Raw genomic sequence first — 57,671 nt, forward strand, 5'->3', positions numbered from 1 at the left:
TTGGCGATCACCCGATGAGTTCGAGGCGAGCTACCATCACCCGGTTCCGGCCGGAACCTGATAACCCCGCCCTCCAACAATGCGGGGGAACCTCACGTAGCCTTCGTGAACCGCGATACGTACCCGCAGCCAGTTCATCGGACCTGCCGCGCCATTGTGTTCGCGTACGCCTGCCAACATCGCGCCGACGACCCGGTCCAGGACATCCAACACCGGGATATCGAGGACGAGCATCGCTCCATCTCCGCGATCCTCCTGGGCCACAGACTTTTCTATTCCTTGTATCGCGCCGTCGATGATGCGGTACAGCGTCGTACGCATAGCCTCGACCTGCACATTGGTCAAGGACTCCGAATTCTCGACGTCCACGACGAGAAGGGAACGATGCGTGGGTTCGGGCATGACTTCTCCTGATTTGTAAAGGACCCGCGGATCTGGCAGTTCCCCAGGTCTACCGGTTCGGATCACACGTGTCTGCGTCCGAATACACATTCGGGGGCAGACCTTCTGCTACTGCGGCGAGCAGGTCGGGCCTCAGCAGTTCCACACAGCGGCGAGCTGTCCTGATCGCGCCGATCATGCGCAGTTTTCTGAATGCCTTGGCGACTGCTTCCCGGGAAGCGTTCGCCGCATCGGCCAACTCGGTCTGGGTCAGCGGCAGAACGATTACGACCCGATCCGTATCGGTACGCCCGTACCGCCGGCCGTACTCGAGCAGTAGCCGGGCCAACCGTTCGGTGACGGTGTACGCGCCGTAGTCGAGGCGATGTACGTCGGCCTCCCGCAACCGGGCCACCACGGTTCGTAGCAGTTCGAATGCCAGGGCACCGTCATCGACCAGCAGCGCGCGAAAGTCCGCACCCTGCACTGTGGCGGCGACCACCGGCGAAATCGCGGTGATCGTCGCCGACCGCGCACCTCCATCGACAGCGCTGAGTTCACCGAGCAGGTCTCCGGGGCCTCGGATGCCCAGAACCACCTGCTTTCCGCTCGGTGCGGAAGAGCTCACCTTGACCCAGCCTTGTTCGACCACCAGAACGTTGTCGGATATATCGCCCTCGTGCAGCAGCACCGCCCCCCTCGGCCAATGCTGCTGCATACCCGCTCTCAGCAGCCGCTTCCTGTCGAAATGCGGCAAGGCATCGAAATCCAGTGTTGTTCCCCCTCTTGAGCCACCGTGCTCTACGGTGATGGCTTCGCGAAAGAGTAGTCCATCGGCCCCAGAGGAACACGGCAACCTCGGCTGCCGATACGGATTCGATACGTCAGCTCCAAATATGCTGTGCGGTAGCGCTACTCATCTCGCGATGTCGGTGCAGCGTCGGTCGCAGGCGGGGTGCCAGGCCGTGCGAGGAAGCCTTGCTCCGGTTACCTGAGCTGCGCTGAACCAGGATCGTCCGGAACTGTGCCTACGCCAAGGATGGCTGCGCCGGTTCTCGAGTCGGTCGGCGTGTGGGGGATTCGAACCCGTTGCAGCACAACTGGAAGAGGGCAAGTCGTCCTCTGTAACGCAGGGCGCTCGGATTGCGAAAAGCTCGGTTGTCAGTACCGGCCGCTGGTACTGGACGCCCTCCGAAGGAACCCGAACAGCCATGATCACATCCGCACTTCCGCTCCCGCCGCGGCGCCGCAATCTACAGGCGCTCAAAGCAACTTTGTCTACGCTCCGGCCCGACGCCCAAATGACAGCGATATTCCGATCCACCCTCTACGGCACATACGCAATCCGCGGCACCGTGGTCCGTTCGGACGCGAACGGCGGGCTACTCCTTGGTGGCGAGGCGCTCGACACCGCGTCATCGACCCCGAGCCCGGTTTCAAACCTCCTGGATCTCGTTCCGGACGAAACCCCAATTGGTGACCCTCCGACTGGTCTGGCCGAAGCGCTGAAAGAACTCGAGCACGGAGACCCCGTCATCGGATATTTCGACCATCGGCCGTACGGAGCGTTCACGGTGACAGGCTTCGCGGTCGAAGCGAAGCGCAGCCAGATGTACCTCGTGGGTGCCATGATTCTTGCGCAGACGAGCGCGCGAATGCCCGGAGCCCGGCTCACCGCACTTCATAGGTTCACCGATACCGCCGCAGGCCCTCCTCCCGCACGGATCAGCGCCTGGCCGGACACAGAAATCCAGCACGGAATGTAGGCCATGACCGGAGTAAGTGATCAAGAGGTTCTCGACCGGAGGAACATGCTCGGCTTCGCAATCATCGACCGACAACCATCCGCCACCACCACTGCTGTGTGGTTGACCACCCGTCTCGGTCCCACACTGGTCCGCAGCACCAATGCTGTGGTTATTCACGACGACGACCCCGACTACGACGAGCAGATGTGGTCACTCACCGCCGACCGTTCCGTGGTCTTCACGAAGAACTCCGAAACCACTCTCGACTTCGAATACGGGAACCCGGTCGATGTGTTCGGCGACCTGATCGAACAAACCGCCGCCCAGCAGGAGCGCATTCGAGCGGCAGTAGAGGACTACGCCACCCGCAAACAGGCGAAACTGGTGTCACCGAAGTTCCTGCCCGCCCCTGTCCTTCTCCCGCCGCGGGAGAACGAAGCTCGATACCGTGCACTGGCGGTCGCCGACTTCGTGGGGCAGGTGTGGACGGCGTGGCTGTACACCGAGGACCAACGACACCACCGGACGGTGGCGCCGAAAACGGGAGCCACTCCCTGGATCATGCCCGAGGAACTGAACAGCCCGACTCTTGCTGTGTTTCCACCCGGATTCGCCGACCGAATGCAACCCGAGCCGCTGACGAGACGAGGCGAATTCCGGATCAGGACATGACCACAACCAATAGCACTCAGCTCACCTTCACACCGGAATTCTCGGAGGCGCTGACCCGTTTGCACCGCGGCGACAGTCTCTTCCTGACCGGGAAAGCCGGCACTGGGAAGTCCACACTGATTCGTGAATTCCGCGCAACGACCGATCGCAAAGTGGTCGTTGTCGCACCAACCGGCGTCGCTGCATTGAACGTGAGCGGCTACACGATTCACCGCCTGTTCTCGTTCCGGCCCGGCACAACAATCGACGATATCCGGAACGGCAGTTACTTCCCTGCGCGCTTCGCCTCCGCTCTGCGCGAGTTGGATACCCTCGTCATAGACGAGGCCTCGATGGTCAGGGCAGACCTCTTCGATATGGTCGCAGCCGCGCTGGAACGTTTCGGGCCTCGCCGAGGCGCACTGTTCGGCGGAGTTCAGATCGTGCTGGTAGGAGATCTGTTTCAGCTGCCTCCCGTAGTGTTGGACGGCGAAAAGGAGTTCTTCGCTGGCAGGTACAATTCGCCGTATTTTTTCTCCGCCGACTCCTACCAGCCAGAACTGTTCCACACCGTCGAGCTGACCAGAATATTCCGCCAGGTCGGTGACCCTCGCCTCTTGGAGATTCTTGCCGCCATCCGCTCGGGAGCAGCCGATTCACGACTGCTCGCGGACCTGAACGCGCGATCGGTGCCAGCTTTCCAGCCACCCCTCCACGAACTCTGGTTGACTCTCACTACTACCAACAAGAACGCGGACCGACAGAATCGGAACCGACTCCGGCAGCTGGCGCAACCCGAAATCATCTCGCGATCCACAGAAACCGGACAATTGGACGGTTTCGATCGTCCGACGGAACAGGAACTAACCTTCAAAGTCGGCGCGCAGATCATGCTCCTGACCAATGACAGCATGGACCGATGGGCGAACGGCACAATAGGTCACGTCGTTGCTTACCGTGACGAGGACGGCCAACCTGTGGTCGAGGTGCGTCTGGACTCCGGCAAGACAGTGCAAGTCGGTCCCTACACATGGGAGATAACTCAGCCGGTCACGGAAGCCGGCACACTTCGCAATGAGGTGGTCGGCACATTTGCCCAGCTGCCGTTTCGCCTGGCCTGGGCAATCACGATCCACAAGAGCCAAGGCCAGACGCTCGGCCGCCTCGTGGTCGACCTCACCGGCGGGACCTTCGCCGACGGGCAGCTCTACGTCGCGCTCAGCCGCTGCACGTCGATGGAGGGGCTGGTCCTGCAACGGCCTGTTGTGGCGAAGGACTTGAAAACCGACATCCGCGTCCGGCGGTTCCTCGCAACGGGTGAACGACCTCCGGCCTCACAGGGGCCGGTGTACCTGGGCTTCTGCATGATCGGCGAAGAGAGCCGGCAAGACCATCCACGACCGGTGGAAATCGCCTTGATCACCAGCGACGGAACAGAGATCACGACACTGATCAACCCCGAACGAGACCTCGGATCCGCTCGCACGACCTTTGGCATCTCTGCCGCCGACGTCCTGCTGGCACCGACTCTGCCCCTCGCATGGGCCGCGCTCGCACCCTACATGGAAGGGCAGACCCCGATCGGAGCCGATATCGATAGGCACCTCCGCTACATCGACGCCGAACTCAAGCGGCACGGCTTTGCTGTGGCCATGCCCCTGGGCGCGGACCTCGCTTCGGAAGAACTGTCGGCGGCCGACCGGGACGGGCTCGACGCGCCTCGCGCCATTGATCGCGCCCGGGCCGCTCGTGATGTAGTCGGGCGCCGGAGCGGGCCGGTGCCGAGTATCAGCAGCTTCGAACCTGCTGCGGGCGTATCCGGATACCTTCTCTGCCGGGGCGGCGGAGTGGATTGCTTCCGAGTCGGTGGGACGATCCCCGCCGGCAAGACCCGCGAACAAACACTCGCCGAGCACCTGCGGAATGCAGCCGCAAAGATCAGCCCCGACGACGACACACGATCGTTGCTCCGCGATCTCGAACTCAGGCTCGGTCATCCCCTGTTCATTCCCGAGTCGGCCTCCGCCACGGCGGATCTTGCAACCGCGCTGGTGCCAGGCGCACGAGTCTGCTTCACCGGAAGCTTCACCGATGACACCGGCACCCCTTGGGCTCGAGAAGAACTAGAACTTCTGGCCGAAAAACGACAGCTACTGCCCGTCGCCACCGTGACCAAGGGCAAATGCGATGCCCTGATCGCTGCCGAGTCCGGCACGCAGTCGGGAAAAGCCAAACTGGCGATCAAGTTCGAGAAGCCGATCTTCACCGCCGCGCAGTTCCTCGCCTGGGCACAGAGCCGGTAATCTATCGCCGCGTCCGCCTCCTTTGTTCGCTGAGCTCCGCAGTAGCCGATGCCGCGCGACAAGCATCCGACGAGAGTGCGGACGTTCAACGCGTTCTGGGCATCGGGAGTATCGCTTGCTGGATGCCCCCGCGGCGTTGCTGAGCGGACGCCCGCTCAGCAACCACTCACTCCGAGAAAACGTTCGGCGTTGCCGCGCTCGATGAGGCTCCGGGAGACTTCGTCCAAGAACCCGCTCTTGCGTACGACCTCGCCCACGGGGCGTTCACCCAACGGGTACGGGTAATCGCTGCCCACCATCACCCGATCGACACCGACCGTGTCGACCAGAAGACGGAGCGCACGGTCGTCGAATACTACCGAGTCCACATAGAACCGCCCGAGGTAATGCGACGGTGGCATCTCCGAGGTGCCGATCACATCGTGGCGCCGGTGCCACGCGTTCTCCATACGGCCCAGCCAGAACGCGAAAGATCCGCCTCCATGCGCGAATCCGATCCTCAGGCGCTCATCGATGCGGTCGAAGACACCGCCGAGAATCAGCGCGAGGATCGACAGGTGCGTCTCGGCCGGCATCGCGGTGAGCCACTGGGCCATCCACCGGTTCAGGCGGGGCGAGGAATCCATATCCCACGGATGGACGAACACCGGGATGTCCAGCGATGCGCAGTGCTGCAGGAACGTGACCACGCCCTCGCTGTCGAGGTCGAGGTCGCCCACATGGTTGCCGATCTCGACACCGCGATGCCCGTTGGTGGCGCATCGCTCGACTTCGCGGCAGGCGGCGTCCGCGTCCTGTAAGGGGACCTGGCAGAACGGGATCAGCCGGTCCGGTGCGGGCTCGACGATCTCGAGTGCGAGATCGTTGAAGATCCGCGAGATACGGGCGGCTTCCTGGCCGGTGCGCCCGTAGTTGAAGAACGCTGGTGTGGGCGAGACAACCTGTGTCCGCACACCGTCGGCGTCCATATCCCGCAGGCGGGTCTCCGCGTCCCACGCGTCGGCCCGGACGCGACGGAACTCCCGGGAACCCATCATGATGACGGCCTCCGACTCGCTCTCCACTTTCAGCCACGGGGCCTCCGGCCCGGCGTCGGCGGTGAGATCAGGCCATCCTCTGGGAACGTAGTGCGTGTGGATATCGATGATGCCGGTCACGTCAGCCCTTTCCGGGGTGCAGTGCACCGCAGTTGTCGCACGTCCGGGCCTGCTCGTCGGCGTAGAACTGGGTGAAGACCGGCGGCAGATCGGCCACGATATCGCGCACCTGGAGTTCCACCTCATGGATCAGGTTGTGGCACTCGAGGCAGTACCACTGGAATTTCTCCAGAGTGCCCTCGCGGCGCACACGTTCGATCACCAATCCGATCGAACCTGCGGTAGGGCGCTGCGGCGAATGCGGCACGTTCCCGGGGAGCAGCCATGTCTCCCCTTCTCGGATATGGACCCGCTGCGGTCCCTCCTCGGTCATGACATCGACGTGAATGTCACCTTCGATCTGGTAGAACCACTCCTCGTACGGGTCGAGGTGGTAGTCGGTGCGCTGATTCGGCCCACCGACGACCTGCACGATGAAGTCGTCACCGAGCGCCATCGTCCGATTGTTCACCGGCGGCGCGAGCAGGTGCCGATTGTCGGCGATCCATTTCCGGAAGTCGATGGCAGGGGGGATCGCGGTCATGAGCGGCCCTTCGGATCGGTGCGGCGGTGGGCGGGCAGGTATGCGACGCCCTGGATTTCGATGAGCAGGTGTGGATGGGGAAGCTGGTGCACCGCCACGGTCGTGCGAGTGGGTCCCGTCTCGTCGAACAGCTCGGCATAGACCTCGTTGTATCCGCCGAAATCGTTCATCGACACCAGATAGGCCGTGACCTGCACCAGGTCGCTCAGGTCGGCACCGGACTCGGCGAGGATCGAGCGGATGTTCTCGATCACCGCGCGGGTCTGTGCTCGGATATCGAGGTCGGTGGTTCCCATCTCGTCGACCTCGACACCGGCGAATGTGTTGTCCGGCCGGCGCGAACTCGTGCCCGAGACGTAGACGAAGTCGCCCGCGACCTTCAGGTGCGGGAATCGTCCGCGGGGTGTGGCGAGACCTTCGATCACTTTGGCAGGTTTGTCGCTCATCCGATTCCCCTGATACTTACACTGCCCAGCCCTTCGATATCGCACCGTGTGACACCGGATGTGAGAGGGATTGCGGCGGTCGCGGCGCCAGCGAGGACGATATCTCCCGCGCGTAGCGCTATACGCCGGCGGCGGCTCATATCGAGTAGTGCGTGTAGCGCATTGACGGGATCGCCGAGGATTGCCGCGGTCGAGCCTTCGACGGACCGGTCGCCGGCCTCGAGTCGCACCGCGAGATCGGCGACGCTCTGAAGCGGCCGCCAGGGACCGATGACGTAGGCGGCGGCGGATGTGTTGTCCGCGACGACGTCGGCGTAGGTGAACCGGAAGTCCCGGTAGCGGGAGTCGATGACCTCCATCGCGGGGGCGACTGCATCGACGCAGGATTCGATATCGACGGCGGAATCGTCGAGGTCGACATCCCGGGCGAGCCGGTAGGCGATCTCGGGCTCGATCTTGGGATGGATGAACCGGTTCAGGTCGATATCGCCGCCGACGTCGACGCACATCGCGTCGGTGAGCCGGCCGACGATGACATCGGAGACTCCCATCTGAGCCATCTTCGCCTCGCTCGTGAAGCCGAGTTTCACTCCGACCAGGGATTCCCCGCGCCCGAGCCGCAAACCGACGAGTGCCTCCTGGATCCGGTACGCGTCATCGACGTCCAGCTCTACGTCGTCGGCGAGACTCAGGGTGTCGTGTCGTCCCGTCTGCGCGTCGTCCAGGCGCTGTGCGAGAGCGTCGATCGTCGTGCTGTTCGGTGACTTCGAGGTCATAGATTTCCTTTCGGTTCGATCGGAGCTGTCACAACGCCACGCATACGTTCGTCGGTTCGGTGTAGAAGTGCAGCGAGGACTCGCCACCTTCCCGGCCGATCCCGGACAATCCGGCACCGCCGAACGGCGACCGCAGTTCCCGGGTGAACCAGGTATTGACCCAGGAAATGCCGACGTTCATGCCCTGCGCGACACGATGACCGCGACGCAGATCGTTCGTCCATACCGATGCGGCGAGTCCGTACTCGGTATCGTTGGCCAGCGCGATCGCCTCCTCCTCCGTGTCGAACGGCACCAGCGCGGCGACCGGTCCGAAGATCTCTTCCCGGAGCACCGGGTCCTCATTTGTCAGCCCGGTCCACAACGTCGGTTCCACCCACGAGCCGCCCGCGAACTCTGGGCCCAGCTCCGGAATTCCGCCGCCCGTGAGCACCTTCGCGCCCGCCTGCTCCGCCTTCCGGAAGTAGCTCGTGACCTTGTCGCGGTGCGCCTGCGAGATCAGCGGCCCGGTGGTGGTGGACTCGTCGTTCGGGTCACCGAGCCGCAATGCCCGCGCCCGCTCGGCCAGGCCGGACGCGATATCGCCGAAGATCGAGCGGTGCACGTATACGCGCTCGGTGCACAGGCACACCTGGCCGGTGTTGGCGAACACCGACTTCGTCAGTCCGGTGAGCACCTCGTCGAGGTCGATATCGCCGAACACGATCGCGGCGTTCTTGCCCCCGAGTTCGAATGAAACCGGACGCACCTGCGGGGCAACGGTTTTCATGACCCGCGCGCCCGTCGCGGACGATCCGGTGAACGTGACGCCGTCGATGCCCGGATGCGTCGTGAGGTACTCCCCTGCGGAGTCGCCGCCGAAGCCGTGCACGACGTTGTACACACCGGCCGGCAAACCCACCTCCGAGAGCACCTCGGCCAGCAGGGTCGCGGTCGCCGGGGTCTCTTCACTGGGTTTGACGACCACCGCGTTGCCACACGCCAGCGCGGGGGCCACCTTCCAGGTGAGCAGCAACAGCGGCAGGTTCCACGGGACGATCACCGCGACCACCCCGAGTGGTTTGCGGACCGCGTAGTTCAGCGCCTGCCGACCGCCGGGGAGATCGGTCATGAACGATTCCTGACCGGCCGAGGCGACCAGATCCGCGAAGGTCCGGAAGTTCGTGAGTGCACGGGCGACATCGAGCTCGCGCGCCTGGGTGACCGGCTTGCCGGTATCCGCCAGCTCGGCGGCAACGAACTCTTCGAAACGCTCCTCGATCCGGTCGGCGGCACGGCGCAGGAGCGCGGCACGCTCCCGCACCGGAGTCCTGGCCCATCCTCTGTCGAGGGCCCGGCGGGCCGAGGTCACGGCGCGCTCGACGAGGGGCCGGTCGGCCTCGTGCACCTGTGCGATTACGCGACCGGTGGCCGGGTCGACCTGGTCGAAGCCGCGCTCGGGGTCGGGTTCGACGAAGGCTCCGTCGACGAAGTTGCGGATCCAGCCGTCGAAGGGGGAAGTCATGGAACTACTGTGACCATCGACATGCATGCTTAACAAATGCACATTTTTCCTATTGCTATGCCTATTTGGCTATATCAGTCCTGTTGAGGCCCACGGACGCGTGCATGCGACCGGGCCGTCGACCGGAGTTCGATCGACGGCCCGCTGCGGCGGTGCGGGATTACACGAGAGCCTTCGCACTCTCGGCTTCGACGGGTGGCAGATCTTCCGAACGGCTGTCGGACGTGGGGACGAGCCGGAACATCACGACCGCGGCGACCAGGCTCAGGATCCCGATCCCCCCGGCGTAGGCGCTGACACTGAGCGACGATCCGGTCGCGTTCAGCAGTGCGAGTGCGATCATCGGGGCCAGCCCCCCGCCGAGAATGGAACCGGTCTGCAGAATCAGCGACGAACCGGAGTAGCGGACATTCGGTGGGAAGGCGTCGGCGATGATCGCGCCCTGGACGCTGTGGGTGATCGGCATCACGAGCCCCATCATGACGAAGGCCGCGATCGCGATCGCTGCGTTCTCGGTGTTGATCAACGGCAGGAATGCGATACCGGCGACCACGAGAGCGATCGAGCCCGTGATGAACATCGAGCGACGGCCGTACCGGTCGGCAACAGTCGTCCAGAAAGGAATCAGCACACACCACGTCGCGGCGGCCAGGGTCACGCACAGCACCAGGAACTGGCGATCGTATTCGAGCTGCTGCGTTCCGTAGGAGAGGCTGAACACCATGAAGACATAACCGATGGCGCCGCTGGCGATGGCCGCGAGCAACGTGATGAGCAGGCGTGGAGCACCGACTTTGAAGCATTCGGCAAGCGGAAACTTCACGACTTCGCCCTGGTCGGCCGCGTGCACGAAGGAGGGCGATTCGTCCACCCGAAGGCGGATCACCAAACCCACGGCGACAAGAACAATGCTCAGGACGAAGGGAATGCGCCAACCCCAGGACGTGAAAGCCTCGTCGGGCAGCAGCGTGCTGGTGGCGAGGATGGTCAGATTGGCGAGCACCAGGCCGGCAGGTGTCCCCATCTGCGGAAAACCGGCGAACAGGTTCTTGCGCCCACGCGGGGCGTGTTCCATGGACATCAACGTCGCGCCCGTCGTTTCGCCGCCGAGGGCCACACCCTGGATGAAACGTAATGCGACGAGCAGTACGGGCGCCCAGATTCCGATGCTGTCGTAGTTCGGGATGAGGCCGATCAACGTGGTGGCGATGCCCATCATGAGCAAGGACACGATCAAGGTCGACTTGCGGCCGATCCGGTCACCGAAATGACCGAACACCAGACCGCCCAGCGGGCGGGCGGCAAATCCCACTGCGAACGTGGAGAACGCGGCCAGGGTACCGATGGTCGGATTCAACGACGGAAAGAACTGCGCGTTGAAAATCAACGCCGCGGTTGTTCCGTAGATAAAGAAATCGTACCCCTCGAGAACAGTGCCCGAGAATGTTGCGAGTGCGACCCGGCGGGAAGATTTATCGATGGGTGCCGCGGGCTTCGCAGCGGGATGTTCGCTCATCATGTGACCTATCGCTCTGGTCGGAGAACCGGCTGCTCCGTCGATGCCGGTGAAGAGGGCGAAGCCACCGGGGCGTCGCACTGATGGCAAGTATGCTGGCTTATGAAATGCCACACAAATGCCCAAATGCGGAACACATATAGCAGAAGTCGCATAGCGTAGGCCCTCTGAAGCGCGCGGGTGGAGAAGACTCCGGGAGCGCAAGAGGTCCGTGAGCGGAACGACCCGCTCACGGACCCCGGTTCCCGAAGCCACACCTTACGGATCAGGGAGTGCCCGAATACGACGCCGACAGAGTCCTTACCACCTGGTCCGACGCGTCGACCGGGCCGGCGGCGATGGTCGCCCGCGCCGTCTCGGCCGATACTGTGCCCGACGCCACCAGGGCAGCAACCGCATGCTGTCCGGGCATTGCGTTCAGCCATTTCGCAATGGCCGACTCGAACGCAGGCTCGATCAGTTCTCCGTGCACGCGCAAGCGGGCGAGACCACCATCGGGAAATACATCGAGCCGGACATGACTCACCGGGATATCCGCCGCGACCGGGAAATGATGCCGTGTATCGGGCTGAAGCCTTGTCCGAGGGACCATATCGATCCATGCGGACTCGTCTGCCCGCCCTCCATGCGATTCGTCCCAGCCTCGCAAGGATGCCCACCCCGGGGCGTTCCCGACAAAATAGGACGTATCGATCTCGACCCGTCGAATTCTGCCCGCGGCGGCGAGACGCACTGTGACGAAGTCGTTTCCGTCGTCACGCCGGCGTGCATTCTCCCAACCGTCACCCATACGCCGGGAACGATCCGGCTGCAACAATTGCAGAGGCGACGAGTAGAACATGTCGGAACATCCGACAACGTCCGCACCGTGCTCGAGCGCGGCCAGATCCACGGTCCCCGTCAACAGCCTCGGATCGGGCATCGGCTCACCGTGGACGCGGAATCGAGCGACCCCGCCGTCGGGATATATCGACAGGCGGACGTGCGTGAATCGTCGCTCGTCGGCCACCTCGAACGGATTCTCGTGATCCCCCACTATTTCCGACTTCGGCACGATCGTCGTCCAAGGGGCCGAATCCATTTCGTCCGTGGACGGGTAGCCTTCGAAACTCGCGGCCTCCACGGAGGCGTACGGCGGGTAGTTACCCTTGAACCACGCGGTATCGATCACGACACCACGCACCACGCCCGGCACTCCCAGGCGGACGATCGCATGGTCGAAACCGGCCTCGCGACGGCGCCGCGTCTCCCAGCCGTCGTATACCTTGCCCTTGTGGCCGAAGTCGTCGGCGGCGAAATGTGCCGGTCCGGGCTTGATCAGGTTCTCGCGCTCGGCGAACAGTTCGTCGTTGGCGAAGACCACGCTGCCCGCGAGGGCGCGAGACGCGAGGTCGGGAAGCGACCGGAATTCGTCGGTCATGACAGTCCTCTCTGCAACAGCCGGCCCCGCGCCGGTCCTGCTGTGTCATCGATGACGGCGCCCCGTAGGAACGTGCGGCGGACCACGCCGCTCAGGCGCCGGGCGTCGTACGGGGTGACGGCATTCTTGTGATGTAGGTCCTGGGCGCGGACAACGAACTCGTCATCCGGAGCGAATACGCAGAAGTCGGCGTCGAAGCCCACGGCGATATCGCCTTTGCGCTCGAGCCCGGCCAATTGGGCGGGCCCACGTGACATCCAGCGGACGACGTCGGGAAGGGCGAATCCGCGGCGGCGTGCCTCGGTCCAGATCGCCGGCAGCCCGAGTTGCAACGACGAGATCCCGCCCCACGCACTCCCGAAGTCGCCGGTGTCGAGAGCCTTGAGATCAACGGTCGACGGGGAATGGTCCGAGACGATCGCATCGATCAGCCCCGCCTCGAGCCCCTGCCACAGCCGGTCCCGGTTGCTCTCCTCACGAATCGGCGGGCAGCACTTGAACTGCGTCGCACCGTCCACGATCTCGCCGGAACCGAAGATGAGATAGTGCGGGCAGGTCTCGACCGTGATTCGCACCCCGTCCCGCCGCGCGTCGGCGAGCATCCCGAGTGCCGATGCACTCGACAGGTGCAGGATATGGACTCGGCATCCGGTCTTCTTCGCGAGTGCGATCACCTGCGCGATGGCCTGATCCTCCGCGGCCGCGGGCCGTGACTCCAGGAATCGCCGATACGTGCGCCCCGCGGCGTCCGGTGCCCGCGCGATCACGTGTGCGTCCTCCGCGTGCACGATCATCAACCCATCGAAGGTGCGTAGCTCCGCGAGCGCCGCTTCGAGCTGCGCGGCGTCGAGCGAAGGAAACTCGTCGACGCCGGAATGGACCAGGAAGCATTTGAACCCGAATACTCCGGTGTCGTGCAGGCCCCGCAGCGAGGGCACATTGCCGGGGACGGCGCCTCCCCAGAACCCGACGTCGACGTGACACCGGCCGCTGGCGGCGGCGCGCTTGACGGCGAGAGCGTTCACGTCGACGGTGGGCGGAATGCTGTTGAGGGGCATGTCCACCAATGTCGTCACTCCGCCGGCCGCAGCGGCGCGAGTAGCGCTCGCGAATCCCTCCCACTCGGTGCGACCGGGATCGTTGATGTGCACATGCGAATCGACCAGCCCGGGAAGCAGCACCTCGTCCGCGGACAGTTCGAGCAGGTCGGCTCCCTCGAGCGGAGCGGCGTACGGCTCGACACAGACGATCGAACCGTCGCGCACGCCGATGCTCGCGCCCGACACACCCGTGGCAGTGACGACCCGACGTGCTCTGACGACGAGGTCGAGTGGTCCGTAGTTCACCATGTCCTCTCCCTGGAGATACGAAATCCTCGCGGCCGCGCGACCGCGGTCTCAGGAACCGAGCGGCCAGCCGGCCACGCGCTTGGGCCGCGGCGTCGCATACGTCCGGCTCTTACTGGTGGTCAATCCGAGTCGGACCAGGCTCTCCGCCAGTGCCACGGCCGCGGTGATGCCTTCCACCACCGGCACCCCGGCGGCGGCTCGGACCGCCTCGTCCAGGCCGGCCATACCGCCGCAGCCGAGGCAGATGACCTCGGCGTGATCCTCGAGCACCGCGAGGCGCGCTCGAGCAGCGATCGTGGCGACGGCCCTGCCGCGGTCGCTCTCGAGTTCGAGAACTCTGAGTCCGCTCGAACGCACCGATGCACAGCGTGCATCGAGTCCGGCCAGTTTCAGGCGGTCCTCGATCAGCGGCACCGTGCGGTCCAGTGTGGTCACGACGGAATACGAACGTCCGACCAGCATCGCCATCTGCGCGGCCGCCTCCGTGATATCGACGACAGGAACGTCGAGCAGTTCCTGCAACCCCTCCCGGCCGTGCTCACCGAAACCCGCCTGGATCACCGCGTCGAACGGCTGAGCGAAGTTCACCACCGCGTCCATCACAGCCACCGCCGCGAGGTAGCTCTCGAAGTTCCCTTCCACGGACTCCGCGCCGAACCGTGGCGTCAGGCCGATGATCTCGGTTCCTTCGGCGGCCACCGAACGGGCCGAATCGGCGATCACCTGGGTCATCGATTCGGTGGTGTTCACATTGACCAGAAGAATTCGCACGCCGATCACTCCCGGACGACAACCCGATCAGGGCGCAGGCGCCGGGCCAGGACGAGCAATTGCCGGCGATCCGCCGCGGTCAGGCTTTCCGCCTCCGCCCTGTCGATGGCTCCGCACTCGAGACCGCGAACGATGAATCCGGCCAGCGCGGCCGCCGTGGCCGGCTCGTCGAGGAATCCGGAGTCGCCACCCCGGATGAACGCACGCAACCGGGTGGCCGACGCGTGCAGACCCGAGCGGAAGAACCCGTAGGTGGCGGCGTACCGGCTGACGAGCTGTCCCGGATGCAGATCCCAGCCCTGGTAGAAGCCTCGTCCGAGGGCGCGGTACACCAGGCCGGCGTGTAATTGCCAGGCGTGCCGGACAGCATCGCTGTCTCCCACCGGCAGTACATTCGACGAACCGTCGACCACGCGGACCCCCGTTCCGGCCGCCGCGATCTGCATAACCATCTTCGCGTGATCGGCGGCCGGATGATCCGACCGCTGATATGCCGCCGCGATACCGCACGCGGCCGAATAGTCGTATGTTCCGAAATGCAGACCGAGGCACCGGCCGCCCGACGCATGGATCATGCGGGCGATCGCGAAGGAACCGTCCGAGGCGATGATCGACTGCGGGGTCTCGACCTGGATCTCGAAGGTCAGCGTGCCGTCGGCGAGGCCGTACTCCCGTTCGTGCCACGCACAGACCTCGACCAGCGCCTCGACCTGCTCGACTGCCGTCACCTTGGGCAGCGTCATGACGAACCCGTCCGTCAACGCGTCCAGCTTCGCCAGTTCGCCGACGAACAACCCGAGGGTGCGCAGACCGCGCCGGCGCGAACTCGCCTCGAAACCCTTGAAGCGCAGCCCATGATTCGGCGCGGCCGTCCCCGCATGCACCGATGCCGCCAGAGCACGTGCCGCGGTGAGCACGTCGCGATCCTCGAGGTCGTCGGGACGGTTGCCGTACCCGTCCTCGAAATCGATCCGGAGGTCCTCGATCGGCTCGGTCCCGAGCTTGACGCGAACGCGGTCGAGTATCCCGGCCATTTGTTCGCTCGGCACGTCCGGGAGACCGAACGCGCCGAAATCGCCGTCCCGGTCGAGCAGTACGAGAGCCCGCGAGCCCCACTCGGATACCGTGCGCTCGTCGAAGCGGTCTCCCGTGACATACACCGTGTGGACCGGCTGGCGCGCGAGCCGTTCACCGGGGTACCGGTCGGCGAGGAGCTCGTCGGCCGGCGCGAGACGCCTGTCGATCCGCGCGAGCAGGGTATCGAAATCTCTCGTGCTCACGCGATCTCGTCCTCGAACGGAACCGGCCGGTCGAACGTCTGACGCGACGCTCCCCACGCGGGGCCGGTGATGAAACGGTCCAGGCGAGCCCGCTCGACCACCCGCCGCGACTGCTCCTGCGCGTAGTCGATGATCTCCGCCTCGTCGACATCGCGGACCACACGATCACGCATCAGCACCCGGCCGTCGACAACGACCGTGCCGACATCCTGCCCGCTCGCCTTGTACACGAGCGCCTGCACCGCCATGTGCAAAGGCTGCAGATGCGCCTGGCGGGCGTCGACCACGACGATATCGGCGGCCTTGCCCACTTCGAGGGAACCGATCTCGTCGTCCCAGCCGACGGCGTGGGCAGCGTCGATGGTCACCATATCCAGCAGCTTCCCCGGCGGCAGGAGCGATACGTCGCGCAACTGGAGTTGCGACATCGTCTGCGCCTGCCGCATCGCGGTGAAAAGGTCGAACGACGACATGGGCGCGCACCCATCGGTGGTGACGGCCGTCGTCACACCCGCGTCGAGCAATTCCGGCACCGGGCAGCGCCCGCGCAGGGCACCGACCACGACACCGGGACCGTGGGTCACCGAGGTACCGGTATCGGCGAGAATCGCGACCTCGGCCGGCGACAGCCCGAAACCGTGCTGGAAATGCACGTCGGGCCCGAGCAGCGCATGGGGATCCTGCGCGTGCGCCAGCGCGATCATGCCGCCGAACGCGTCGGTGTGGATCCGGGTCGAGTAACGCGCGGCGAGATCCCGTACCCGCTCGGACTGGGCACGATCCGCGGCGGTCAGCGCGGTGGCGAGGTCGGGTGCCACCGGGCCGCCCGGATTCAGCGACGGAACCATCGTGTACGGCGTGACGTAGACCCGGATCCGGCCGTCCGCACCCCCGTGCCACTGCCGGACGGTCGCTTCCGCACCGTCCATCATCTCGTCGAGACCGACCGTCGCGTGGCGCGGTTCGTCGCCGACCCAATGACAAACCGGTCGCGGCCAGGGCAATCCGCACGGTCCGACGCCGATGATCTCGCGTAACCCCAGTTCCTGATACGCACGCCCGTGTGCGTCACCGAACTCCGGTACGTCCGATCTCGGCTGCGACCCCATGACGCTGACGCCGGTGGTGACACCGAACTTCAGCCGTTCGAGCGCGGCAATGCGGCCGTCGGCGTGCCAGTAGTCGGCCGAGACGTGCGCGAAGTAGGTTCGCGTGGCGATACGCATCCAGAACGACAGCGAGTCCACGCCGATCGTCTTGAGAATCGCGTGCCCACCGTGGCCGTGCGCGTCCACCAGGCCGGGCAGCACGATCTGCCCGGTGCAATCGATCCTCTCACGGGCGCTGTAGTGCCGAAGGATCTCGGCCGTATCGCCGACTGCCACGATCCGGCGGCCGATGGCCGCCACCGCGGCGTCCTCGATGACCCGCCGATCGCGGTCCATCGTGACCACCGTGCCGTGCTCGAGGATCAGATCGGCGCTCACCCGTTCGGATCGGTTCCGGGAATCGATCATTTCGGCTCCCTGACGGTGCGAAATGTCGGGGGGAACAGTTCTCGTTCGGGCCTGCCCATGTAGTCCCGGTCGGTATAACTTGCCCGGTACTGCGCCAGGTACTCCTGTGCCCGGGCGCGATCGCTGTCCACGTCGACTCCGGGCAGCACGCCGTCTTCGACGACCGTCCGGCCCGCGACGACGACGGTCGTCACATCGCGACCGTTGCAGTTGAGCACGAGCGTCCGGATCGGATCGTCGACCGGACCGACGTGGGCCGATGTCAGATCGACGACCGTGATATCGGCCTGCGCGCCCGTCCTCAGGCGGCCGAGGTCCGGCCGGTTCAGCGCGTCGGCGCCACCGATTGTGGCAGCCCGGTAGAGGTCGCGCACCGATCCCGCGGACTTGGTCCGCTCGACCGCCTTGGTCAGCACCAATCCGGTATCCATGGCCCGGATCATGTCCGGCGGCGCGGTGTCGGTGCCCATCGACATGTTGATTCCGTGCGCGACGTATTTGTCGAACGATTCGAGGACGACGGCGTACCGGGCCACGGCCATCGGGCAGAAGACGACGGTCGTGCCGCTGTCCCGGAGCGCGTCGAGATCGGCACTGCCTGGACCGGCCGCCGGCATCCGACTGTGCCCGTCGACCGCCCACGAATGCGGAATCATCGTGCGCGGTCCGAGGAATCCGATCGAGCCGAGGTATTCGATGGGCCGCAACCCGTGGTCGCGTTCGAGGACCGCGACCTCTGCCAGCGTCTGCCCGGCGTGCAGCCGGATCGGGCACGCCAGGTCATCGCTGGCCGCGCGCGCCCGCCGCAGCACATCGCTGTCCATCGTCTCGATCCGCGACGGCGCCAGCATGCCGCGCACGAGGCCGTGATGCGTGCCGTCGAAGTCGCGGACGAAACGAATCGCCTCGTCCAGACCGGCCGCACCGAGTGCGTTGTCGCGGTAATGGCCTGGATTACCCGCGGAGTCGACGACCGGGACCGCCGACCGGAAACTCGGGCCCAGGTAGACACGCAGCCCGAGTTCCGCCGCGCTTTCGGCCGCACTCGCCATCTCGTCGTAGGACTCCGCCCAGCCCTTGTACGTCTCGGACGCGATGGGCAACGCGGTCGTGATGCCGTTGCGCAGCAGCTGCCCGAATGCGTAGCGACGCTTGAACGCCTCCTGTCCGGGCGTGAAGACATCCGCACGGCGGCTCAGATAGTCGGTCGACCAGGCGAGGCCCTTGCCGAGTTCGGCGTCCTGGTAGGTGTCGAAGATGGCGTGATCGATATCGCCGAGCGCGTTGAGGTCCACGAATCCCGGACCGACGACAGCGTCGCCCGCATGGTGGTCCAGATCCACAATTCCGCTGTAGCCGTGCCCGACATGGACGATTCGCGTGTCCTCGTACACCACCTCGCCGTCCTCGTAGACGACGTGATCGGTCCCGTCGTAGCCGATGACGAACCGAGCCGAGATCCGGGTCCTCACACGGTGCTCCCCGAACGGCGGCCGGCACCGGCGAGACCGCGCAGATACGACGCCGTCTGCGTGATGAAGCGGAGTTGCTCGTCCGTATCGCACGGAGTCCCGGTGAGCAGTGCTACCGCCGGACGCTCGCCCTTCTCGGCGCGCTGCTCGTACTCTCGGGTCAGCCGGAACGTCTCGGCGAGTTCGACAGTGGTCAGGTCGGGGTGGGCGGCAAGCCATACCGGGTCGTAGACGTGCATCGGCATGATAGTGCGGTCACGCGAATTCTCGATGGAAAGCCGCAGGTCCGGCCGGTGGGCGAACAGCACGTCCAGGATCGCGGGCCAATCCATGACGCCTTCACCGCACGGTGCGAGCATGCGCCCGATGCCGTAGCCGGTGGTGAACATCGCGACATCGCGGATATGGCTCATCCGCACGTACGGCGCCACTCGACGGGCGGCGGCGAGCGGATCCTCGGCCCGTGCGACGACGTTGGCGGGGTCGTAGGTGATGCCGAGAACGTCGGGGCCGACCGCCTCCACCAGGCGCACGACTTCGAACGACGTGATTTCCTCATGTGTTTCGACATTCAGATGGCATTCGAGATCGCGCACCACCGGGGCCAGCGAGTTCAGGAAGCGCTCCGTCGCCGTGAGCTGTTCGGGCCACGTCACATCGGTCCGGAAACGGTCGAAGACGTAGTACCCCGGCAGCCTCGGCTTGTAGTTCGCCGTCCCCACCCAGAGTTCGTCGCAACCGATCTCCTTACACGCCTCCATCATTCGGATGATGCCGAGGCGATAGTCACCAGCACCGAGCTCACGGACCTCGGGCGCTTCGGCATTCGCGAACGGATTGACCTTCGCCAGGCCCATCTCGAGATAGAGACCCAGTTCGTCGGCCCGCTGCCGCAGCTCGGCCAGCACATGACGATCCAGCGTGGGCGTGATGTCGAGCACGGTCCGGAAGAAGACACCGTCCATGCCCAGTTCCGCGGCGTACTCGAGATTGGCCACCGCTGCGCGGTCCGTGGCGCCGGGCAACTTGCGGCCGTCGACTCCGACCTTCATTTCTCAGGCTCCTTCCGGATCTCCGACGATGGGCGGTGGGCCGGCCGGACGCCGACTCCTACTGCCACGCCCGGGCATGCTTTCTGTGCTGACCGAGATTCTCTTCCAGACCACTCGCGGTCAGATTCCCGTCGACCACGACAGGCCGGCCACCGACCACGGTGTGCCGGACCTTCGGAGGTCCACACCGAAGCCACATATCGACCGGATCGGTGCACGCACCGGCATACCCGATCCCGGTCGTATCCCATACCGCGATATCGGCCTGCATCCCCGCAGCGAGCACACCGACTTCTCCGGCCCGGCCGAGACATTCCGCGGCGCCGGCCGTGGCCATATGCAGGGCGTCCCGAGCAGCGAAGGCGGTCGGACCACCGTGTTCACGCGCGAGCAGCAACGCGGTTCGCGCCTCGAGCCACGGCTGAGCCGTACCCGCCGACGCCGCCCCGTCCGTGCCCAGCCCTACGCTGCAGCCCGCCGACAGCATCGCCGGAATCCCGGCGGCCGCACCGCCCAGCATCAGATTCGAACTGGGGCAATGCGCGACACCGATATCGGCGGCGGCGAGCGCTCCCGCATCGGCCTCGGTCGCGTAGATACCGTGCGCGATCCATGCCCGGCCCGACCAGCCGGCGTCGGTGAGGACCTCGACCGGGGTGCGGCCGAAATCCCGCATCGCGGCGTCCGCCTCACCGGGCACCTCGAACAGATGCAGGTGCAGGCGGGCGTCGAAACGCGTGGCCAGGGCCGCACACTGTTCGAGCAGTTCGGCGCTGCTGCTCGGCAGCGCCGTCGGCCCGAGCGATACACGGGTGAAGGAGGCGGGGCCAGGGTCGTGGCACGATGACAGCAGTTCCTCGCTGAGCCGCAGGATCGTATCCGCATCCTGCGCACCGGCCACCGGCGCTCGCGCGCTGTCGACGTATCCCCGGCACGGATCGAGTCTGAGGCCGATCTCCGCGGCCGCGCGCAGCGACGCCTCGATCAGCCCTGGCTGCGGGTGCAGGTAGATGTTGTCCGCCGTCGTCGTGCAGCCCGCGAGCGCGAGCTCCGCCAGGCCGATCCAGGCGGACAGATAGGCGGTCTCCTCGTCCAGCCGCGCCCAGATCGGCCGCAGCTGGTTCAGCCAATCGTCCAGACCACTCGAACACGCGGGTGTGTAGGCGCGGGTGAGGTTCTGGAACAGGTGGTGGTGCGCGTTGACGAGACCGGGCGTGACGATCGTGCCGCGCGCGTCGAGAGTCCGGCGCGCGGCTGGTTCCCGGCCGGAGGAGCCGATCGCCGCGATCGTCCCGCCGTCACACGCGACCCAGCCGCCCTCGATATCGTCGCCGCCGGTGACCACCCAATCCGCGTCACGAATCAGGAGGTCGACCATCGGGCACTCGTGCGGAGGATTCGCCATCAAGCGACTCCGGTCGAACGCAGCGCGGTCCAGTCGTCGCGATGTGACAGCACATCGCTGCCGGTCTCGGTGATCAGGACCATATCTTCGATGTGCAGGATCTCGCGGTTCGGGCCGTATGTGTTGGGCTCGATATTGACGACCATGCCGGCCTCGAGCACCACGTCGTCGCGCTCGTGCAGGACCGGACGTTCGGTTCCACCGATGCCGATGCCGTGTCCGATCCCGATATGGCCGTAGTTGAAGAGTTCGATGCCCAGGTCGTCGCACTGCTGCCGGGCGAACCGGTAGACATCACCGCAGCGGCGGCCGGGCTTCATGAACTCGGCGACCCGGCGATTCAGTTCGTATTGGCGTTCGTACGCGTCCCGCTGGACCTCTGTGGGTGCACCGACGACGCCCATGCGTCCCGCGTCGGTGTAGAAATACCCCTTGTACCGTGACTTGACGTCGAGCCGGAGCCAGTCGCCCGCCTCCAGCGGCCGAGTTGTCGGCGGGCCGATACGCGCCGCGTTGGGGCCGCCGCCGATCAGCGGATCGACGGTACTGAACCCGGCCGCCTGCATATGCGAGATGAGACGATCCGCCACGGAACGCTCGGTCTCGCCTTCGGACGTCTCGGCGATGGTGCGCGCGATCGCCTTCTCTGTGAGAGCGGCCGCCTCCGCGATCACCGCGATATCCTGCGGGCTCTTCACCATTCGAAGCGTCCGGAGCATATCGTCGAACCCCACCAGTTCGGCGTTCGGGAGCAGCGTGCGCAGCAGGTCGTGAACGACGACCGGCATGCGATCGGCCTCGATTCCGAGCCGGATCGCCTCGGGGTACTTCTCCGCCAGGAATTCGGCTACCAGGTCCATGATGCCGCCTGGGAACAGCGCGCCGCGCTCGTCGTAGCCGAGCACCTCGAAGTGCGGAGCCATCAGGCCGACCGTCGAGACGGTCTCCGCACTGGTGAACACCGTCGCGCCGCCGTCACGAGTCACGACGACGACGTTCGGCCGATCCAAGGCACTCGCCGATCGCAGCGGTGCACCGGCCGCGAACTGCACATTCTCGAGACCCATGAGCAGGACGGTGTCGAGGCCACGCTCCCGCAGACCTCGAGCCATACGCTCGATCGTCCCAGCGGCATAATCCGGTTGCGCTGTCATGACTCACGTTCCGTTCGTTCGATGGGACCAGAGGGAATCGCCGAAAGACCTGCCCGCCGAAATGACGAATCGATCGATGGCGTGAAGGCATCGGGGTCGCCGATATTCGCGTGACAACCACATGCGCACGCACCGCTGACGGGGATATGGCATTTGGCGGTCACGGAACCGACGGGCGACGGGAAGGCAGTAGCGCCCGGCGTGAGGGAACGGCATTCGATCCGCCCGCGGCCACGCGAACATACGGATTCGAACGCGCATCCCACTGCGGGAATGCGTTGCGGTCGGCCGAACGCGGTAGCACCGCGCCGCAGCTGTGCCGTGTACTGATTGCGGGGCCGGTCGACCACCAGTCGGGCGGGGCCGCGCTCGACGATTTTGCCTGCGAGGAGCACCTGCACGGTGTCGCAGAAATTCGATAGGAGGTTCATATCGCTGCTCATGACGATCAGGGCCACACCCCGGTTGCCCGTCACCGCCCGCAATATGGCGGACAACGACGGATTGCGCGCGATCCGCCCCATGAGTGGATCATCGACCACGATCACCTCGGGGCGCCGAGCCAGCGCCAGCGCCAGGAGTGCCCGGACCTGCTCGTCCGGTGAGAGATCGTCGAATCGACTGCCGAACGCTTCTGCACCTCGAAGTCCGACCTCGGACATCAGTCCGTGCGCTCGGTGTCGCGCCCACAGCCGAGTATCGACGGCATGATCGGCCCGGATCACCTCACTGATCTGCCGACCGACCCCCGAGCCGGAGGCGAACCGTAGCCCTGGGCCGTCGACCCGGACGATTCGAGTGAACAAACCGGCCGATCCCTCATCCGGATCGGCCAAGTTGTATTCGGCATCATCGAAATCCATACGGCCGGCAGTGAGAACCTGTCCCCACCCCGCCTCACCTACGAGAACCCGCGCGAGCGCCGACTTTCCCGACCCGCGCCCACCGGTGACACCCAGCCGCTCGCCCCGGCGCAGGTCGAAGTTGATATCGGCCAGCACGGGAACTTCGCGATCCCTCCTGCTGGCAGACCGGACGTTTCGCACGCGCAGAATAATTTCTCGCTTCGCGACCCGCGGGCCGGACGAGGCAGGAATGTGCACGGCGGTCATCACACTGCCCCTTCCTGAGTTCACGAGGTTCGAGATTCGGGCGTTCACCCGTGAAGAGTGTGTCTTGCCCGAGCCATACTCGTAAAATGCTAATTTGCTCGCTTGATATGCCCGCCTTGCTATACCGGTAAAAACCGGAAACCGGTCAGCGCAGGTCGTCGGCGTTCGCGATTTCGCGCAAGCTCACGATGAGAGCCTCCGCTGAAGGGCTCAGGGTGCGCTCGGCGGATCTGGTGAGTCCCACACTCTGCCCGATGGGATCCAGCGCCATCGGTAACGTCGTCAACCGCGCATCGTCACGCGCGATGAGGCTCGGCAGGACCGCGATCATATCGGTCTCGAGGAGTAACTGGCGCACAGTAAGAAAAGAGGTGGCCTCCACGCGATTCACCGGGAGCGCGACACCATTGCGGACGAAGAACTCCTCGAGTTCTCGTCGCAACACAGTCTCCACACCCGGCAGTATCCACGGGAAATCCGCCAACGCCCCCAAAGTGACGGCCGCGATACCGGCCAAGGGATGACCGGATCGGACCACCAGCTCGACGGACTCCTCATAGAGATTCTCCCTGATCGCATTCTGGTCCGTCGGCGACGTCAGCCGGCCGACGATGAGGTCGACGCGGCCGGCCTCCAACTCCACGAGCAGCGCCTCCGGGGTGCCCTCTCGCACTATGACCGTCACATGCGGGCGCACAGCCTTCAGACTCGCAATCGCCCGCGGGAGCAATACATTCGAGCCCGCGAGATGAGTGCCGACTACTACGGTGCCACGGTCGGCGTCCGCCAGCTCGGTCACATGCCTGCCCGCCAGCGTGAGCTGGGCTATGACAGCACGAGCGTGCCTGGTGAATGCCTCACCGAAGATTGTCGGCGTGATACCTCGCGACCCACGCTCATACAGGTTTACTCCGAGGATCGCCTCGAGATCGTGCAGGCTGCGCGTAGCAACAGGCTGGGTCATATGCAGCGCCGCGGCCGCACCCACCACACTTCCCTGCCTGGTTAGTGCGTCGACCAGCACCAGATGCTTGACCTTGAGGCGCCCGTCGAGCAGATGAGGAATATCCACGCATGGCACTTAACCACCACACACCGTAGACATATAGCCGTTTCACGTATATTTTACACTGTGTCATACCAATTTAGACATGGCCCGCATATCGCGTGAGAAGGCCGTGCGAATGGCTCTGGAACGGCTCGATGCAGCGCACGTCCCCGGCTGCCGATTCCTCGACCAGAGCCCGGGCTACCGGCGATGTCGGCGACGGTAGCCCGGTGGACCGGGGGCGCCCTCGGTGCCGCTCGACCGGGTTACCTGGCGGTGTGCCGCTGGACCTGCGCGTAGAGCGCCGTCGCCGCCAGCGCGATGATGCCGACGAACAGGTATTGCCATGCTTGGGAGAGCCCGAGGAAAATCGTCGAGTTCTCGATCAGCTGCAGGAACAGCACCCCGAGCAGCACACCGATGAAGCTGCCGCGACCACCGAAGATGGAGGCGCCGCCGAGCACCACCGGGGTGATGGGAGGTGAGGGTGTAGGTGAGACCGGCCGTGGGATCTCCGACACCGATCTGCGACATCAGCAGTAACGCACCGACAGCGGTGAGCAGCGAACTCGCGATATAGGCCAGCAATTGCACCCGCCCGACCGGGATACCCCGATAGTGGGCCGCCGACTCGTCGGAACCCGCGCCACGCAGCCGCAGCCCGGCGGAGTTGCGCCGGGACAGGTATTCCAGCGAGGCCAGCAGACCGGCACCGATCAGCACCGCGACCGGAATCGGCCCGATCCGGGTGTTCAGCACATCCACGACATCGAGGGCAATGTCACCACCGGGAGCATCCCGCAGGACGAGCGAAACCCCTTGCAGCGCCGTATAGGTGATCAAGGTGGCCACGACCGGGCTCACCCGCGCGAACCTGATCATGGACCCGTTGAGCAGGCCGACGACGAGCGCGAGTGCCGCCATCAGCACGAATCCCAGCACCCACCAACCCCAGCCGTAACCTTCGACCACGAAGAAGGAGGCGACAACGACCAGTGTTCCGGCCAGCGGCCCCACCGACAGGTCGATACCACCGGTCAGCATCACCACCAGCTGCCCGGCGGCGATGAACAGGATCGGCGCCAGCAAAGCCAGCATGCTGCCGATATTGAACGCGGAGAGGAACCGTTCACTGTGGGTGTAGCTGATCGTGGCCAGCACGAGAGCGGCGATCAGGAGCACCAGGCTGGGCGTCTGCTGGCTCGCGATGAACCTCCGGAATCCACTGATCGAGCCGGTCGCCGCCGCGGCTTCGGAAACCGGGGCTTCGCCACGACCCGCGGTCAGTGACGCTTCGGTGATGGCGTGCTCGGTGAGCATCTCGCCGGAGAGTTCCTCGACGATCCGGCCGTGCGAGAACACCAGTACCCGGTCACACAATCCGGCGAGCTCGACATTGTCCGAGCTCGAAACCACCACGGGGATACCCTCTTCGGCGGTATCGCGGAGGCGCCCCCCGCGGCGAATTCACCACGGATGCGCCCATCGCGACGACATCCTGGTGGTCCACGAGCGCATCCTCGTCGCACTGCGCAACAGCGACCCTGCCGCCGGCGCCGCCACGATGCGCGATCACCTGCTCGAGACCACCCGGTTGCTCATCGCCCAGTCGACCGGCGACCAGACCCTCGCGGACGCCTACCGACCCCCACCGCTACCCATAGCCGGTGCTTTCTGAGGTGCCCATCAGGAGCCGAGCGATCCCTGACGCGCGGCCGACGGAGGGTCCATCGGCCCAGCGGCCATGAGGCCGATGGCAGTCGACGAGGCTGCTGCGCGCGCGTTGTCGGTGTCGGCGATGGTCGTTTTGAATTGGGGGCATTCGACCAAGGGTTCATGGGTGCAGATCGCCGCGTGGTGCAGGCTGTCGCGCATGCGGGTCAGCCGGGCGATGTCGTGGTCGAGTTGGCTCGCCCGTCGCGCGAGATGTGCGCGTAATTCCGTGTCGTCCGGCGTCGCGGTCAGGAACCGCTGGATCTGGGCCAGGGTGAAACCTGCTCCACGCGCACAGTCTATGAGCGTCAGCCGATCGAGTACGTCGGGATCGAACGTGCGGCGCAGCCCGTTGCGGCCGGCCGAGTCGATGAGTCCGCGCCGTTCGTAGAACCGCAGGGCCGACGGCGCCAACCCGGACCGGTCGGCCACCTCGGCGATATCGAGTAGTTCCATGCCTGTTCTCCTTGACTTGAACCATGCTTCAAGTTGAAGGATAGCTGCATGAGCACAGCGAACACACCCACATCGGGGTTGCATCCCCAGGTGCAGACATATCTGGAACGAATCTCGCGCGCAGGCTTCGCGGAACTACACACCTTCACACCCGAGCAGGCACGCGAGGGACTGCGACGCCAGATCCCGATGCTCGGCGAACCGGAACCGGTCGCCGCGAGCGAGGACCGTGTCATCTCGTTGGCAGGCCACCAGGTCCCGATCCGGATCTACACTCCGGCCGGTGTGGCGCCTATGCCCGTGGTGGTCTTCTTCCACGGGGGCGGGTTCGTTGTCGGCGACCTCGATACCCATGACGGCCTGTGCCGTAACCTCGCCAACGGCGCCGCCGCCGTCGTCGTCTCGGTCGGCTATCCCTTGGCGCCGGAGCATAAATTCCCCGCTGCAGTGGATGTGGGTTTCGCCGCTACGAAGTGGGTCGCCGCACAGGCCGATAGTTTCGGCGCCGACGGAAACAGGATCGCGGTCGCGGGCGACAGCGCCGGAGGAAATCTCGCCGCGGTCGTTACGCATATGGCACGCGATCTCGGAGGACCACCGCTGGCCTTCCAGTTGCTCATCTACCCCGATACGGATTTTCGGCGCAGCAATATCAGCATCAAGGAGTTCGCCGGGAGATACGGAAACATCACGCGCGCGGGCCAGCACTGGTTCATGGACAACTATCTGCACGGCGCCGAGGAAAAGCTCGATCCGCGTGTCTCGCCGCTGCTGGCCACCGACCATTCCGGCTTACCGCCGGCGCTGGTCATCACCGCCGAATACGACGCGCTGCGGGACGAGGGCGAAGAGTACGCCGCCGCGCTGGCCCGCGCCGGGGTACCGGTCGAGGTCAGCCGCTACCCAGGAATGATCCACGAGTTCGCGCGCCATCCGTTCGACGTCAGTGCCACAGCGCGATCCGAAGCCGCCCTCGCACTACGCCGGGCATTCGCCGAGGCTTCCGAAAAGTAGGGAGGATTTGTCCACTCGGCAAAACGAGATCACCCTCGTCGGGGCGGCATCCGTTGGCTCGCCGCCCCACCGCTGTTCATCAATTGATCTCGACGCCGGATCCCGGCCGGCTACACCACTACCCCTGTGTCGGACGGGTGGTGCCGGTGGAGGTTCAGCTCTGGGTGGCTCGTGTGGCTACGCGTTCAAAGGAGTCGCGCCGACGATGTGCGGGGCCTGATCGACTGGGGCCAGAACCGGGATTCGTCGCGCTGTTATCAAGCGGTAGATACTGCTCGGAGGTGGGTAGCGTGGGTGAGCGCTCGGAAACGAGCGCGACGGAGGAGAGCGTATATGCCCACGGTGCGGCGGTACTGGATCGAATTCGATCTGGAGCACGATCCCTTTCTCTGGCCACAGCTGAGCCAGGGCGTCGGTGTGACCGGATTCGACGAACGCGATTGTTTGTCGATGGCGGCGGATCTGCTCCCCGACGACGCCGAATTGCCCCCGGTACGCCACATCAGAGCCGACATCTCGCTGGCCGAGAAACCTCCGGTCAACCCTCCTGGTCTCGGAGTCCCGGTGTGGCGCGGCGTCTGGTATCCGCCCAGCAACCTGCGGACCGGGCCGCTCTGGCGTCCCCGCGGCGTCGGCCGAAACCCCGCCGTACCCGCCCGCGGCCCGAGACGCCTCACCGATTCACCCGGACAAGCCGGGGCCACCGTCCGCCCCGATCCCTTGCCGGAGTGGTGGGACGAAATCCCGCATGTCGACAGTCTGCTGTGGCCGGTCGGCAACCTGCCCTACACCCATCTCGGCGATCAGATGTGGCGTTACGCACCCGACCTGCGCAAGGCCATCGCCGAGGAGTCGAGCTACGGGGACATGGTGCGCGAGGCTCTCGACTACGTGATTGCACGGCGCCCGCCGCCCAGCGATTGGTTCGACCCGAGTACGACCGAGTTCCTCGATCAACGGCAACAGCACGAATATCTGCGAGCCTTTCGCGACTACTTGTTCGGCCACCACCCGTATCCGATCTACCCGCCCCGCAAACTTCCGCCCGACGCAGTAGCCACACCGGCCAACGAACAGAGAACAGATCCCCGGGCACCGAACGACCTGTAGTCCCGCAAACCGGGCGATCCACTCTATCTTCGAGCCACTCGTCGAGGAGCCGACGTCCAACGACCAAGACGGCGTGTGCCTATCGTGACGACCTGCCTGCGCCGGGACGCAACCGACTATCGGCCACACCACCGCACGATAAAGGCCCCCAGCGGGGAGAAGGGATCCCCGACTTCGGAGATGACCATGCGACGCTCGATCTTCGAGATACCACGATCTAGGCTTCGCGTCATGATCGGTGATCTCGGCTTCCTCTGCTCCTGTTGCGGGGCGCACCACTATCGGCCTCCCCCGCCCCCCAACGAACGCCTCTACCTCCACCGCTGAGCCTGCGCTGGTCCAACTCCTGCTACGAAGGCCAGCCAGCGTCGCCCGGACGGAGAGTCCTCAACGGAATATTTGTCGGTGGACCTCCCGTTTCGCGCGTAACTATCCGAGATTCATACGCACGACCGTCGGCCCCCGTGACGACCAACCCGAACCCGCCGGCGAGCCAACTCACGGTAGTTCGTTCGACTTCCCGGCGATCCGTTATTCCGGCAGCCCGACATGCCTCGAGCTTCCCGATCCACTTTGCCTGTGTCCAGGCATCCTCGTTCGAATTGGCATCCAGTTCGATGATGGCAACCAACTCAGCGCTATCCATGACGTCGCCTCTCCTTGTATGCACATGACAATCATCGCCGTCGAAGGATCCATCGGCTACCCAGCCGTACTTGGTGGGTCCGTGTATTCGCGGCCGCGTATTCAACCGAAAGGTCTTATATCGTTATCGGTCAGCGTTACTATTCCGAGCGTAGCACCGTCGGCAGCAACAAATTCCACTTCGTATGACGCGTCACGAGAGTCTGATCCATAGACGGCTACCACTGCCCCCGCAGTGTCGGCAGGTATTTCTCCGCTACCTGATTCAGGCCAGAAATCCCGGGTTTCGGGGGACACTGCGTGCACGAGTTTCACCACATCACCTTCGCTGTACACTCCACTCCTCTACTTTTTGGACGGGATCGCGGTCACCAGCCGAACAACGCCGTCTTCATTTTTGATCCAAGCAAAATTGACCTCGATCGTCTTGCCATTCGCCCCAACGATCGGAATAGTCTGGTTGTATTTGGTTCCGTATTGTGTCGTACCGGTCTCGACAGCAGTATCGGGATCGAACTTGATCTGACGCTCCAGATCGGCCTGATTTTCCTTGGTATATCCAAGAGCTTGTTCGAACCATTTTGCCTTCGGACCGCCGACGGGGTGATCTTGGTTCAGAAGATAGTTCGTCAGCTTCTTGTTGACACTATCTTCAGTAGATCCTGGCGTGGGAGCCTTTGAGCTCGGGGCGTCCGGTTTCCGATCACCTATTTCGTCGCCGCGCTTTTTGACCAGATCCATGATGCGCTGCATCCGTTGAGCTGTCGCCGCGGCCGACTTCTTGATGAAAACAACAGTTTTGATCTTGAAATCGTCGATCACCTTGCGTAGCTTGCCAACGTAACCGGCAACCTTCTGCACGTAGCGCCCGCCACGGATTGCCGTAACTGCCGCCGCTCCCATTCCGAAGGAAACGACCGACGCACCAACGTACAGAACGAGGTCGACAGCGATATCCTGCCCGATATCGAGTGCCATCTGCTCGAGAACTGCCGCGAGCTCCGAGCGTTGCTTTCGGTGCGCTGTTTCTTGATCGCGGCACGCTGTTGCGAGGTCGGCGAAAGCTTCGACCAGGTCCTCAGCAGCCGACTTCATCTCCCGCAGATCTTCATCGATGAACGAGGCATCAGGCGCCGTTACTGTCTGGAACAGAACAGCTGCCCGCTCCAGTTCCGAGGAGAGGCCAGTGGTAGCGGAATCTGTCGCCATGGCGCTCCAGCACGAAGCAGCCCTACCCAGCTTATCGGCATCTCCATCAGGAATCGGCACTCCGATCTGGGTTGCCAGGTCCAGGCCATCGTCTACCAGTCCACTGCCCGGACCGCCCGCCGAGGCCGGCGTCGCCGGACAAGCCATGAACGCGGGTTGTGGGGTAGCGGGACGCTGAGGTACCGGACCGTTCCCGTCGTAGTCAGCGATCGCGTGGTTGTAGCCAGCCTCTATCAGAATATCGGCATAGTTGTCTATTGCGCCGATCAAATTCTTGAACAGAAGGTATACGTCGGTCGTCTCCCGATCGTAGGATTCCGCCCACGTCCTACCTTCACCGATACTGCCGGCCATATCTTTCGTATCGAACGCCAGCTTGCCGAACTGTGTACGTACAACGCCGTAGAATGCGACTGCCGCAGAACTGCAAATCGTCGCCGCCTCGTAGTAGACGCTCGGGGCAACGCTGATAAACGTCATCGCCCGAACATCTGCCGGTTCGCCTCGATCGCAGCGGTATACCGGTCACGCGCAGCCACGGCCGCCTGCCGCATGACATCGATCCCTTCTGCGACATCCGTCGCCCCCGCCGCCCACTGCCGGAACGCATCCGCATGGGCGATCGCTGCTTCACCGCTCCAGGTTTGGTGCAGTGCCCCCATCCGCTGCTCGAGACCGGTGAGGCTGTCGGCCAGGAATCCGACGAAGTTCCCTACACGTGATGTGATGTCCTCCAACTCCGCCAGATCGACCTGAAACGCTGTTTCGTCCAATGCATCCCCTCCTTCGACTCGCTCAGATGTTCAACGAGCCATAGCTCTGCGAGTTGCTGTCATCCTGCTCGACGTAGGTTCGGCTGTTGACCCCGAGCAACTCCGCGATGTTCGCCAGAGCGTCCAACACCGTTATCGCCCCCTGCTTCGCCTCTTGCCACCCTGCCCGATACGACGTGGCCGAAACGCCCTTCCAGACTTCGAGGAAACCGTCGATATCCGTATCCAGAGAACCCAATGCGGTCACCAATGCGTCCGCTGTCTGCTGGACGAACTGGCCCGCGTCGACTACCTCGTCCGGAACTACTTGTAGCGCAGGACCCCGATCCTCGGTTTCGGACACAATGCACCCCCAGAACTTGCGACGATCGGCTCACCCTACCGCGGAGTCGGCACGCCCGTCGGAGCGATGTCGGCGAGCCCGATTCGAAGCATGCCGCCGCGCGATCGGTAACGTTCGTCCGGCGGTCGCGACGTACCATGCAGTGCGGGTAAGGAGGCCGAGCCACCACATGCTCGGAACCGCGCGCAGGGGCGGCTTCGCACACCGAGTACTGCCGGATCAGGGAGGGAAGTGCATGAGCCAGCAGCCGCTGTTGCGGGAGTCGATCGATATCAGGGAGTCGATCAGCACCTCCGATTTCGTGCTCGAGCTGGCGAAAGCGGTCACCGACGAGGGCAATCGGGCAGGCATTACGGGACTACGTCGTGACCGATCGGCTGGCCGGCAACTTCGACGAAGCCCTCTCGCTGATCAAATCGGCGCTCGACGGGAACACCTCCAAACCCGCCTACCTGCACGGTTCATTCGGTGCCGGAAGATCGCATTTCATGGCGGTGCTCTACGCGCTGGTCCACGGCGACATCGCCGCCCGCAGCCGGACGGAGTTCGATCAGCTGCTCACCAAACACTCCTGGCTGCTCGACGGTGACAAGAAGTTCCTCATGGTTCCGTATCACATGATCGGCGCCAAAACGATGGAACAGCGGGTGCTCGGCGGCTACGTCGACCATGTGCAGCGGCTACACCCGCAGACTTCGGTACCGCTGGTGTACGGCACCGACGCGCTGTTCACCAGTCTGCGTCACCTTCGGGAAACCATGGGCGAGAACGCTTTTCTCGCTGCCCTCAACCGGAATTCGGCAGATGTGGAGGAAGACGAGTGGGGGGATTCCGATTCGTCGGCGTTCTGGACGACCGACAACCTCGACCTGGTGCTCTCGGCTGCCGAGTATTACGACGACGGCCGAGAAGACCGGCCCGCGCCGAAACTCAATCTCGTGGAGCCCGCCACTCCCCAGGATTTCCGGGGCAAGCTCGTCAACGACGCCACCATTACCCGGCTCCCCGGTTTCATCCGGGACGCCGCCGAGAACGAACAGGGCTTCGTCTCGCTCGACGCCGGGCTGGGGGTGACCTCCCAGCACGCGAAATCCCTCGGCTACGACGGGTTGATCCTGTTTCTCGACGAACTGATCCTCTGGCTCGCCGGACTGATCCACGACCAGAAATTCGTCTAGAACGAAGCCGGGAAGATCACCAATCTGAAAGAGGGCGGTGACACCCGGCGGGCCATCCCGATCGTCTCGTTCATCGCCCGCCAGCGTGACCTGCGTGAACTCGTCGGCGAGGAATTGTCCGGCGCGACCGAAGCCTCCATCCAGGACACGCTGAACCTCGCCTCCGGCCGGTTCGACGTGATCCGGCTCGAGGACCGCACCCTGCCCGAGATCGCCCGGACACGGCTGCTGCGCCCGCGCGGCGACGAAGCCGCGGCACAGATCGACGCCGCGTTCGAGCGCACCAAGAAGCTCGGCCCGCAGGTCTGGGACACGCCGCTGGGGTCGGATAAGGGCACCACAGGGGCCGACGAGTCGTTGTTCCGGCTCAGCTACCCGTTCTCACCCGCGTTCCTCGACACACTGGTGCATATCTCGGCGGCCCTGCAGCGGTCACGTACCGGCCTCAAGGTCATGGCCAGCTGCTCGCCGATCACCGCGGCGATCTGCGCCTCGGCGATCTGGTGCCGGTGGGCGACCTGTACGAGCAGCTCGCCCGCGGCGGCGACCGGCCGTTCACAGCAGATAAGAAGGTGCTGTTCGATGCCGCCGACAAGCTGTATCGCACAGCCGAGGAATGGCTGATTACTCTCACGACAGCACGCGCCGCACTCCCCGATCTCGAACTGCCCACCGTTGATAGTCGGGCTGTGGACGGACTGAAGTTCTCCGATGTGCTCCCACTTGATCTCGCCGGAGCGACCGCCTCCGCTCGACTCGCCGATCTCGACGGCGCAAGCCGAGTACTCAGCGAGAATGTACGGTTCCTCCGCATCGCTTGAGCGTTCACACACGGAGGCGGCTCGCTTCTACCAGTATCCGTTCCGAGAGGCCGTCCGCGTGACCGCTGACTGGACGCTCCGGCCGGTCCCGGGCGTCTATCTCACGATCCGCCTAGCTGAACCGGCCAACAAGCGAGAAATTTTATCAACGCTGCGGCTTGAAACCAACTTTCAGCCACGCGAACGGTCGAAGCCGAAGCCCTCCCCTAACCGCCCGTGGGTGTAGTGGTTGTGTCCGGAGGGGAAATCGACCACTACGCCCACGCGCTCAACCACCGAAAAGTCCTGGATATCAAGCAAGCGTAGCTCCTGGTCTGCCCCAACGCTCAGGCAGAAAGGCCACTGTAGGTGCACCCCGGACATCGGTTCATCGGACGGAGCGGCTTTCGCCGGTCGACACCGGAGGCGGACCTTGGTCGTGGCAAGCACCGAACCCTATGCCCCGTCCTTCCACTGACTGGTCCAATTGAACGCTCCGAGTAGTTCGAGCGCTCGGGCAGATGAGGCGATACCTCGGTCGCCCTCGCTTCGAGGGCGACCGAGGCGTGCGTTCGCCTGTGCACTTTCTGCTCGGTGCGGTACCGCCGCCTTCGCGCAGCGCCAGGGCGGAGTTGCTCGGCGCCGTGCTCGACACCGATACCACCCGTGCGGTGTGTACCCCGCCGCACGGACTGGCCGACGACGCCCGCCCCGCTACGGTGACTTCCCGCCCGGGGTGCCGGGTATCGCTGCCGGCCGACGTCGTGCGCTCACGCCCTGGCGGCGGCCAACTCCGCGTCGACTGCGGTCGCTTCCCGCCCGAGGATCTGCTCGAACGCCGCTGTCAGCGCCTGCGCCGGATCCGCGACCAGCGATTGCGCGCGCCAGCCCACGATGTGATCCGGGCGCACCAGCACGACTCCGTCCTCACCGACCTCCGAGAGCCGCGCGTAGTCACCGTAGGTGTCCTCGAAATCGCCACCACGCCCGATGGTCTGCACCCGGATCGGCACTCCGAACCGCTGCGATACGCTCGCCGCGGCGGCCCGCCATGCCTCGCCGCACAACCCGGTGAGCACCGTGAAACTGCCTTTGCCACACAGATCGAACAGGGCGACGCGACGCTCGTCGCGGGTGAGCCACACATGCGGCAGATGCCGCCCGGGCCGAGTCGTCGAGACGTAGTGGATTTCCTCGTCCACGGTGGATGCCGGTTCGGGGGTGCCGTCGGCGACGACCGATCCGGACACGTAGTGCTGGTTGGTCTCCACCCCGTGGGTGTTGAAGCACATGAGCGTGGCCTGCATCGCGGAGTCGAACGCGCGGCGCCTATCCGCTCCGTCGGCGGTCGGCGCTTCGAGAGCTTCGACGGCCTCCCGCATCGACTGGTCGTCCGGCGCGGGCGGCAGTTGCAGCGCACCGAACAGCGGACCCATCAGCGCGTTGCTCCGGGTGGCGCGATCGACGATCTGCCTGCCGACGGGCACCCGTTCCTCGCGATAGCTGTCGAGCAGTGTGGGGGCGGCTTCGCCGCGCAGCACCATCGCCAGCTTCCAGCACAGGTTGTAGCTGTCCTGGATGGAGGTGTTGGAGCCGAGCCCGTTCATCGGCGAGTGCCGGTGCACGGCGTCACCGGCACAGAACACACGGCCGCGCATATTGTCCTCGGCGTAGACCTCGTTGACGGCCCAGGTGGACATGGACTCGATTCGAACGGGCACGGTGTCGTCGCCGATGAGCTGATGGGCGATGCGGACACCTTCGGCTTCGGTGAGCGACGGCTTGCCCGCGGCCGGATCGTATCCCCAGACGCCCATCCACTTGGTCCACGGGCGAATCATCCGCAGCACCCCGATACCGTTGCCGTCGTGCCCCCTTCCTGCCTGGAGGAACCAGTACATATCGCCGGGGCGGTGTTCGACGAACCGGGTGAGATCGGCATCGAACACGACGTTGATCGATCCGCCGTGGCCCATCTCGCCGACCATCGGCAGCCCGAGCAGCCGGGCGACCGTCGAGTTACCGCCGTCCGCTCCGATGAGGTAGCGGCTGCGGATGGTGTACTCGCCGCCGCTGAGCCGGTCGCGCACCCGGGCGGTCACCCCGGTCTCGTCCTGTTCGAAGTCGATCAGTTCGGTGTGGAACCGGACCGACGCGCCGCGCGCCGACGCGGCCCCGATCAGGATCGGTTCGAGCAGGTTCTGCGGTAGGTCGCATACCGAGCAGGGGCTGGCGAGATCGTGTTCGGCCTTGAAGCTGGGGTGTGTGTACCAGGTCCGCAGCCGCCCGAACTCACGTCCGGTCATACTGGCCGCGTATACGTGCTCACCCATGAGGTGCTGCGGGGTCGCCTGGGTGATCACCTCTTGTTCGAGGCCGAGGTCGCGGAAGACCTCGACGGCACGCTGGTTGGTGATGTGCGCCCGTGGCGAGTTGGCCACGCCGCCATGCTTGTTGAGCATGATGGTGTCGATTCCGTAGGTCGCCAGCAGAGCGGCCGCCGCCGAACCGGCCGGGCCCGCGCCGACGACGAGGACTTCGGTGTCCACGATTGTGCTGTTCATTTCCGTTCTCCTGATGGTCGGTGCGGTCAGTGCCGGTGGCCCCACAGGTCGGGGCCGGGGATCTCGACGACTTCCCACGTGTCGTCGTCGATCAGGACCCCGCCGCTGCCGACTTCGGTGTGCACACCGACCGGGGATTGGGCGTAGAAGGAGAACACCTGGTCGTTGGTGTGGCGGCCCAGCGACATCGCCACCGGCACGTCGCGGTCGAGCACCAGATCGTAGGTGCGTCCCACCTGGTCCATATCGGGCACCTCGAGCATGAAATGGTGCAGGAACGGCTCGTGGATGCCGAAGGCCGGACCGTCCACGAACGCGATGCTGTGGTGCCGTGGGTTGGTGTGCATGAACGTCGCGCGGAAGGGGCTGCGCATGGTGTCGCTGATCTTGAACCCGAGCACGTCGGTGTAGAAATCCTGCACCTTCTCGATATCCGGACTGGCGAGCACGACGTGCCCGAGCCCGAGATCGCCTGTGATGAAACGATCGATATCGCCACGCGCCGAGGTGAATTCGCCGTCACCTGTCACCGCGCCGTGGAACAGCTCCACCCGGTTGCCCGCCGGGTCGCGGAAGTGCACCATCCCGGCGACCCGCCGGACCTCGAGGTCCCGCGCGCTCGCCTCCACGGCCTGTACGCCGTGGTCGGAGAGCTCGTCCATCGCCGCGCTCAGCGCGGCGGCGTCGTCGACCTCCCACCCGTAGAACGCACCACCGTCGGTATCGGCGTGTTCGACGGTGACCCGGTGGTGGCGGTCGTCGATCCGGAAGTGCGTGGCGCCGTCTTCCCCGGCGACCCGCTGCATGCCGAGAATATCGGTGGCGTAGGTGGTGAAGGCCTCCGGCGACCGAGCCGAGAGGCCGAGATAGCCGAGTTGCTTGATATCCATGGGGTCGTGGTCCTATCCGATGTGGGCGAGATCGTCTACGCGGCGGGCAGTGGTTTCGTCGGTGGCGAGGAAGTCCAGCAGGAGCGCCGCGTACCGGCGCCGATGTTCGATCTGGACCCAGTGGCCACAGTGGGCGAACACGTACAGGTCCGCATTCGGGAGGTGCTGCTGCAGGTACACGCTGGAATCCGGTGTCACGAAACGATCCTCACGACCGTGCACCACGAGGAACGGATGCGTCATCCGGCGCAGCGCGGACGGCGGGACCGCCACCTCCGCGGGCGAGGAGGAGAAGAAGCGTTCGTAGGATCGGCGGATTTCGGGACGCATCGCCTCGCGGTGCCGGTCGGCGACGATCTCGGAGATCGGGCGGTCGAGCCGGTTCTCGTCGTAGACGAACCATGTCATCAGGTTCTGCAGCGCCTCGACCGACGGATCCTTGTAGAAGGACACCAGCCTCATGATCTCGGGCGTCGGGTTGACCTGCCCGCCCGCGCTGCCCATCAGCGAGATTCGCTCGAACCGTTCCGGCGCGGCCAGCACCAGATGCATCGCCAGGGCGCCGCCCATCGAGTTGCCGACCAGATGCGCGCGGGCGATGCCGAGCGAATCCATGATGGCGAGCACCTGATCCACCCGCAACCGGATCCAGCCGAGCAGGCTCGCCGGCCCGTCCTCGGGGTGGTCGGTGCGCCCGTAGCCGACGAGGTCCGGGGCGAGGACGCGGTACCGGTCGGAGATTTCCGGGATGAAGTCCTGCCAGTTCGACTGCGCGGTGGCACCGACGCCGCCGCCGTGGAGCAGGATGACGGTCTCGCGGTCCTCACCGCCGGAGTCGAGCAGGTGGGTTCGGTACCCACCGGTGTCGACGACCCGTTCGATGGTAGCGGTCATGCTGAATCGATTCCTCACTTGTTCGTTGGGATTGCGGCGTCATGACTTCGCTCGATTGCGGAAGGATTCGCGACGCCCGCTGTGATGCACCTCACGATAGGGGGCAGGTGCCACACTCCGCTTCGGTCGATCTGTCGACGCTTTGCCATCGGAATCCGACAGATTGTCGGAAGACTCCCGGCGTGCGGCGGCGCAGGATGAGAGGCCGACATATTGTCGAAATTCGCAGGTCCGAGTATGTTCACCGGCGCCGGCGGTGGCTGGGAAGCATCGGCGTCGGCGTCGGCGCCGATGGCCTGGTCCGACACCGTGTCGGACAGCGCCGGGAGAAGGGAAGCATTCGCTGATGAGTCTCGACGATTCGATCCAGGACCTCGCTGATAGCCTGCGGACACCACTGGTGGTGCTGGACCTGGACCTGAAGGTCGCGGCGTACAGCCTCCACGACACCGACGAGCACCGCGCCCACCTCGCGCAGCTGCTCGCCGGTTCGTCGACGGTGCTCACCGCGGCATCAGTGAAGGAGCTCGGATTGCCGGAGGCGAAACGTCCGGTGCGGATCCCCGCGGACCCCGACCGGATGGTGATACCGCTACGGCACGAGAAGCGGCTGCTCGGCTATCTGTACTACGCGGCGGACCAGGCCGAACTCACCCCGGACGCGACCGCGGCCATCGAGTCGGCCTCCGCGGAGATAGGGGCGATGCTCGCGGTTCGCCTCGCGAATCGCCGCCACCACGACGAGCGCGCGAAGGCACTGCTCGCGGCCCTGCTGAGCGAGTCGCGGACCGACCGGACGCGGGCCGCGGACGCCTTGCTACGCGAAGGCCTGATCGAGGACGTACCGCACTATTCGGTGCTCGTCCTGCAGGCCCCCGATCCGCTGCCGCGTTCGCTGCCCGGCCTCGCGGCCGAGGCGTTGCTCGACTTCGTCTCGCGCGCGACGACGGTTCGTGTACTCGGCGCCGTACTCGGCTCGGAGGCCGTCGTACTGTTTCCCCGGTCCGTTCATCGGGATCGGCTCGTGGAGACACTCGGGGTGCCCGCGCTCCACCGTGTCATCGCGGGAGTCGGCAGCGTGAAGCGGTCCCTCGGTGATGCCCTGGAGTCCTACCACGAGGGGCAGATCGCCTGCCGTGCATCGATTCTCGATCCGGCTCGCTACGGAGGCCGAGTGTTCTGGGAGGACCTGCAGGTCGATCGGCTCCTGCTACAACTTCCCATGGAGCGGTTGACCGCCAACGACTTCCCGGCGGGGGTACAACGCCTGCTCGCGGCACCCAACGGTCGCGAACTCGCCGCGACACTCGAGTCCTATCTCGACAACGGCGGTGAGGTACAGCGCACCGCGCGTCGGCTCAACGTGCACCGCAGCACCCTGTACTACCGCCTCGACCGAATCCGCGAGGTGACCGAATGCGATATCTCGGACGGCGCCATCCGGCTGGACCTGCATACCGGATTGCGCGTCGCGCGGCTGGCGGGGTTCCTGGGGTAGCGACCCGGGCGCCACGAGCCGGCGGGAGCGGGCCACGGTTCAGATGTCGAGCACGAGTTCGGCGGATTTCGCCCGCGAGACGCATAAGCACATCTCGTTGTTCGCGGCTTTCTCGTCGTCGGTGAGGTAGTCATCGTGATGGTCCGGTATTCCGTCGAGTACCGGGGTAACGCAGGTTCCGCAGATCCCCTGTTCGCAGGAGAGGGGGACCTCGATCCCGCAGCGCGTCAGCGCTTCGGCGATCGATTCGCCCGCGGCTACCTCGGTCTCGATACCGGACCGGGTCGCCCGCACACAGAAGCTCGACGCCGACGGGGCGATCGCCTGCGCCGGCGCGGTGGCGGTGAACAGTTCCGAGTGCAGGGCGGATTCCGGACGTCCGGCCGCGCGGGCGATATCGAGCGTCGTTTCGATGAATCCCGAGGGTCCGCAAACATATATCCGCGCGGACTCGGGCGACTCCGAGAGGATGCGGGTCAGTTGCGCGGCGGTCTCGCGCTCCGCCAGACCGGTGTGGATACGTGCGCGGTACCGCGGCTCGGCCCACCGTTCGGCGAAGACGACCTCGTCGGGCGAACGTGCGAAGTAGTGCAGGTCGAACGAGCGGTCGCCGCGGGCGAGTTCGTATGCCATGGAGGCGATCGGCGTGATCCCGATACCGCCGGCGATCAGTACCGCCGGGGCATCGTCGACGAGTTCGAAGCTCGACCGGGGCGAGCCGATGTCGAGCTTGTCGCCGACTCGGATCCGGCGATGGATGAACGCGGACCCGCCACGGGAACCCGGATCCAGTTTCACCGCGATCAGGTATCGCTGCGGGCAGCAGGCCATGCCGTTGCACAGCGAGTACTGCCGCACCAGCCCGTTCCCGAGATGGACGTCGATATGGTCGCCGGCGCGGCTCGCGGGCAACGGCCGCCCGTCGGCGGAGCGCAGCCGAAGAGAGACCACGCTGTCCGTTTCGAGGTGCATCGCGTCGACGACGACGGAGAGAACGCGGCGGTCAGACATGAGGGACACCTTCCTCGGCCAGCCGCCGATCCATGATGCGGCGCCACCGCACGATGCCCACGTCGGTTTCGAGCATGATCTGATCCCCGTCGACGGCGCCGGTCGCGGTGATGATCGCCTGCTGGGCTCGAATCATCGGTTCGTCCTGCTCTTCGAACGCGAACTTGCGCATATCGGAGATCAGGGTCTTGACGTCGTCGGTTTCGGATCCGGGCCTGATATTCCAGCGCGCGGCCGACGTGTGGTAGTGCGTGGTCGTTTCGGTCTCGGGTGTCAGGATGTGGACGCCGTAGTATCCGGTGCCGGCCTCCCGGGGCGCGGCGGGGGCGGTGACGCCGACATCGAGCAGTAGTGACGAGGGCAGATTCCAGCGGAAGTCGGTCCACGTATCGACAGGCTGTCCGTCCTGCTCGAACTGCATATCGAACATCGCCGGCGGTTCGACATTGCCGATTCGGCGGATCACGTTGAGCGTGTCACCGGATTGCTCGATCCGCGTCGGCGCTGCGATCATCCCGTCGGTGCCGAGTATTCCCCGGTGCAGAAAGCTCGTATGGCTGCAGTCGAGCAGGTTGTCGACGATCAGGTCGTAGGAAGCGTCCATGAGAAGGTAGTCCCGGCGGGTCACGCATTCGGCCTCGGTGAGGATGCTGTAGTCGGGAATCAGTGATTCATCGGGTTCTCGCTCGCCCATCCATACCCATGCGATCGTGTCGCGTTCGACCACGGCGTACGACCGGACGCGGGCCCGTGCCGGGACCTTGCCGGAGGGGTGCGGGTTCCGGATACACACACCATCGTGGCCGAATTCCAGACCGTGATAGCCGCAGGCGATTCCGCTGTCGCGCAGTTCGCCGCGCGACAGCGGCGCGAAACGGTGCGGGCACCGGTCCATGAGCGCGCGCACCCGGCCGTCCGTCGCGCGGTAGAACACGAGCGGAACTCCGGTGATCGTCCGCGGGTAGAGAGTCGCGGGCGGTAGGTCGTCACTCCAGGCCGCCATGTACCAGGTGTTGCGCAGAAATCTCATCGGCGTATTCCTTCTCGTATGGGTCGACCGGGCCAGCGGATTCCGACCGAATGCGATCGTGGCGATGCCACGAATCAACGGGGTGAACGCCCGGGATTCCCCGCCCCGATCTCGGGGCCGGACACGGCTCCACCGCCCACCTGGATACCGAAACCGGCACGGCGGCAGTCATTTACAGGCGTCGCGGCCGGGTTGGCGACACGGCTCGGACGGGTTGTGGTCGAAACCGTCGGGAGACGGAGACCCGGAGCTCATTAATTTCTGTACTAATGAGTACATGTAGTGTGGGTCACAGCTCCGGTCCTGTCAACACCTGCCGCGACCGGGGTAGCACGACACCACTCGGGACCGGGCCGCAGCCGGGGCCGAGACGCAATCAGGACAGGAGGCTTGCCAGCACCATATCGACGGCCTGGGCCGCACGGTCGTCGGTGAACTCACGACCGGCCAGGTAATCGGCGTAGAACGAGCCCACGATCGCGCTGATAGCGGATTCGGGGTCGACGTCGGCGCGCAACAGGCCGTTGTCGATACCGGCCTGCAACACCGCCCGGAAATGTGCGCGCCGAGGCAGGAGCGTGCTTTCGCGGATGATGCGCAGCAACTCACCCGAGCGCGCCTCGTCCGTCAGGCAGCTGCCGAGGATGCTCATACCGCCGACCTCGTCGTACTGACGGCACATAGCCACCAGCTGTGCGATCAGATCGGCTCGGACGTCGCCGGTACGCGGGGGTACATGGCCGACCTGGAGATGGTTGAGCGCGGCGCCGATGAGATCGGCCTTGCTGGGCCACCGCGAGTACATCGTCACCTTGGAGATCCCGGTAGCGGCGACGACCTGGTCCATCGTCATCCCGTCGAGCCCCTCGGACGCGAGGAGTTTGATCGTCGCTTCGAGGACGGCGAGGTCTTTGGACCTGTCACGCCTTCGTCCGAGCCGCTTCGGTTCGCCACCATCGGCACTCATGAAAGGAATCGTATTCGACCCACCCGACGGCGCGCCGACGCCTGTCACGTGTGGCCGGGGATTTACGGCAGTGGAGGTCCACGCGCACCGGGCGAGGAATATCGCCGGTCGAAGCAGGAAAGGGACCAGCAGGGTGCGACACAGCGGTGGCCGGTCCACTCGCTCGCAAACCTGCCTATTTGTAACATACAAAAGCATGTCGTCGATGTTGATGACACATCATGATCGAGTCGAAGGAGAGTGTCGGGTGCGTCCACGGTCGCTGGTGTTCGATCTGTACGGCGAGTACTTCCGCTACACCGGCGGCGGTGCCCGCCTCGGTGCGCTGACCGAGTTGCTGGGCGTATTCGACGTCGAGCCGGCGACGGTGCGGGTGGTGATGACCCGGCTGCGCAAGGACGGCTGGTTCGACTCGTCGAAGTCCGGGCGCGAAGTGACCTACCTGCTCAACGACAAGAGCTGGCGCCTGCTCGACGACGGCCGCGCCCGGATCTTCGAGCGCAACCCCGGCACATGGGGGCGCACCTGGACACAGGCACTGGTGAGCGATGTGGATATCGACCGTGAGCGGCGCAAACGCATCGAAACCGCGCTGACCTGGCAAGGCTTCGGCCACTACAGCGGGTCTGTCTGGTTCTCGCCGCACGATCAGCGCAAACGGCTGCGCGAGATGCTCACCGGCGACGACGAACTGCATGTGCAGTTCCTGCGGTGCGAGTCCGCCGGACTGTCCGAGGATCGGTTGATCGCCCAGCGGTGCTGGGACCTGAGCGAACTCGACGCCGACTATCAGGGCTTCGTCGAGCAGCTCCAGCCGCGCCTCGCCCGGTATCGGCGCGGACTCCACGGCCGCGATGCCCTGGTGGAGCGGATGAACCTGATCAGAGATTACCGCCGCTACCCCTTCCGCGACCCCGACCTACCCGAGACGCTCCTGCATCCGGGTTGGCGCGGCCGGGCCGCACACGAGGTGTTCACCGAGGCCCACGACCTGCTACGCGAACCCGCCGAGGAGTTCGTCGCCTCGATCACCGGCCACACCCCGGACGGCAGACCCTCCGAAGCAAATATGTAACACGGGGTTGACTTTTTCCCCAGTGATTGTCACATAATTTGGAGGATGCTTCGCGGCGCCGTTCCGGCCGCACACCCACTCACCCACCCAGACGACAGAGGGGTTTCACCGATGACCGATCCCACCGACACGGCATCCATCGATGTGGCACCGTTGCGGGTCGCCTGCATCGGCGGCGGCCCCGGCGGGTTGTTCGCCGCGATCGCGCTGGCGCATACCGTGCCCGCCGTCGCGGTGGATGTGTTCGAACGCAACCGGGCCGACGACGTATTCGGGTTCGGGGTGGTGTTCTCCGATGCCACCCTCGATTACATCGACCGGGTCGATCCGGTCCTGCGGGACACCCTCGCCGCCGCGGGACGGCACTGGGACGCGATCGAGGTCCGCCGTGACGGGCAACGCCTCGCCGCCGGCGGCAACGGAATGGCCGCCGTCCACCGCCGCGTCTTGCTCGACGCGTTGCGCGTCCGCGCCGAAGAGCTCGGCGCGCGACTGCACTACGCCACCACGATCGACGTCGACGCGCTCGAAGCCGGCGGCGACTACGACCTGATCGTCGCCGCGGACGGGGCGAACTCGTCCACGCGGGAGCGGCTTCACGCCGACCTGGGCCACACGGTCGACGTGGCGACGGTGAAATTCATCTGGTTCGGCACCACGTACGACTTCGACGGGTTGACGTTCCTGCACAAACAGTCCGAGCACGGCGCCTTCGCGGTGCACGCCTACCCCATCGGATCCGGTCTGTCCACCTTCATCGTCGAGACCGACCAGCAGACCTGGCACCGCGCCGGCCTCGACGGCTTCGACGAGACCACCCCGCCCGGGGTATCCGACGAGGTGAGCCGACGCTATCTGGAGCAGTTGTTCGCCGCCGAGATCGGCGGACACCCGCTGGTGGCCAACAACTCCCGGTGGGCGAACTTCCGCACCCGCCGTACCCGGCGCTGGTCCGCTCGCGCCGCGGGCGGCACACCGGTGGCGTTCCTCGGCGACGCGGTGCATACCGCGCACTTCTCCGTCGGATCCGGGACGAAGATGGCGATGGAGGACGCCGCCGTGCTGGCGCAGACGGTGGCCGAGCACCGCGACGATCTGACGAGCGCGCTGGCCCGGTTCCAGCAGATCCGGGGCCCCGAGGTCGCCAAGATCCAGGATTCGGCGCTGCCGAGCCTGTCGTGGTGGGACCACTTCGGCGAGTACTACCGCGCACTGGAGCCGTGGCAGTTCGCGTTCCATTTCTTCAGCCGCGCCATCTCCGCGCAGAAGATCCGCACCCGCGACCCCCGCTTCGTCGCCGACGCCGAACGGGCCTGGCTCGACCGGCACGGCAGCGTACCGCTGGACACCCCGCTCGCGATCGGCTCGACCACGCTGTCACGCCGCCTGCTGCATGTGCGCGTGACATCCGATACCAGCATGCAGATCGACGACGGAACGCACTCGCTGACCGCCACCGGCGACGCCTCCGGCCGGGACGCGGTGCCGCTGTTCACCGCACCCGACGTCGAGGGCACCGCACTGACCGAATCGGTCCGCATCGCACTCGACCGCCTCTGCACGCCCGCGCCGGCGGCGGTGGTCGTCCGCGGGGGCACCGCGCTGACGCGTGCGTTGAGCGCCGAGTACGTCCGTTTCACCCACCACGTCCCGGTCGTTCTCGTCGACCGGCCCGGATCGGTGCGTATCCGTCGCGCGGTCGACGAAACCGATGCCGCCACCACCCTGGTGCTGGCCGGGCGCGCCGACGCGGTCGCGTTCGAACCCGATCCGGCCCGTATCCCGGCCGATTCGCACCACGACATCGAGGTCCTCCGATGAGCACTCCTCCCCCCTCTCCCGGCTCCGCACTCACCCGGATGCTGGCGCCCCGCTCGATCGCCGTGGTTGGCGCCTCCGCCTCGCCCGGCAAATTGGGCGCCGTCATGTTCGACGCGGTCACCCGCGTCCGGCGCGGCGAGCTCGCCGTCTACGGCATCAACCCCAGAGCCGGCGACGAGCGGTTCGCACCCTCGCTGCACGCCGCGACCGAACGCCACGGTGCCGCACTGGACTTGGCCGTACTGTGTATTCCGGCCGCCGCCACCCCGGCCGCGCTGCGCGAGGCCGCCGGCTGCGGTGTCGGTGCCGCCCTGATCTGCGCGGGCGGCTTCGCCGAGGCCGGCGCCGAGGGAGTGGCGCTACAGACCGAGATCGCCGCTGTCGCCGCCGAGACCGGGATCCGGATCCTCGGCCCGAACACCTCGGGGTTCTTCCGCCCCGGCCACACGGTCGCCAGCTTCGTCCCGGCCGTCGAACACATCGCACCGGGACCGGTGGCGGTCGTCGCGGCCAGCGGCGGAATGAACCACGCGTTGTCGTTCCTGCTGTCGGAGAGCGGCGTCGGTATCGGGCTCGGTGTCGGACTGGGCAACAGTGTCGACGTCACCGCCGCCGACGTGCTCGAGTACCTGCGCCACGACCCCTCCATCACCGCCGTCGCGTTGCACGTCGAGTCCGTCACCGACGGGCCTGCGCTGTTGTCCGCGGTGCGGGAACTGTGCGCCGTCAAACCGGTGGTCGCGATCGTGGTCGGCCGCAGCGACGTCTCCGCCTTCTCAGAATCCCACACCGGCGCCCTGGCGACCTCGTGGCGCACCACCCGGTCCCTGCTCACCGAGGCGGGCGCGGTCGTCGTCGAATCCGAACGCCACCTCGTCGACGCCCTCAGTGTGCTGTCGCGCACTCGCCTGCCCGCCGCCCCGGCCCCTCGGGTCGGGCTGGTCACCGCCCAGGCCGGGCCCGGTCTGATGGTGCTCGACGAACTGCTCGCGCGAGGCGTGGGCGTACCCACCTTGACCGACACCACCCAGCGTGCGCTCGCTGAGCTGTTGCCGCCGTTGACGTTCCAGGCCAACCCCGTCGATACGGGGCGTCCCGGGTCCACCTTCGCCGCGGTTCTGGCGGCCACGGCCGACGATCCCGGGATCGACGCGCTGGCGGTCTACGCGCTGGCCGAACCCGACGCGATCGACCTCGCCGAGGCCGTCCGCGCCAGTGGCGTCGCCACCCGGCTTCCGGTCGTACTCGGCGTCGGTGGACCGGCCGAAGCCGTCGACAAGATCGCCACCGCCGCCGCGCAGCTCGCGATCCCGGTGCTCCCCGGCCCGACCGCGCTCGCCACCGGCGTCGCCGCGCTGGTCACCGACGCCCGGCTCCGGCACCGAGCCGCCACAACCGCGCCCGCCGTGACCGCGGAGCGGCCTCCGCTGCGACTTCCACTCGACGAAGCCGCGGCCAAGGACCTGCTCGATACCCTCGGTGTGGAGACCCCCGAGCGGCGGGTGTGCCGCGACCGCCCCGCCGCCCACCGCGCCCTGGCCGAACTCGGCGGGCCGGTCGCGGTGAAGATCCTCGACGCCACGGTGTTGCACAAGACCGAGATCGGTGGCGTGCACCTCGGAATCGCCACCGCCGCCGCACTCGACACCGCCCTCGACGCGCTGGACGTCATCGACGCCCCTGCCTACCTCGTGGAATCCATGGCCGCGCCCGGGGTCGACCTGTTCCTCGGTGCGCGTCGCGACCCCGTGTTCGGGCCCATCCTCGTCGCGGGTCTCGGCGGCACCGCGGCCGAAGCCCTCGGCGATATCGCCATCGCGAGCCGGCACCTGTCCGCCACCGGCGCGGCGGCGATGCTCGACGAGCTCCAGTGCGCGCCGCTGCTGCACGGCTGGCGCGGCGGGCCCACCCTGGGCCGAGAGGCGTTCGCCCGCCTCGCCACCACCGTGGTCGGCTACCTCGCCGCCCACCCCGAGATCGCCGACCTCGAGATCAACCCGCTGCGGCTCACCGGCACCGGACTGGTCGCACTCGATGCCGTCGTCACCGGCGCCACCCCCGCCACCGAAGGAGAATCGCAGTGAGCACCCGCACCCCACTGCCGATCGACGGAGTCGTGGCCTGGCCCGACGATCTCGCCGAGCGCTACCGCGAAGCCGGCTACTGGCAGGGCACCTCACTCGGTGCCCGCGTCGCCGCCGCCGTCGAGCGGCACCCCGAAGCGATCGCTCTCGTCGACGGCGATACTCGTCTCGGCTATCGGCAACTGTGGGACGCGAGCGGCGCCTGCGCGCAGTACCTGCTCGATCTCGGTCTCGCTCCCGGGGACCGGATCGTGCTGCAGCTACCCAACTGCTGGGAATTCGTCGCGCTCACCCTGGCGTGTTTCCGTATCGGTGTGGTCCCGGTGATGGCGCTGCCCGCGCACCGCCGCCACGAGCTGACGCATCTCGCCACCCTGGCGGATGCGGTTGCCATCGTGGTCGCCGACCGCGACCGTGACACCGATTTGCGGGGCATCGCCCAGCAGGTCGCCGCCGACACCCCCGGCGTCCGGTTCGTCCTCGTCCACGGCGAGCGCAGCGCCACCGGCACCGCGGTCCCCGAATACGGCCTCGACTTCCACACAGTGCCGCGCTTTGCCGACGCCGCCTACGATCCCGCCGGCGCCGATATCGCCTGCCTGCTGCTCTCCGGTGGCACCACCGGACTACCGAAGCTGATCGTGCGCACCCACGACGACTACGCCTACAACGTCGACCGCTGCAACGCGGTCGCCGAATTCGACGAGCACACCGTCTATCTCGTGTCGCTGCCGGTCGGCCACAACTTCCCACTGGCCTGTCCGGGCATCCTCGGAGCGCTGTTCGCCGGCGGCCGGATCGTGATGCTGCCCTCCCCCGCCGCCGAACGCGCCCTGCGCACCATCGATGCCGAAGCCGTCACCGCCACCGCGGTCGTTCCGGCGGTCGCGCAGACCTGGATCGAGCACCAACGCGAGCACCGCACCATGAGCGGGCGCAGCCTGCGAGTCCTGCAGGTCGGCGGATCCCGGATGCCCGACGAACTCGCGGCCCGCATCCGGCCTGTCCTCGGCGCCACCCTGCAGCAGGTATTCGGCATGGCCGAGGGGCTGATCAACATGACCCGCCTCGAAGACCCCGAAGACATCGTGCTCACCACACAGGGCCGCCCGGTCAGCGACGCCGACGAGATCGCCGTCGTCGACGAAGCCGGCGAGCCGGTAGCCGACGGGACCCCCGGCGCCTTGCTCACCCGCGGTCCCTACACACCCCGCGGTTACTTCCGCGCGCCGGAACACAACTCGCGCGCCTTCACTGCCGACGGCTGGTACGCCAGCGGCGATATCGTCGTACGCCGCCCCGATGGGAACCTCGTCGTGGCCGGTCGCGACAAGGACATGATCAACCGTGGCGGAGAGAAGATCTCCGCCGAGGAGGTCGAGAACTTCGCCTATCAGGTCGACGGGGTGGACATGGCCGCCGCCGTCGCCATGCCCGACCCCGTCCTCGGCGAACGGCTGTGCCTCTACCTCACCGTCGCGCCCGGTCTCCGGGTCGAGCTCGCCGATATCGTGGCCGTCATGAGCGATGCCGGCGTCGCCCGCTACAAGATCCCCGAACGCCTCGTCGTCGTCGACACCATGCCGACCACCAAGGTCGGCAAGATCGACAAGAAAGCCATCCGCGACGATATCGCCACCCGCCTCGCCCACGAGAAAACCACCGGATAGAGCCGAGGGCCATCGACCGGCTGTCGGCGCATGCGCCGACAGCCGTCCCCGGTCCCGGACTCGACACGTTGTCCACGAATCTCGAGTCCGGGTGGGACGGCCCCGCCGCGCGAGGCACCGCGTATCAGAAACCCCGCTCGATCCATTCGGCCAGATACGGCGCTTCGGCACCGATGCTGGTGCCCTCGCCGTGCCCGGTGTGGACCCTCGTGTCTTCGGGCAGGGCGAAGAGCCGGTCGCGGATCGAGTCGATGATGGTCGGGAAGTCGGAGAACGATCGTCCGGTCGCACCCGGGCCTCCGGCGAACAGGGTATCTCCGGAGAACAGGGCTTTCGCCTCGGGCAGGTGCAGGCAGATCGAGCCCGGCGAATGGCCCGGAGTGTGGAGGACCTCGAGCACTGTTCCGGCCAGCGCGATTCGCTGCCCATCCGTCGCATGCCAGAACGACTCCCCCGGATGGGTCATTTTCCACAGTTCGGCGTCTCCGGGGTGCAGGACCACCGGCGTGTAGAGTGTCCGGCCGAGTTCCGGCGCGAACGTGACGTGGTCGTTGTGCCCGTGCGTGCACACCACTGCCACGACATTGCGCCCCGCCACGGCCTCGACAACGGGGGCGGCGTTGTGCGCGGCGTCGATGATCACCACCTCGTCGTCGTCCCCGACGACCCACACATTGTTGTCGACCTCCCACGAACCGCCGTCGAGTTCGAACACTCCGGAGGTCACGACCCGCTCGATGCGCAGTTCGCCGCTCACAGCACCACCACCGAGCGCAGCACGTCGCCCGCGTGCATGGTGTGGAAGGCGTCTTCGACGTCGTCGATCCCGATCCGCTCGGTGACGAATTTGTCCAACGGCAGTCGCCCTTGCCGGTAGAGGTCGACCAGCGTCGGGAAGTCGCGATCGGGCAGGCAGTCGCCGTACCAGGACGATTTCAACGCCCCACCATGGGAGAAGAAGTCCAGCAGCGGCATCTCCAGCCGCATCTCCGGCGTCGGCACACCGACCAGCACCACCGTGCCGGCCAGATCGCGGGCGTAGAACGCCTGCTTCCAGGTTTCCGGGCGCCCCACAGCGTCGATCACGACATCGGCGCCGAATCCGCCGGTGAGGTCCTGGACGGCCGTCACCACATCGGTGCCGGTGGCGTCGACCGTGTGGGTAGCGCCGAGATCGGCCGCCCAGGCGAGCTTCTTCGCGTCCCGGTCCACCGCGATGATCCTCGAGGCACCCGCGAGCTTCGCGCCGACGATCGCCGCGTCACCCACACCGCCGCAGCCGATCACGGCCACCGAATCTCCACGCCCCACCGCCCCGGTATTCACCGCGGCACCCAGACCGGCCATGACACCGCACCCCAGCAGCCCGACGACCGCCGGATCCGAGGAGGGATCGACCTTCGTGCACTGACCCGCGTGGACCAGCGTCTTCTCCGCGAACGCGCCGATTCCCAGCGCGGGCGTCAATTCGGTGCCATCGAGCAGTGTCATCTTCTGCTCGGCGTTGAATGTGCTGAAGCAGTACTGCGGGCGACCGCGTTTACAGGCGCGACACCGGCCACACACCGCTCGCCAGTTCAAGATGACGAAATCGCCGACCTCCACCGATTCGACGCCCGCACCCACGCTTTCGACGGTGCCGGCGGCTTCGTGGCCCAGCAGGAACGGGAACTCGTCGTTGATACCGCCCTCCCGATAGGTGAGATCGGTGTGGCAGACCCCGCACGCGGCCACCGCGACGACGACCTCACCCGGCCCCGGGTCCGGGATCACGATCTCGGTGAGCTCGACCGGCGCCCCCTTCGATCGGGCGATCACCCCGCGTACCTGCTGTGGCATGTTGTTTCGGTTCCTTCGTCTCGAGCTGAGCGATCATGCACCTCTCGGCATGTCTCCCGAAACGCTAAGGTCACTCAGCCCACCCGGTGACCTGGCCGAAAGACCGGAAATACCCCGCCCGATCACCAGGTCGCCGAGCGCCGGGCCGACGACTGCCCGGTCCGCTCACCTGCGTAAGGTAGGCGAAGTGCCCGCTGCGACGACCGACGAATACGCTGCGGAACTGCGCGCCCTCCGCGAGGTCGTCGCAGGCCCACTGCACGAGATCGCCCGGCGGTTCTCCCGCTTCCTCTCCCCGCGCTGGTCACATGCGGCGCTGGTGATCTTCACCCACGAATGCACGGGACGCCCCCGCAAGGTGGCCGGCGTCAGTGCCCTCGTCGACAAAATCACCATCAGCGAACTCGACGATCTCAAATCGAGAGTGGAGACCGGAACTCCACTGGTCGCGACCGCGCCGATCGGCGGTGCGCAGCGTCGGGTGTGGGCACTGCTCGACACCACCGGCACGCTGCTGGTCCTCATCCCTCGAAACCCGGCCGAACGCCTCCCCGGCCCGGCCGGCCTGGCCGCACTCTTCGGTATCGTCGCCACCTCCATCAGGCAACAGGTCGCCCAGGCCAGCCCCGACTACCTCGCGGAATCGCGCGCGGCCTCCAGCGAGCGTGCCCGCACGATGGCCGAACTGACCGCCTCCCACGAGGCTGCCCTGGCCGCGATCCTGAACACCCTGCGCTCCACCCGCCTCGATGATCGGAACGCACGCCTCGCCGCCGCCGACTCCGCTTCCCAAGCCCTCGTAGCACTGCGGTCGGCACAGAATTCCGACCGCCGGCTATCCGAGGAATCAGCGGCCGACGCATTCACACGGCTACGCAAAGAACTCCGCCAGCTGTTACGGCACCACCCCGCGCACGTCGACTATGTTGCGCCACGCGGCGACGGCGAAGCGCTACCGGGCGAGACCGCGTACGCGGCACGGGCGATGACACGAGCCACCGTTCTGGCGTTCACCGCTCAACCCACGCTGACGCGGCTGCGCATCTCCTGGGCATGCGACAACACCTCGCTCACCGTCGATATCCGTGACCACGAATCCGGCGAACTCGACGCCTCGATCCTGCGGCGGCAACTCCACGGCCGGTGCCGGACACTGGGTGGGCGCCTGCGCATCGAGACCGTTCCGCAGTGGGGTAGCCGGGTCTCCATCGAGTTGCCCCTTCACCCCCCGGCCGACCGTCCCGACCAAGACAGACTCGCAACCCTGAACAAACGAGAACGAGAAGTACTGGCCTTGATCAGCACCGGCAAACGGAACAAACCGATCGCCGTCGATCTCGGTATCGCCGAGAGCACCGTCAAATTCCATGTCGCGGGAATACTCAAGAAACTCGAAGTCACCTCACGCGGAGAAGCCGCCGCAATCGGCCTGCGCGATGGGGCCTTTCACACGGCATCCCGGCAATCTAACCGGCCGATCCGCGGAATAGGTGAAGGAAATTTGCAGATTCCGTGAGCATGCCGGCATCGCCCGCTACCTGCCGCCCGCTGTGACATTCTCGGTCTGCCATCGTGTTACTGCCACCCCACGTCCATCTCACTGGTCGTTGCGATCCCCCGAACCCCCGTCCTCCAACAGTCGCGCACCAGCGAGATTTGCCGGTACCGGTGCCGGTACCGGCCGAATGCACCCGCCCCGCCCGGCACCGTCGCCCAGCTGGCAGGCCGATGATCAGGTCTCTCTGCATCGGCCGTCCACGAGGTCGCGATCATGGAATATCGTGCCGGTCATGACCCCGGATGACTGGTTGACCGACACCCGAACCTCCTATGACACAGTCGCGGTCAGCTATGCCGACCAGGTGCGCGGCGCCCTCGCCGGACACCGGTACCTGCGCACGGCTCTCGCGTTGTTCGCCGACAGCGTGCAGGTCGCCGGCGGCGGGCTGGTCGCGGACGTCGGCTGCGGCCCCGGCGAGGTCACCGCCCACCTGCATGAGCTCGGCGTCGACGCCTTCGGTGTCGACCTCTCCCCCGGGATGATCGAGGTGGCCCGGCGCGACCACCCCGGCCTGCGGTTCGAGGTGGGCTCGATGACGGACCTGGACCTCCCCGTCGCTTCGGTGGCCGGCCTGCTCGCCTGGCAGTCGTTGATCCACATCCCCGACGACGAGGTGCCGACCGTGTTCGGGCACTTCCACCGAGCATTGCGTCCCGGCGGACCGCTGCAGCTGCTGTTCCACGTCGGCGACGAGTCGCAGTTGATGACGGAGGGCTATGGCGGTCACCCGATGCAGCTCCATGTCCACCGCCGTCGGCCTGACCAGGTGGCATCCTGGCTGCGCGATGCCAAATTCGTGGTCGAGGCTCAAATGCTGCTCGACCCGGACGCGGAAGCTCAGCAAGCGATCCTTTTCGCACGCAGTAACTGATCAGTTCAGAACGAGACGGCGCAGGCGGATCCTCGAGCAGCGGAGCTTGGTGGATATCGGCGCGGCGTTCGGTATGGACCCGTAAACGGCGGTAGTACTACCGCAGCGAATCGGCCGCTGCTCGAGGCGGAGTCATGTCGCACCGGGCGTCGGCAATCCCGCGTCGCCGGAGATCGCGGCGTCACGGGGCAGCCTTCACTTCGCCGTGCACCACGGCCAGGCTGCCCCGACCGGGGTTCCGGTAGCAATCGCCAAAAACAATGGATATTGGGCCTTGGCCCAGATAAATGGGCAGCTTCGAGCGCGGCTCGGGCGCTATAGCCGCAGGTCGGCAGATGCACTACCCCGGACATGAGACCATTATCAGGGTCAAACCGAGGCGCGCTCCCCGTGGCCGGCAGCAGAGGGCGGGGAGCTGGGTTAGGATCGAGGCGGGATCAGCGGTGCTGATGCGAGGGGGGTCCGAGGTTCTGTAGCTGTGGGCGTGAGTTCACGGTTAGGAGCTCAGGGCTTCGGGTTGCCCGGAAAGTCGAGATACGTTCCGGGAAGAAGAATTTTGTATGAGGTGCGGGAGACCGTGCCACCCCCGGGCGACGGTCGGCTTCGTCGGACCCCGGTTCACTATCCGATACTTCGGATGGTCGAGCCGGCTGGTCGTGCGCCCGTACTGTCGTTCACCGGTGAGATCATCCCCTGAGCAAGGGATCTCATTCGTGTTCAGCGTGACGTTCACTCTCGCCGATGTCGCTGCGGTGGTCGGGGTGTTGTTGCCGTGCGTGCTGGTGTGGGCGGCGGTGTTCGCCCGCGATCCGGATAAACGCGAGGCTGCCCAGCGAGTCCTCGCGATGCTCTGGCGGCGCCCGAACATTCCGACCTCCCAAACCCCGCCGATCGCACCCAAGCCCGCGGCACGGCGGGAGAAGGACCGGCGCAGGCAACGACGAACCAGGTGAGGGGCAGACCGCTCGGCGCAGCGCACCACCTATGCGCAGATCCCTAGGTCATATCTCCCGGTGACTTCCGAACCAGCATTTGCGGGCCGGGGAGGATGCGCGCTCGTCCGGACACTGGCCAGGTGCCGAGTGGGCCCCGCCGGCGTGGGTGTCAGTTGGTCGGGGTGGTGGCGTCGATCCGGCCGGTGGCGGTATCGCTGAAGTCGGTGGGGTCGTAGAACTCGCAGAACGGTGTGGTGCCTCGGAGGATGTTGTCGAGGTTCCACAGTGGGATCGGGGTGGTGCGGCCGCGGAGCCAGTCGAGGATGAACTCGGTGACCGTGCCCGGGCAGGTGCCCCACTGGATTTTATCGATGTCGGTGAAGACCCAGGGGCCAGTTGTCGGGGTCGGGGTTGCTGGCGTCCCACAGGCCGTAGTCGCCGCTGAAGGATGCGCCCCATTGGATGAGGGTGGCCGGATCGGTCGACACGCCGGGCGGGAGGTCGGTGGGTGGTTCGCCGAATTCGTCGCTGACCGCACTGTCGCCCGCCCCGCGCGAACGACGCTGGGTGCCGACGCCCTACGGCTGCCCGCGATAGCGGGCCATGATGCTCCACACCGCGTCCACCACACACCTTCGCCGACGCCCGATGAGGTACCGGAGCCTATGGATGCCGGGCGCCCTGGAATCGGAACACGGCAAGTCCCCGATGACGCGACATGGCCTCCGGCGGATATCGAGGAAGACTATGACACCGGTGAAGTCGTCGGCGATGCGACCAATGCCAATTTCCCGGACTACGGGGAAATGGTGATCCGTGCAGGATATTGGAGTGGCGTCTGGACAGATGGCTGGGGCCAGGACAAAGCCGAACACAAACATCAACTCCGGTACCCGGAATCCATCGAGGCTGTACTCGAAGCAGACGATTATGGACCACGATCGAACCCGCTGGACCCGGGAACAGATTTCCGAGTGAAAGCAAAGTCCAAGGTATGCCGTCTGGAATGGGACCTGAGTCGAGAATGCGTTGAAGTGGAACACAGGACTGTGCATGCGATATACGACCCGACTAATCGAGACGATTACAAGACGGCTCCAGGTCCGTTCGAGCCGATCACGGCATATTGCGGTGGCGGCAACTCGCCGCTGGCGGGCACACCGGCCTGCGATTCATGGGTTGATAGCGCTTTGGCGAACCCCGAGTAACTGGCCGAATTCCGTCGAGTGGGTGGATCTACCTCGGCCGAGGTATGTCCACCCACAAGATATCGTCCGGGTCGTGAGAATCCGAAAAGTAGGACGGAGGCATGGTCACGTCCTCGAGATAGATGCTTGCTGCGCTGACCGGACTGTCGTCACCGGCCATCTGTCGTAGCCTGGTCAGACCAAGGCGGACTCCGACCCGCCCCTGGCATACGGTTTCGTTACCGTAGTGCTCGACGACGACAGCGAGAATGTTCTCATCGTCGACAAGCCTGAAAGATTGAACTCGAATGCCCCCTCGTTCCTGTCTGTTGACCAAGCCCGCCAGGACAGAATGCGCAAATCGGAGATTCCACGGTTCGAATACCACATCATATTCGGGAAACGGGACACTTCGACCGTACGAGTAGATCCGGGCCCGGCTTGCCTCGTCATTTTCGGTGCCATGGCTTTCCGGTGTGTCGGACAAGTTTCACCTTCCCTTCGCCCTTCAACCTCTACGTCGGTCATACACGCCGAAACTTGGCTCGCCCTGGGCGGTGTCGGCGCCACAATCAGGGTGGCCGGTCATGCCGAGGCGCCACCGCGAAGGACAGTCGGCAATGTTGCCCGGGTTTCCGCCGGACGACATTCGTGCGCCGGTCCGCACATGCGGCGGCCAAGCCCTTCATGCCCGCGTCGCCCGAGCATGGCTCGACCTGCCGAGATCGGCGGCACGAACGGGCCCCATGGACCTACGCGGGCACACGCCACCCGGGAAACCGCCATGGGCAGACCTGCGTGTGGCGCCGGTCGGCCTCGACCGCGGCGCAGTGATCCGGATGCCAATATGACGTCGGGACAGCCCCCGCGGGAGCGATCCTGGCCCCGGTTCTCTGCAGAGAACCGGGGCCAGGATGAATACTGCTTCTACGTCGAAAGCTGATGGTAGTCAGGAAGTGGAGCAGATGACCGAAACCGGGACCGTGCAGGTCGACCATCAGCAGTTCGTGTTCGCCGCGGCCGATACCGACACCACCGATATCACCGCGGAATGAAACATGCTCTGCACTGGTCCCGGCTTCGTGTCCGTACTCACCGGCATCGCCTACGGCCCGGTCACCCTCACCCTCGACCCCACCGCCGGCGATCCTTCCCTCGACGGCTGGGAAGCGGTGGAGCAAACCGTGATCGAATCCGCGGCCGAAATGCGCGTGATGACGACCCTGGACGGCGATGTCCCCCCGGAATTCGGTGCGATACCGGCGGGCCGCCACCGGGTTCGGGCCCACGCCCGCGGCCGCGACACCCACACCGGTCTCGACGTCAGCGAACCCACCGAAACCTACCTTTTGACCATCACCCCCTTCACTGGCCCGGTCGGCACGGTCACCACCCTGGTCGGCACCGACACCGCCCACAGTCAAACCAGCCGGATGCCGGTCATCGACTACGACCGGGTGTGGGTGCCGGGACAGACCCACTGCGGCTACTGGCCGATGAGCGGCTACACGCCGGAGCCGAGTGCGTCCAGGGTCTGGGACGGCGGCACCGAGGATCTCGCGGTACCGGTCGGGCGCATGACCGGGCAGCGCTTCGAAGAATTGACTACCTCACTCACCGAGTGGAACGTCATCCGAGTCAGGCCGCATCGTCAAGTAGTCGGAATCAGCGTGTGGAGGCAGGCCGTGAGTTCAAGTGCCGGCGATATCGCTGCTGAGATAGAGCAGCGCTACCCCTCTCAGATTGCTGCACTGCGTGCTGACGCTCGTGAAGCTGCGCGTGCAGGCCCCGGCCCGATCATGGGCGTTATTTCCCAGACGGTGCAGGCCGGGCCGGTGGCGGGGCCGGCGGTGAGTGTGCCGGAGTTGGATGTCGTGACCGATTCGGGTCATATCGATGTCACCGATCTGGGCAACTTCGGGAATCGCACGGTCATCTGTGTGTTGAT

Annotated in this window: 52 protein-coding genes (1 of these 52 running past the window's edge); 18 read left to right on the forward strand and 34 right to left on the reverse strand. The window is 65.7% G+C overall.

Annotated features, from left to right (window positions below):
- Positions 1-36: 36 nt before the first annotated feature.
- Positions 37-402 (reverse strand): hypothetical protein, encoded by a 366-nt coding sequence (locus tag ACZ6SF_RS22355; protein WP_466064098.1) that lies wholly within the window; start codon positions 400-402, stop codon positions 37-39.
- 49 nt (positions 403-451) lie between these two features.
- Positions 452-1,099 carry a Crp/Fnr family transcriptional regulator gene (locus tag ACZ6SF_RS22360; protein ID WP_466064923.1) on the reverse strand — a complete coding sequence of 216 codons (648 nt, stop codon included), beginning with the start codon at positions 1,097-1,099 and terminating at the stop codon, positions 452-454.
- A gap of 493 nt (positions 1,100-1,592) precedes the next feature.
- Here ACZ6SF_RS22360 and ACZ6SF_RS22365 point away from each other — a divergent pair, with 493 nt between their 5' ends.
- The 3 genes from ACZ6SF_RS22365 to ACZ6SF_RS22375 all read left to right on the forward strand — a co-directional run bounded on the left by ACZ6SF_RS22365 (position 1,593) and on the right by ACZ6SF_RS22375 (position 5,083).
- Positions 1,593-2,147, forward strand: coding sequence for a hypothetical protein (locus ACZ6SF_RS22365; RefSeq protein WP_466064100.1), 555 nt, complete (start codon positions 1,593-1,595; stop codon positions 2,145-2,147).
- Positions 2,148-2,294: 147 nt separating this feature from the next.
- Positions 2,295-2,801 (forward strand): hypothetical protein, encoded by a 507-nt coding sequence (locus tag ACZ6SF_RS22370; protein ID WP_466064102.1) that lies wholly within the window; start codon positions 2,295-2,297, stop codon positions 2,799-2,801.
- Positions 2,798-5,083 (forward strand): AAA family ATPase, encoded by a 2,286-nt coding sequence (locus ACZ6SF_RS22375; protein WP_466064103.1) that lies wholly within the window; start codon positions 2,798-2,800, stop codon positions 5,081-5,083. The genes ACZ6SF_RS22370 and ACZ6SF_RS22375 overlap by 4 nt, the downstream gene beginning before the upstream one ends.
- A 155-nt stretch (positions 5,084-5,238) precedes the next feature.
- On the opposite strand, the gene ACZ6SF_RS22380 is transcribed toward ACZ6SF_RS22375, so the two are convergent.
- The 18 genes from ACZ6SF_RS22380 to ACZ6SF_RS22465 form a co-directional block, all read right to left on the reverse strand.
- Positions 5,239-6,240, reverse strand: a complete 1,002-nt coding sequence (locus ACZ6SF_RS22380) for an amidohydrolase family protein (protein ID WP_466064105.1) — start codon at positions 6,238-6,240, stop codon at positions 5,239-5,241.
- 1 nt (position 6,241) lies between these two features.
- Entirely contained in the window at positions 6,242-6,763 is a 522-nt protein-coding gene (locus tag ACZ6SF_RS22385; protein WP_466064106.1) for a 3-hydroxyanthranilate 3,4-dioxygenase, read from the reverse strand.
- Positions 6,760-7,209, reverse strand: coding sequence for a RidA family protein (locus ACZ6SF_RS22390; RefSeq protein ID WP_466064108.1), 450 nt, complete (start codon positions 7,207-7,209; stop codon positions 6,760-6,762). Before ACZ6SF_RS22390 ends, ACZ6SF_RS22385 begins: the two co-directional genes overlap by 4 nt.
- A complete protein-coding gene (locus ACZ6SF_RS22395; RefSeq protein WP_466064110.1) occupies positions 7,206-7,985 on the reverse strand; it encodes a 2-keto-4-pentenoate hydratase in 780 nt (259 codons plus the stop codon). Before ACZ6SF_RS22395 ends, ACZ6SF_RS22390 begins: the two co-directional genes overlap by 4 nt.
- A gap of 28 nt (positions 7,986-8,013) precedes the next feature.
- Complete coding sequence (locus ACZ6SF_RS22400; protein ID WP_466064111.1) at positions 8,014-9,489, reverse strand: 2-hydroxymuconic semialdehyde dehydrogenase; 1,476 nt, start codon at positions 9,487-9,489, stop codon at positions 8,014-8,016.
- Between the two features lie 160 nt (positions 9,490-9,649).
- Positions 9,650-11,008 (reverse strand): MFS transporter, encoded by a 1,359-nt coding sequence (locus tag ACZ6SF_RS22405; protein WP_466064113.1) that lies wholly within the window; start codon positions 11,006-11,008, stop codon positions 9,650-9,652.
- 262 nt (positions 11,009-11,270) lie between these two features.
- Entirely contained in the window at positions 11,271-12,425 is a 1,155-nt protein-coding gene (gene alc / locus ACZ6SF_RS22410; protein ID WP_466064115.1) for an allantoicase, read from the reverse strand.
- Positions 12,422-13,774 carry an allantoinase AllB gene (gene allB, locus ACZ6SF_RS22415; protein ID WP_466064117.1) on the reverse strand — a complete coding sequence of 451 codons (1,353 nt, stop codon included), beginning with the start codon at positions 13,772-13,774 and terminating at the stop codon, positions 12,422-12,424. Before allB ends, alc begins: the two co-directional genes overlap by 4 nt.
- Positions 13,775-13,822: 48 nt before the next feature.
- Positions 13,823-14,545, reverse strand: a complete 723-nt coding sequence (locus tag ACZ6SF_RS22420; protein WP_466064118.1) for an aspartate/glutamate racemase family protein — start codon at positions 14,543-14,545, stop codon at positions 13,823-13,825.
- A gap of 5 nt (positions 14,546-14,550) precedes the next feature.
- A complete protein-coding gene (locus ACZ6SF_RS22425; protein WP_466064120.1) occupies positions 14,551-15,825 on the reverse strand; it encodes a DUF6986 family protein in 1,275 nt (424 codons plus the stop codon).
- On the reverse strand, positions 15,822-17,342 hold the full coding sequence (locus tag ACZ6SF_RS22430; protein WP_466064121.1) for an amidohydrolase family protein: 1,521 nt from the start codon (positions 17,340-17,342) through the stop codon (positions 15,822-15,824). The genes ACZ6SF_RS22425 and ACZ6SF_RS22430 overlap by 4 nt, the downstream gene beginning before the upstream one ends.
- The gene (locus ACZ6SF_RS22435; RefSeq protein WP_466064123.1) at positions 17,339-18,814 is read right to left on the reverse strand and encodes a chlorohydrolase family protein; all 1,476 of its coding nucleotides are present in this window, start codon (positions 18,812-18,814) and stop codon (positions 17,339-17,341) included. The genes ACZ6SF_RS22430 and ACZ6SF_RS22435 overlap by 4 nt, the downstream gene beginning before the upstream one ends.
- Positions 18,811-19,866, reverse strand: coding sequence for a sugar phosphate isomerase/epimerase family protein (locus tag ACZ6SF_RS22440; protein WP_466064125.1), 1,056 nt, complete (start codon positions 19,864-19,866; stop codon positions 18,811-18,813). The genes ACZ6SF_RS22435 and ACZ6SF_RS22440 overlap by 4 nt, the downstream gene beginning before the upstream one ends.
- A gap of 58 nt (positions 19,867-19,924) precedes the next feature.
- Positions 19,925-21,244 carry an amidohydrolase family protein gene (locus tag ACZ6SF_RS22445; protein ID WP_466064127.1) on the reverse strand — a complete coding sequence of 440 codons (1,320 nt, stop codon included), beginning with the start codon at positions 21,242-21,244 and terminating at the stop codon, positions 19,925-19,927.
- Between the two features lie 26 nt (positions 21,245-21,270).
- Positions 21,271-22,383: a M24 family metallopeptidase gene (locus tag ACZ6SF_RS22450; RefSeq protein WP_466064129.1), complete on the reverse strand. Its 1,113-nt coding sequence runs from the start codon at positions 22,381-22,383 to the stop codon at positions 21,271-21,273.
- A gap of 38 nt (positions 22,384-22,421) precedes the next feature.
- Complete coding sequence (locus ACZ6SF_RS22455) at positions 22,422-23,537, reverse strand: ATP-binding cassette domain-containing protein (RefSeq protein ID WP_466064130.1); 1,116 nt, start codon at positions 23,535-23,537, stop codon at positions 22,422-22,424.
- A gap of 145 nt (positions 23,538-23,682) precedes the next feature.
- A complete protein-coding gene (locus tag ACZ6SF_RS22460) occupies positions 23,683-24,609 on the reverse strand; it encodes a LysR family transcriptional regulator (RefSeq protein ID WP_466064132.1) in 927 nt (308 codons plus the stop codon).
- A gap of 177 nt (positions 24,610-24,786) precedes the next feature.
- A complete protein-coding gene (locus ACZ6SF_RS22465) occupies positions 24,787-26,004 on the reverse strand; it encodes an ABC transporter permease (protein WP_466064133.1) in 1,218 nt (405 codons plus the stop codon).
- An 82-nt stretch (positions 26,005-26,086) separates the two neighbouring features.
- Between ACZ6SF_RS22465 and ACZ6SF_RS22470 the strand changes: the two genes are divergently transcribed.
- Positions 26,087-26,263, forward strand: a complete 177-nt coding sequence (locus tag ACZ6SF_RS22470; RefSeq protein ID WP_466064135.1) for a hypothetical protein — start codon at positions 26,087-26,089, stop codon at positions 26,261-26,263.
- Between the two features lie 8 nt (positions 26,264-26,271).
- Here the strand turns inward: ACZ6SF_RS22470 and ACZ6SF_RS22475 are convergent, their stop codons facing one another.
- Complete coding sequence (locus ACZ6SF_RS22475) at positions 26,272-26,754, reverse strand: MerR family transcriptional regulator (protein ID WP_466064136.1); 483 nt, start codon at positions 26,752-26,754, stop codon at positions 26,272-26,274.
- A 48-nt stretch (positions 26,755-26,802) separates the two neighbouring features.
- On the opposite strand from ACZ6SF_RS22475, the gene ACZ6SF_RS22480 reads away from it, so the two are divergent.
- Both ACZ6SF_RS22480 and ACZ6SF_RS22485 read left to right on the forward strand, forming a co-directional pair.
- Positions 26,803-27,768, forward strand: coding sequence for an alpha/beta hydrolase (locus tag ACZ6SF_RS22480; RefSeq protein ID WP_466064138.1), 966 nt, complete (start codon positions 26,803-26,805; stop codon positions 27,766-27,768).
- Positions 27,769-28,101: 333 nt separating this feature from the next.
- Positions 28,102-28,878 (forward strand): hypothetical protein, encoded by a 777-nt coding sequence (locus tag ACZ6SF_RS22485; protein ID WP_466064140.1) that lies wholly within the window; start codon positions 28,102-28,104, stop codon positions 28,876-28,878.
- A gap of 747 nt (positions 28,879-29,625) precedes the next feature.
- On the opposite strand, the gene ACZ6SF_RS22490 is transcribed toward ACZ6SF_RS22485, so the two are convergent.
- Genes ACZ6SF_RS22490 through ACZ6SF_RS22505 form a run of 4 tightly spaced genes read right to left on the reverse strand, consistent with a single transcriptional unit; the run spans position 29,626 to position 31,848 of the window.
- Complete coding sequence (locus ACZ6SF_RS22490) at positions 29,626-29,859, reverse strand: DUF4926 domain-containing protein (RefSeq protein WP_466064142.1); 234 nt, start codon at positions 29,857-29,859, stop codon at positions 29,626-29,628.
- 9 nt (positions 29,860-29,868) lie between these two features.
- On the reverse strand, positions 29,869-31,212 hold the full coding sequence (locus ACZ6SF_RS22495) for a DUF6883 domain-containing protein (protein ID WP_466064144.1): 1,344 nt from the start codon (positions 31,210-31,212) through the stop codon (positions 29,869-29,871).
- A complete protein-coding gene (locus ACZ6SF_RS22500) occupies positions 31,209-31,505 on the reverse strand; it encodes a WXG100 family type VII secretion target (RefSeq protein WP_466064146.1) in 297 nt (98 codons plus the stop codon). The genes ACZ6SF_RS22495 and ACZ6SF_RS22500 overlap by 4 nt, the downstream gene beginning before the upstream one ends.
- Positions 31,506-31,527: 22 nt before the next feature.
- Positions 31,528-31,848, reverse strand: coding sequence for a WXG100 family type VII secretion target (locus ACZ6SF_RS22505; RefSeq protein WP_466064147.1), 321 nt, complete (start codon positions 31,846-31,848; stop codon positions 31,528-31,530).
- Positions 31,849-32,213: 365 nt separating this feature from the next.
- Between ACZ6SF_RS22505 and ACZ6SF_RS22510 the strand changes: the two genes are divergently transcribed.
- Both ACZ6SF_RS22510 and ACZ6SF_RS22515 read left to right on the forward strand, forming a co-directional pair.
- Complete coding sequence (locus ACZ6SF_RS22510) at positions 32,214-33,026, forward strand: hypothetical protein (protein ID WP_466064149.1); 813 nt, start codon at positions 32,214-32,216, stop codon at positions 33,024-33,026.
- 114 nt (positions 33,027-33,140) lie between these two features.
- Complete coding sequence (locus ACZ6SF_RS22515; RefSeq protein ID WP_466064151.1) at positions 33,141-33,650, forward strand: hypothetical protein; 510 nt, start codon at positions 33,141-33,143, stop codon at positions 33,648-33,650.
- Positions 33,651-34,018: 368 nt separating this feature from the next.
- Here ACZ6SF_RS22515 and ACZ6SF_RS22520 read toward each other — a convergent pair whose 3' ends face one another.
- The 4 genes from ACZ6SF_RS22520 to ACZ6SF_RS22535 all read right to left on the reverse strand — a co-directional run bounded on the left by ACZ6SF_RS22520 (position 34,019) and on the right by ACZ6SF_RS22535 (position 38,174).
- Entirely contained in the window at positions 34,019-34,147 is a 129-nt protein-coding gene (locus ACZ6SF_RS22520) for a hypothetical protein (RefSeq protein WP_466064152.1), read from the reverse strand.
- Positions 34,148-34,596: 449 nt separating this feature from the next.
- On the reverse strand, positions 34,597-36,390 hold the full coding sequence (locus tag ACZ6SF_RS22525; protein ID WP_466064154.1) for an FAD-dependent oxidoreductase: 1,794 nt from the start codon (positions 36,388-36,390) through the stop codon (positions 34,597-34,599).
- Between the two features lie 26 nt (positions 36,391-36,416).
- Positions 36,417-37,280: a VOC family protein gene (locus ACZ6SF_RS22530; protein WP_466064156.1), complete on the reverse strand. Its 864-nt coding sequence runs from the start codon at positions 37,278-37,280 to the stop codon at positions 36,417-36,419.
- Between the two features lie 12 nt (positions 37,281-37,292).
- On the reverse strand, positions 37,293-38,174 hold the full coding sequence (locus ACZ6SF_RS22535) for an alpha/beta fold hydrolase (protein WP_466064158.1): 882 nt from the start codon (positions 38,172-38,174) through the stop codon (positions 37,293-37,295).
- 346 nt (positions 38,175-38,520) lie between these two features.
- Here ACZ6SF_RS22535 and ACZ6SF_RS22540 point away from each other — a divergent pair, with 346 nt between their 5' ends.
- Positions 38,521-39,672, forward strand: a complete 1,152-nt coding sequence (locus ACZ6SF_RS22540; protein WP_466064159.1) for a PucR family transcriptional regulator — start codon at positions 38,521-38,523, stop codon at positions 39,670-39,672.
- Positions 39,673-39,711: 39 nt separating this feature from the next.
- On the opposite strand, the gene ACZ6SF_RS22545 is transcribed toward ACZ6SF_RS22540, so the two are convergent.
- From ACZ6SF_RS22545 to ACZ6SF_RS22555, 3 genes are all read right to left on the reverse strand, one after another.
- A complete protein-coding gene (locus tag ACZ6SF_RS22545; RefSeq protein WP_466064161.1) occupies positions 39,712-40,683 on the reverse strand; it encodes a PDR/VanB family oxidoreductase in 972 nt (323 codons plus the stop codon).
- Positions 40,676-41,713, reverse strand: a complete 1,038-nt coding sequence (locus tag ACZ6SF_RS22550; protein ID WP_466064163.1) for a Rieske 2Fe-2S domain-containing protein — start codon at positions 41,711-41,713, stop codon at positions 40,676-40,678. The genes ACZ6SF_RS22545 and ACZ6SF_RS22550 overlap by 8 nt, the downstream gene beginning before the upstream one ends.
- Before the next feature lie 376 nt (positions 41,714-42,089).
- Positions 42,090-42,680, reverse strand: a complete 591-nt coding sequence (locus tag ACZ6SF_RS22555) for a TetR/AcrR family transcriptional regulator (protein WP_466064165.1) — start codon at positions 42,678-42,680, stop codon at positions 42,090-42,092.
- Positions 42,681-42,927: 247 nt separating this feature from the next.
- Between ACZ6SF_RS22555 and ACZ6SF_RS22560 the strand changes: the two genes are divergently transcribed.
- From ACZ6SF_RS22560 to ACZ6SF_RS22575, 4 genes are all read left to right on the forward strand, one after another.
- Positions 42,928-43,755, forward strand: coding sequence for a PaaX family transcriptional regulator (locus tag ACZ6SF_RS22560; protein WP_466064166.1), 828 nt, complete (start codon positions 42,928-42,930; stop codon positions 43,753-43,755).
- Positions 43,756-43,866: 111 nt separating this feature from the next.
- Complete coding sequence (locus ACZ6SF_RS22565; protein WP_466064168.1) at positions 43,867-45,576, forward strand: FAD-dependent monooxygenase; 1,710 nt, start codon at positions 43,867-43,869, stop codon at positions 45,574-45,576.
- Positions 45,573-47,660, forward strand: coding sequence for an acetate--CoA ligase family protein (locus tag ACZ6SF_RS22570; protein ID WP_466064170.1), 2,088 nt, complete (start codon positions 45,573-45,575; stop codon positions 47,658-47,660). Before ACZ6SF_RS22565 ends, ACZ6SF_RS22570 begins: the two co-directional genes overlap by 4 nt.
- Entirely contained in the window at positions 47,657-49,330 is a 1,674-nt protein-coding gene (locus ACZ6SF_RS22575) for a (2,3-dihydroxybenzoyl)adenylate synthase (RefSeq protein ID WP_466064171.1), read from the forward strand. Before ACZ6SF_RS22570 ends, ACZ6SF_RS22575 begins: the two co-directional genes overlap by 4 nt.
- Before the next feature lie 124 nt (positions 49,331-49,454).
- Here ACZ6SF_RS22575 and ACZ6SF_RS22580 read toward each other — a convergent pair whose 3' ends face one another.
- Positions 49,455-50,087, reverse strand: coding sequence for an MBL fold metallo-hydrolase (locus ACZ6SF_RS22580; RefSeq protein ID WP_466064173.1), 633 nt, complete (start codon positions 50,085-50,087; stop codon positions 49,455-49,457).
- Positions 50,084-51,169: an S-(hydroxymethyl)mycothiol dehydrogenase gene (locus ACZ6SF_RS22585; protein WP_466064175.1), complete on the reverse strand. Its 1,086-nt coding sequence runs from the start codon at positions 51,167-51,169 to the stop codon at positions 50,084-50,086. Before ACZ6SF_RS22585 ends, ACZ6SF_RS22580 begins: the two co-directional genes overlap by 4 nt.
- A gap of 187 nt (positions 51,170-51,356) precedes the next feature.
- On the opposite strand from ACZ6SF_RS22585, the gene ACZ6SF_RS22590 reads away from it, so the two are divergent.
- The 5 genes from ACZ6SF_RS22590 to ACZ6SF_RS22610 form a co-directional block, all read left to right on the forward strand.
- On the forward strand, positions 51,357-52,685 hold the full coding sequence (locus ACZ6SF_RS22590) for a helix-turn-helix transcriptional regulator (RefSeq protein WP_466064176.1): 1,329 nt from the start codon (positions 51,357-51,359) through the stop codon (positions 52,683-52,685).
- A 274-nt stretch (positions 52,686-52,959) separates the two neighbouring features.
- Positions 52,960-53,601 carry a class I SAM-dependent methyltransferase gene (locus ACZ6SF_RS22595; protein ID WP_466064178.1) on the forward strand — a complete coding sequence of 214 codons (642 nt, stop codon included), beginning with the start codon at positions 52,960-52,962 and terminating at the stop codon, positions 53,599-53,601.
- Positions 53,602-54,314: 713 nt separating this feature from the next.
- On the forward strand, positions 54,315-54,554 hold the full coding sequence (locus ACZ6SF_RS22600) for a hypothetical protein (protein ID WP_466064180.1): 240 nt from the start codon (positions 54,315-54,317) through the stop codon (positions 54,552-54,554).
- A 314-nt stretch (positions 54,555-54,868) separates the two neighbouring features.
- The gene (locus tag ACZ6SF_RS22605) at positions 54,869-55,744 is read left to right on the forward strand and encodes a hypothetical protein (protein ID WP_466064182.1); all 876 of its coding nucleotides are present in this window, start codon (positions 54,869-54,871) and stop codon (positions 55,742-55,744) included.
- Positions 55,745-56,805: 1,061 nt separating this feature from the next.
- Positions 56,806-57,671, forward strand: partial view of a hypothetical protein gene (locus tag ACZ6SF_RS22610; RefSeq protein WP_466064183.1) — the 5' portion only. It continues 724 nt past the right edge of the window; only the first 866 of its 1,590 coding nucleotides appear in the window; the start codon lies at positions 56,806-56,808; its stop codon lies off the right edge, out of view.

Source organism: Nocardia sp. NPDC049935 (assembly GCF_055586645.1).

Bases quoted from the DNA above. Each gene is read 5' to 3' on its own strand.
- ACZ6SF_RS22355 (WP_466064098.1), bottom strand. From the start codon at position 402: ATGCCCGAACCCACGCATCGTTCCCTTCTCGTCGTGGACGTCGAGAAT.
- ACZ6SF_RS22360 (WP_466064923.1), bottom strand. From the start codon at position 1,099: ATGCAGCAGCATTGGCCGAGGGGGGCGGTGCTGCTGCACGAGGGCGAT.
- ACZ6SF_RS22365 (WP_466064100.1), top strand. From the start codon at position 1,593: ATGATCACATCCGCACTTCCGCTCCCGCCGCGGCGCCGCAATCTACAG.
- ACZ6SF_RS22375 (WP_466064103.1), top strand. From the start codon at position 2,798: ATGACCACAACCAATAGCACTCAGCTCACCTTCACACCGGAATTCTCG.
- ACZ6SF_RS22385 (WP_466064106.1), bottom strand. From the start codon at position 6,763: ATGACCGCGATCCCCCCTGCCATCGACTTCCGGAAATGGATCGCCGAC.
- ACZ6SF_RS22390 (WP_466064108.1), bottom strand. From the start codon at position 7,209: ATGAGCGACAAACCTGCCAAAGTGATCGAAGGTCTCGCCACACCCCGC.
- ACZ6SF_RS22395 (WP_466064110.1), bottom strand. From the start codon at position 7,985: ATGACCTCGAAGTCACCGAACAGCACGACGATCGACGCTCTCGCACAG.
- ACZ6SF_RS22400 (WP_466064111.1), bottom strand. From the start codon at position 9,489: ATGACTTCCCCCTTCGACGGCTGGATCCGCAACTTCGTCGACGGAGCC.
- ACZ6SF_RS22405 (WP_466064113.1), bottom strand. From the start codon at position 11,008: ATGATGAGCGAACATCCCGCTGCGAAGCCCGCGGCACCCATCGATAAA.
- alc (WP_466064115.1), bottom strand. From the start codon at position 12,425: ATGACCGACGAATTCCGGTCGCTTCCCGACCTCGCGTCTCGCGCCCTC.
- allB (WP_466064117.1), bottom strand. From the start codon at position 13,774: ATGGTGAACTACGGACCACTCGACCTCGTCGTCAGAGCACGTCGGGTC.
- ACZ6SF_RS22430 (WP_466064121.1), bottom strand. From the start codon at position 17,342: ATGATCGATTCCCGGAACCGATCCGAACGGGTGAGCGCCGATCTGATC.
- ACZ6SF_RS22440 (WP_466064125.1), bottom strand. From the start codon at position 19,866: ATGAAGGTCGGAGTCGACGGCCGCAAGTTGCCCGGCGCCACGGACCGC.
- ACZ6SF_RS22445 (WP_466064127.1), bottom strand. From the start codon at position 21,244: ATGGTCGACCTCCTGATTCGTGACGCGGATTGGGTGGTCACCGGCGGC.
- ACZ6SF_RS22450 (WP_466064129.1), bottom strand. From the start codon at position 22,383: ATGGCTCGAGGTCTGCGGGAGCGTGGCCTCGACACCGTCCTGCTCATG.
- ACZ6SF_RS22455 (WP_466064130.1), bottom strand. From the start codon at position 23,537: ATGACCGCCGTGCACATTCCTGCCTCGTCCGGCCCGCGGGTCGCGAAG.
- ACZ6SF_RS22475 (WP_466064136.1), bottom strand. From the start codon at position 26,754: ATGGAACTACTCGATATCGCCGAGGTGGCCGACCGGTCCGGGTTGGCG.
- ACZ6SF_RS22480 (WP_466064138.1), top strand. From the start codon at position 26,803: ATGAGCACAGCGAACACACCCACATCGGGGTTGCATCCCCAGGTGCAG.
- ACZ6SF_RS22485 (WP_466064140.1), top strand. From the start codon at position 28,102: ATGCCCACGGTGCGGCGGTACTGGATCGAATTCGATCTGGAGCACGAT.
- ACZ6SF_RS22495 (WP_466064144.1), bottom strand. From the start codon at position 31,212: ATGACGTTTATCAGCGTTGCCCCGAGCGTCTACTACGAGGCGGCGACG.
- ACZ6SF_RS22525 (WP_466064154.1), bottom strand. From the start codon at position 36,390: ATGAACAGCACAATCGTGGACACCGAAGTCCTCGTCGTCGGCGCGGGC.
- ACZ6SF_RS22530 (WP_466064156.1), bottom strand. From the start codon at position 37,280: ATGGATATCAAGCAACTCGGCTATCTCGGCCTCTCGGCTCGGTCGCCG.
- ACZ6SF_RS22535 (WP_466064158.1), bottom strand. From the start codon at position 38,174: ATGACCGCTACCATCGAACGGGTCGTCGACACCGGTGGGTACCGAACC.
- ACZ6SF_RS22540 (WP_466064159.1), top strand. From the start codon at position 38,521: ATGAGTCTCGACGATTCGATCCAGGACCTCGCTGATAGCCTGCGGACA.
- ACZ6SF_RS22545 (WP_466064161.1), bottom strand. From the start codon at position 40,683: ATGTCTGACCGCCGCGTTCTCTCCGTCGTCGTCGACGCGATGCACCTC.
- ACZ6SF_RS22550 (WP_466064163.1), bottom strand. From the start codon at position 41,713: ATGAGATTTCTGCGCAACACCTGGTACATGGCGGCCTGGAGTGACGAC.
- ACZ6SF_RS22555 (WP_466064165.1), bottom strand. From the start codon at position 42,680: ATGAGTGCCGATGGTGGCGAACCGAAGCGGCTCGGACGAAGGCGTGAC.
- ACZ6SF_RS22565 (WP_466064168.1), top strand. From the start codon at position 43,867: ATGACCGATCCCACCGACACGGCATCCATCGATGTGGCACCGTTGCGG.
- ACZ6SF_RS22570 (WP_466064170.1), top strand. From the start codon at position 45,573: ATGAGCACTCCTCCCCCCTCTCCCGGCTCCGCACTCACCCGGATGCTG.
- ACZ6SF_RS22585 (WP_466064175.1), bottom strand. From the start codon at position 51,169: ATGCCACAGCAGGTACGCGGGGTGATCGCCCGATCGAAGGGGGCGCCG.
- ACZ6SF_RS22595 (WP_466064178.1), top strand. From the start codon at position 52,960: ATGACCCCGGATGACTGGTTGACCGACACCCGAACCTCCTATGACACA.